Annotated in this window: 60 protein-coding genes and 1 pseudogene (1 of these 61 cut by a window edge); 39 read left to right on the top strand and 22 right to left on the bottom strand. The window is 71.8% G+C overall.

The features are described from left to right. Positions 1 to 69: 69 nt before the first annotated feature. Positions 70 to 921, top strand: a complete 852-nt coding sequence (locus tag IEZ10_RS20000; protein ID WP_189248038.1) for an SDR family NAD(P)-dependent oxidoreductase — start codon at positions 70 to 72, stop codon at positions 919 to 921. Between the two features lie 51 nt (positions 922 to 972). Next, entirely contained in the window at positions 973 to 2,175 is a 1,203-nt protein-coding gene (locus IEZ10_RS20005) for an NAD(P)/FAD-dependent oxidoreductase (RefSeq protein ID WP_189248039.1), read from the top strand. Positions 2,176 to 2,233: 58 nt separating this feature from the next. Here IEZ10_RS20005 and IEZ10_RS20010 read toward each other — a convergent pair whose 3' ends face one another. Together IEZ10_RS20010 and IEZ10_RS20015 are read right to left on the bottom strand one after the other, a co-directional pair. Further along, entirely contained in the window at positions 2,234 to 3,796 is a 1,563-nt protein-coding gene (locus tag IEZ10_RS20010; RefSeq protein WP_189248040.1) for an NAD(P)-binding domain-containing protein, read from the bottom strand. Continuing rightward, positions 3,793 to 4,362, bottom strand: coding sequence for a carboxymuconolactone decarboxylase family protein (locus IEZ10_RS20015; protein WP_189248041.1), 570 nt, complete (start codon positions 4,360 to 4,362; stop codon positions 3,793 to 3,795). Before IEZ10_RS20015 ends, IEZ10_RS20010 begins: the two co-directional genes overlap by 4 nt. Before the next feature lie 353 nt (positions 4,363 to 4,715). On the opposite strand from IEZ10_RS20015, the gene IEZ10_RS20020 reads away from it, so the two are divergent. Continuing rightward, positions 4,716 to 5,111, top strand: coding sequence for a nuclear transport factor 2 family protein (locus IEZ10_RS20020; RefSeq protein ID WP_189248042.1), 396 nt, complete (start codon positions 4,716 to 4,718; stop codon positions 5,109 to 5,111). Between the two features lie 369 nt (positions 5,112 to 5,480). On the opposite strand, the gene IEZ10_RS20025 is transcribed toward IEZ10_RS20020, so the two are convergent. Continuing rightward, positions 5,481 to 6,179: a carboxymuconolactone decarboxylase family protein gene (locus IEZ10_RS20025; RefSeq protein WP_229811446.1), complete on the bottom strand. Its 699-nt coding sequence runs from the start codon at positions 6,177 to 6,179 to the stop codon at positions 5,481 to 5,483. A gap of 443 nt (positions 6,180 to 6,622) precedes the next feature. Between IEZ10_RS20025 and IEZ10_RS20030 the strand changes: the two genes are divergently transcribed. Then, entirely contained in the window at positions 6,623 to 7,894 is a 1,272-nt protein-coding gene (locus IEZ10_RS20030) for an erythromycin esterase family protein (protein WP_189248043.1), read from the top strand. Positions 7,895 to 7,963: 69 nt separating this feature from the next. Here the strand turns inward: IEZ10_RS20030 and IEZ10_RS20035 are convergent, their stop codons facing one another. Genes IEZ10_RS20035 through IEZ10_RS20060 form a run of 6 tightly spaced genes read right to left on the bottom strand, consistent with a single transcriptional unit; the run spans position 7,964 to position 12,887 of the window. Then, positions 7,964 to 8,710, bottom strand: coding sequence for a copper homeostasis protein CutC (locus IEZ10_RS20035; RefSeq protein ID WP_189248044.1), 747 nt, complete (start codon positions 8,708 to 8,710; stop codon positions 7,964 to 7,966). Beyond that, positions 8,707 to 9,696, bottom strand: a complete 990-nt coding sequence (locus IEZ10_RS20040) for an asparaginase (RefSeq protein ID WP_189248271.1) — start codon at positions 9,694 to 9,696, stop codon at positions 8,707 to 8,709. The genes IEZ10_RS20035 and IEZ10_RS20040 overlap by 4 nt, the downstream gene beginning before the upstream one ends. 58 nt (positions 9,697 to 9,754) lie before the next feature. After that, complete coding sequence (locus IEZ10_RS20045) at positions 9,755 to 10,579, bottom strand: amino acid ABC transporter permease (protein WP_189248045.1); 825 nt, start codon at positions 10,577 to 10,579, stop codon at positions 9,755 to 9,757. Next, complete coding sequence (locus tag IEZ10_RS20050) at positions 10,576 to 11,220, bottom strand: amino acid ABC transporter permease (RefSeq protein ID WP_179827502.1); 645 nt, start codon at positions 11,218 to 11,220, stop codon at positions 10,576 to 10,578. The genes IEZ10_RS20045 and IEZ10_RS20050 overlap by 4 nt, the downstream gene beginning before the upstream one ends. Next, entirely contained in the window at positions 11,220 to 12,137 is a 918-nt protein-coding gene (locus IEZ10_RS20055) for a glutamate ABC transporter substrate-binding protein (protein WP_189248046.1), read from the bottom strand. Before IEZ10_RS20055 ends, IEZ10_RS20050 begins: the two co-directional genes overlap by 1 nt. A gap of 21 nt (positions 12,138 to 12,158) precedes the next feature. Beyond that, on the bottom strand, positions 12,159 to 12,887 hold the full coding sequence (locus tag IEZ10_RS20060; protein ID WP_179827506.1) for an amino acid ABC transporter ATP-binding protein: 729 nt from the start codon (positions 12,885 to 12,887) through the stop codon (positions 12,159 to 12,161). Between the two features lie 104 nt (positions 12,888 to 12,991). On the opposite strand from IEZ10_RS20060, the gene IEZ10_RS20065 reads away from it, so the two are divergent. Then, positions 12,992 to 14,134, top strand: coding sequence for an ROK family protein (locus IEZ10_RS20065; protein WP_229811447.1), 1,143 nt, complete (start codon positions 12,992 to 12,994; stop codon positions 14,132 to 14,134). Positions 14,135 to 14,147: 13 nt separating this feature from the next. On the opposite strand, the gene IEZ10_RS20070 is transcribed toward IEZ10_RS20065, so the two are convergent. Next, on the bottom strand, positions 14,148 to 14,921 hold the full coding sequence (locus IEZ10_RS20070) for a helix-turn-helix transcriptional regulator (RefSeq protein WP_189248047.1): 774 nt from the start codon (positions 14,919 to 14,921) through the stop codon (positions 14,148 to 14,150). A 529-nt stretch (positions 14,922 to 15,450) separates the two neighbouring features. Between IEZ10_RS20070 and IEZ10_RS20075 the strand changes: the two genes are divergently transcribed. The 26 genes from IEZ10_RS20075 (at position 15,451) to IEZ10_RS20200 (ending at position 39,178) form a co-directional block, all read left to right on the top strand. After that, entirely contained in the window at positions 15,451 to 16,989 is a 1,539-nt protein-coding gene (locus IEZ10_RS20075) for an MFS transporter (protein ID WP_189248048.1), read from the top strand. Positions 16,990 to 17,409: 420 nt separating this feature from the next. Then, the gene (locus IEZ10_RS20080) at positions 17,410 to 17,664 is read left to right on the top strand and encodes an acyl carrier protein (protein WP_189248049.1); all 255 of its coding nucleotides are present in this window, start codon (positions 17,410 to 17,412) and stop codon (positions 17,662 to 17,664) included. A 1-nt stretch (position 17,665) separates the two neighbouring features. Beyond that, entirely contained in the window at positions 17,666 to 18,895 is a 1,230-nt protein-coding gene (locus IEZ10_RS20085; protein ID WP_189248050.1) for a beta-ketoacyl-[acyl-carrier-protein] synthase family protein, read from the top strand. Beyond that, positions 18,892 to 20,067 carry a beta-ketoacyl synthase N-terminal-like domain-containing protein gene (locus tag IEZ10_RS20090; RefSeq protein ID WP_189248051.1) on the top strand — a complete coding sequence of 392 codons (1,176 nt, stop codon included), beginning with the start codon at positions 18,892 to 18,894 and terminating at the stop codon, positions 20,065 to 20,067. The genes IEZ10_RS20085 and IEZ10_RS20090 overlap by 4 nt, the downstream gene beginning before the upstream one ends. Beyond that, positions 20,064 to 21,005 (top strand): beta-ketoacyl synthase N-terminal-like domain-containing protein, encoded by a 942-nt coding sequence (locus tag IEZ10_RS20095; RefSeq protein ID WP_229811448.1) that lies wholly within the window; start codon positions 20,064 to 20,066, stop codon positions 21,003 to 21,005. The genes IEZ10_RS20090 and IEZ10_RS20095 overlap by 4 nt, the downstream gene beginning before the upstream one ends. Beyond that, entirely contained in the window at positions 21,002 to 21,808 is an 807-nt protein-coding gene (locus IEZ10_RS20100) for an alpha/beta fold hydrolase (protein ID WP_189248052.1), read from the top strand. Before IEZ10_RS20095 ends, IEZ10_RS20100 begins: the two co-directional genes overlap by 4 nt. Continuing rightward, positions 21,805 to 22,737, top strand: coding sequence for an acyl-CoA thioesterase family protein (locus IEZ10_RS20105; RefSeq protein WP_189248053.1), 933 nt, complete (start codon positions 21,805 to 21,807; stop codon positions 22,735 to 22,737). The genes IEZ10_RS20100 and IEZ10_RS20105 overlap by 4 nt, the downstream gene beginning before the upstream one ends. Then, complete coding sequence (locus IEZ10_RS20110) at positions 22,734 to 23,936, top strand: beta-ketoacyl synthase N-terminal-like domain-containing protein (protein WP_189248054.1); 1,203 nt, start codon at positions 22,734 to 22,736, stop codon at positions 23,934 to 23,936. The genes IEZ10_RS20105 and IEZ10_RS20110 overlap by 4 nt, the downstream gene beginning before the upstream one ends. Before the next feature lie 34 nt (positions 23,937 to 23,970). Continuing rightward, on the top strand, positions 23,971 to 24,867 hold the full coding sequence (locus tag IEZ10_RS20115) for a beta-ketoacyl synthase N-terminal-like domain-containing protein (protein ID WP_189248055.1): 897 nt from the start codon (positions 23,971 to 23,973) through the stop codon (positions 24,865 to 24,867). Further along, positions 24,867 to 25,661 carry an SDR family oxidoreductase gene (locus IEZ10_RS20120; RefSeq protein ID WP_189248056.1) on the top strand — a complete coding sequence of 265 codons (795 nt, stop codon included), beginning with the start codon at positions 24,867 to 24,869 and terminating at the stop codon, positions 25,659 to 25,661. The genes IEZ10_RS20115 and IEZ10_RS20120 overlap by 1 nt, the downstream gene beginning before the upstream one ends. A 102-nt stretch (positions 25,662 to 25,763) precedes the next feature. Next, positions 25,764 to 26,696 carry an alpha/beta hydrolase gene (locus IEZ10_RS20125; RefSeq protein WP_189248057.1) on the top strand — a complete coding sequence of 311 codons (933 nt, stop codon included), beginning with the start codon at positions 25,764 to 25,766 and terminating at the stop codon, positions 26,694 to 26,696. Next, the gene (locus tag IEZ10_RS20130; protein ID WP_189248058.1) at positions 26,693 to 27,055 is read left to right on the top strand and encodes a hypothetical protein; all 363 of its coding nucleotides are present in this window, start codon (positions 26,693 to 26,695) and stop codon (positions 27,053 to 27,055) included. Before IEZ10_RS20125 ends, IEZ10_RS20130 begins: the two co-directional genes overlap by 4 nt. Continuing rightward, positions 27,055 to 27,459, top strand: a complete 405-nt coding sequence (locus tag IEZ10_RS20135) for a hypothetical protein (RefSeq protein ID WP_189248059.1) — start codon at positions 27,055 to 27,057, stop codon at positions 27,457 to 27,459. Before IEZ10_RS20130 ends, IEZ10_RS20135 begins: the two co-directional genes overlap by 1 nt. A gap of 24 nt (positions 27,460 to 27,483) precedes the next feature. Then, complete coding sequence (locus IEZ10_RS20140; protein ID WP_189248060.1) at positions 27,484 to 27,843, top strand: hypothetical protein; 360 nt, start codon at positions 27,484 to 27,486, stop codon at positions 27,841 to 27,843. Between the two features lie 29 nt (positions 27,844 to 27,872). Further along, positions 27,873 to 28,907, top strand: a complete 1,035-nt coding sequence (locus IEZ10_RS20145; protein WP_229811449.1) for a beta-ketoacyl synthase N-terminal-like domain-containing protein — start codon at positions 27,873 to 27,875, stop codon at positions 28,905 to 28,907. Between the two features lie 101 nt (positions 28,908 to 29,008). Further along, positions 29,009 to 30,865, top strand: coding sequence for an acetyl-CoA carboxylase carboxyltransferase subunit alpha (locus tag IEZ10_RS20150; RefSeq protein WP_189248061.1), 1,857 nt, complete (start codon positions 29,009 to 29,011; stop codon positions 30,863 to 30,865). After that, positions 30,858 to 31,349 (top strand): acetyl-CoA carboxylase biotin carboxyl carrier protein, encoded by a 492-nt coding sequence (gene accB, locus IEZ10_RS20155; RefSeq protein WP_189248062.1) that lies wholly within the window; start codon positions 30,858 to 30,860, stop codon positions 31,347 to 31,349. Before IEZ10_RS20150 ends, accB begins: the two co-directional genes overlap by 8 nt. A 1-nt stretch (position 31,350) precedes the next feature. After that, positions 31,351 to 32,808: an acetyl-CoA carboxylase biotin carboxylase subunit gene (locus tag IEZ10_RS20160; protein ID WP_229811450.1), complete on the top strand. Its 1,458-nt coding sequence runs from the start codon at positions 31,351 to 31,353 to the stop codon at positions 32,806 to 32,808. Positions 32,809 to 32,854: 46 nt separating this feature from the next. Continuing rightward, positions 32,855 to 33,106 carry an acyl carrier protein gene (locus IEZ10_RS20165; RefSeq protein WP_189248063.1) on the top strand — a complete coding sequence of 84 codons (252 nt, stop codon included), beginning with the start codon at positions 32,855 to 32,857 and terminating at the stop codon, positions 33,104 to 33,106. Then, on the top strand, positions 33,106 to 33,546 hold the full coding sequence (locus tag IEZ10_RS20170) for a 3-hydroxyacyl-ACP dehydratase FabZ family protein (RefSeq protein ID WP_229811451.1): 441 nt from the start codon (positions 33,106 to 33,108) through the stop codon (positions 33,544 to 33,546). Before IEZ10_RS20165 ends, IEZ10_RS20170 begins: the two co-directional genes overlap by 1 nt. Further along, the gene (locus IEZ10_RS20175) at positions 33,543 to 34,076 is read left to right on the top strand and encodes a 3-hydroxyacyl-ACP dehydratase FabZ family protein (protein WP_229811452.1); all 534 of its coding nucleotides are present in this window, start codon (positions 33,543 to 33,545) and stop codon (positions 34,074 to 34,076) included. Before IEZ10_RS20170 ends, IEZ10_RS20175 begins: the two co-directional genes overlap by 4 nt. 12 nt (positions 34,077 to 34,088) lie before the next feature. Continuing rightward, the gene (gene fabG / locus IEZ10_RS20180) at positions 34,089 to 34,826 is read left to right on the top strand and encodes a 3-oxoacyl-[acyl-carrier-protein] reductase (RefSeq protein ID WP_189248064.1); all 738 of its coding nucleotides are present in this window, start codon (positions 34,089 to 34,091) and stop codon (positions 34,824 to 34,826) included. Beyond that, positions 34,823 to 35,608, top strand: a complete 786-nt coding sequence (locus tag IEZ10_RS20185) for a 2-hydroxychromene-2-carboxylate isomerase (RefSeq protein WP_189248065.1) — start codon at positions 34,823 to 34,825, stop codon at positions 35,606 to 35,608. Before fabG ends, IEZ10_RS20185 begins: the two co-directional genes overlap by 4 nt. A 56-nt stretch (positions 35,609 to 35,664) precedes the next feature. After that, positions 35,665 to 36,573, top strand: coding sequence for an alpha/beta hydrolase (locus tag IEZ10_RS20190; protein ID WP_189248278.1), 909 nt, complete (start codon positions 35,665 to 35,667; stop codon positions 36,571 to 36,573). Beyond that, positions 36,573 to 37,112 (top strand): hypothetical protein, encoded by a 540-nt coding sequence (locus IEZ10_RS20195; protein ID WP_189248066.1) that lies wholly within the window; start codon positions 36,573 to 36,575, stop codon positions 37,110 to 37,112. Before IEZ10_RS20190 ends, IEZ10_RS20195 begins: the two co-directional genes overlap by 1 nt. Positions 37,113 to 37,291: 179 nt before the next feature. Continuing rightward, on the top strand, positions 37,292 to 39,178 hold the full coding sequence (locus IEZ10_RS20200; RefSeq protein ID WP_189248067.1) for an acyl-CoA dehydrogenase: 1,887 nt from the start codon (positions 37,292 to 37,294) through the stop codon (positions 39,176 to 39,178). 96 nt (positions 39,179 to 39,274) lie between these two features. Here the strand turns inward: IEZ10_RS20200 and IEZ10_RS20205 are convergent, their stop codons facing one another. Next, positions 39,275 to 40,273 (bottom strand): aldo/keto reductase, encoded by a 999-nt coding sequence (locus tag IEZ10_RS20205; RefSeq protein WP_189248068.1) that lies wholly within the window; start codon positions 40,271 to 40,273, stop codon positions 39,275 to 39,277. Between the two features lie 127 nt (positions 40,274 to 40,400). On the opposite strand from IEZ10_RS20205, the gene IEZ10_RS39985 reads away from it, so the two are divergent. Continuing rightward, positions 40,401 to 40,532: a hypothetical protein gene (locus tag IEZ10_RS39985; RefSeq protein ID WP_268246340.1), complete on the top strand. Its 132-nt coding sequence runs from the start codon at positions 40,401 to 40,403 to the stop codon at positions 40,530 to 40,532. 61 nt (positions 40,533 to 40,593) lie between these two features. On the opposite strand, the gene IEZ10_RS20210 is transcribed toward IEZ10_RS39985, so the two are convergent. The 7 genes and pseudogenes from IEZ10_RS20210 to IEZ10_RS40575 form a co-directional block, all read right to left on the bottom strand. Further along, the gene (locus IEZ10_RS20210) at positions 40,594 to 41,178 is read right to left on the bottom strand and encodes an HD domain-containing protein (protein WP_189248069.1); all 585 of its coding nucleotides are present in this window, start codon (positions 41,176 to 41,178) and stop codon (positions 40,594 to 40,596) included. 11 nt (positions 41,179 to 41,189) lie between these two features. After that, on the bottom strand, positions 41,190 to 41,450 hold the full coding sequence (locus IEZ10_RS20215) for a hypothetical protein (RefSeq protein WP_189248070.1): 261 nt from the start codon (positions 41,448 to 41,450) through the stop codon (positions 41,190 to 41,192). Between the two features lie 148 nt (positions 41,451 to 41,598). Then, positions 41,599 to 41,946: a hypothetical protein gene (locus IEZ10_RS20220; protein ID WP_189248071.1), complete on the bottom strand. Its 348-nt coding sequence runs from the start codon at positions 41,944 to 41,946 to the stop codon at positions 41,599 to 41,601. A gap of 18 nt (positions 41,947 to 41,964) precedes the next feature. Continuing rightward, a complete protein-coding gene (locus IEZ10_RS20225) occupies positions 41,965 to 42,420 on the bottom strand; it encodes a response regulator (RefSeq protein ID WP_189248072.1) in 456 nt (151 codons plus the stop codon). After that, a complete protein-coding gene (locus tag IEZ10_RS20230; RefSeq protein WP_189248073.1) occupies positions 42,417 to 42,770 on the bottom strand; it encodes a helix-turn-helix transcriptional regulator in 354 nt (117 codons plus the stop codon). The genes IEZ10_RS20225 and IEZ10_RS20230 overlap by 4 nt, the downstream gene beginning before the upstream one ends. 337 nt (positions 42,771 to 43,107) lie before the next feature. After that, entirely contained in the window at positions 43,108 to 43,581 is a 474-nt protein-coding gene (locus tag IEZ10_RS40570) for a transposase (RefSeq protein WP_268246343.1), read from the bottom strand. 264 nt (positions 43,582 to 43,845) lie between these two features. Next, positions 43,846 to 44,016: pseudogene (locus tag IEZ10_RS40575) on the bottom strand (IS110 family transposase); the annotation flags it as partial. Positions 44,017 to 44,639: 623 nt separating this feature from the next. On the opposite strand from IEZ10_RS40575, the gene IEZ10_RS20240 reads away from it, so the two are divergent. Then, positions 44,640 to 45,113 carry an NUDIX hydrolase gene (locus IEZ10_RS20240; RefSeq protein WP_189248075.1) on the top strand — a complete coding sequence of 158 codons (474 nt, stop codon included), beginning with the start codon at positions 44,640 to 44,642 and terminating at the stop codon, positions 45,111 to 45,113. A gap of 65 nt (positions 45,114 to 45,178) precedes the next feature. Here IEZ10_RS20240 and IEZ10_RS20245 read toward each other — a convergent pair whose 3' ends face one another. Genes IEZ10_RS20245 through IEZ10_RS20255 form a run of 3 tightly spaced genes read right to left on the bottom strand, consistent with a single transcriptional unit; the run spans position 45,179 to position 48,930 of the window. Beyond that, entirely contained in the window at positions 45,179 to 46,402 is a 1,224-nt protein-coding gene (locus IEZ10_RS20245; protein ID WP_189248076.1) for a vWA domain-containing protein, read from the bottom strand. Continuing rightward, positions 46,402 to 47,610 (bottom strand): AAA family ATPase, encoded by a 1,209-nt coding sequence (locus tag IEZ10_RS20250; protein ID WP_189248077.1) that lies wholly within the window; start codon positions 47,608 to 47,610, stop codon positions 46,402 to 46,404. The genes IEZ10_RS20245 and IEZ10_RS20250 overlap by 1 nt, the downstream gene beginning before the upstream one ends. 39 nt (positions 47,611 to 47,649) lie before the next feature. After that, a complete protein-coding gene (locus tag IEZ10_RS20255; protein ID WP_189248078.1) occupies positions 47,650 to 48,930 on the bottom strand; it encodes a hypothetical protein in 1,281 nt (426 codons plus the stop codon). A gap of 277 nt (positions 48,931 to 49,207) precedes the next feature. On the opposite strand from IEZ10_RS20255, the gene IEZ10_RS20260 reads away from it, so the two are divergent. From IEZ10_RS20260 to IEZ10_RS20280, 5 genes are all read left to right on the top strand, one after another. Then, positions 49,208 to 49,978 (top strand): alpha/beta hydrolase, encoded by a 771-nt coding sequence (locus tag IEZ10_RS20260; protein ID WP_189248079.1) that lies wholly within the window; start codon positions 49,208 to 49,210, stop codon positions 49,976 to 49,978. A 159-nt stretch (positions 49,979 to 50,137) separates the two neighbouring features. After that, complete coding sequence (locus IEZ10_RS20265; protein ID WP_189248080.1) at positions 50,138 to 50,353, top strand: hypothetical protein; 216 nt, start codon at positions 50,138 to 50,140, stop codon at positions 50,351 to 50,353. 488 nt (positions 50,354 to 50,841) lie between these two features. Next, positions 50,842 to 51,381, top strand: a complete 540-nt coding sequence (locus IEZ10_RS20270; RefSeq protein WP_189248081.1) for a hemerythrin domain-containing protein — start codon at positions 50,842 to 50,844, stop codon at positions 51,379 to 51,381. 10 nt (positions 51,382 to 51,391) lie between these two features. Beyond that, the gene (cutA, locus tag IEZ10_RS20275; protein ID WP_229811454.1) at positions 51,392 to 51,733 is read left to right on the top strand and encodes a divalent-cation tolerance protein CutA; all 342 of its coding nucleotides are present in this window, start codon (positions 51,392 to 51,394) and stop codon (positions 51,731 to 51,733) included. A 248-nt stretch (positions 51,734 to 51,981) separates the two neighbouring features. Beyond that, positions 51,982 to 52,944, top strand: coding sequence for an OmpA family protein (locus tag IEZ10_RS20280; protein ID WP_189248082.1), 963 nt, complete (start codon positions 51,982 to 51,984; stop codon positions 52,942 to 52,944). A 173-nt stretch (positions 52,945 to 53,117) separates the two neighbouring features. On the opposite strand, the gene cpt is transcribed toward IEZ10_RS20280, so the two are convergent. Next, on the bottom strand, positions 53,118 to 53,639 hold the full coding sequence (gene cpt, locus IEZ10_RS20285) for a chloramphenicol phosphotransferase CPT (RefSeq protein ID WP_189248083.1): 522 nt from the start codon (positions 53,637 to 53,639) through the stop codon (positions 53,118 to 53,120). A 426-nt stretch (positions 53,640 to 54,065) separates the two neighbouring features. Between cpt and IEZ10_RS20290 the strand changes: the two genes are divergently transcribed. Then, a protein-coding gene (locus IEZ10_RS20290; protein WP_189248084.1) for a DsbA family oxidoreductase crosses the window boundary here: on the top strand, positions 54,066 to 54,697 show its 5' portion. Its footprint extends 46 nt past the window's final position; only the first 632 of its 678 coding nucleotides appear in the window; its start codon is at positions 54,066 to 54,068; the stop codon falls past the right edge of the window.

Consider the following 54,697-nt stretch of genomic DNA (forward strand, 5'->3'; position numbering starts at 1 on the left):
CCCTGACCCCGTCGCGCGGCGACCGCCGCACGACCGCCACCACCACCGCAGAAAGAACGGAAGGACATCATGAGCAAGGTCTGGCTCGTCACCGGCTCGTCGCGCGGCCTCGGCCGCAACTTCGTCGAGGCCGCCCTGTCCCGCGGCGACAGGGTGGCCGCGACCGCCCGCAGCACCGCAGGCTTTGACGAACTGGTCGCCGCCCACGGCGAGGCGGTGCTCCCGCTGGAGATGGACGTGACCGACAAGGCCGCGGTCTTCGAGAGCGTGAAGCGGGCCAGGGAGCACTTCGGCCGCCTCGACGTCATCGTCAACAACGCCGGCTACGCCATGATCGGCGCGATCGAGGAACTGACCGAGCAGCACCTGCGCGACCAGCTGGAGACCAACCTGTTCGGCGCGGTGTGGGTGATCCAGGCCGCACTGCCCCACCTGCGCGAGCAGGGCGCGGGCCACATCATCCAGATGTCCTCGGCCGCCGGGCTCATGGCGTTCCCGCTCGGCGGCGCCTACCACGTCTCCAAGTGGGCCGTGGAAGCCCTGAACGAATCCCTCGCCCAGGAGGTCACCGACTTCGGCATCAAGGTGACCATCATCGAGCCCGGCGGCTTCGCGACCAGGAACGGCAAGAACCCCGATCCCCTCGACAACGGCCACATGGCCCAGCCCGACCCGGCCTACGACGGCCTTCGCCGGCGCATCGCCGGCATCGCCGGAAAGCAGCCCGCCGGCGACCCGGCCGCCGCCGCCCAGACCCTCCTCAAAATCGTCGACTCCGACGACCCGCCCCTGCGCGTGCTCTTCGGGCAGGGCTTCTACCCCATGATCCAGCAGGCCTACGCCGACCGGCTCAAGACCTGGGCCGACGGGCAGGACCTCTCGGCCCAGGCTCACGGCGACCTCGACCAAGAAGACCGCTGACCCAGGGACGAGTCAACTCACCGAGAGCAATCGAACCGAAAGGAGCGACACATGAAGCACCGCATCGTCGTCCTCGGCGCCGGCTACGCCGGGGCCTACGTGGCCGGGAACCTGGTTCGCCGGCTGTCCCCGGCGGACACCGAGATCACCGTGGTCAACGCCGTGCCGGACTTCGTCGAGCGGCTGCGGCTGCACCAGCTCGCGGCCGGCCAGAAGATCGAGGCTCCCAAGCTCGCCGACGTCTTCGCGGACACCGGGATACGGCTGTGCCTGGCCCGGGTCACCGCCGTCGACCCCGAGCGCCAGGCCGTCGCCATCGCCGACGCCGGCGGCGGCGGCGACGAACTCGGCTACGACACGCTCGTCTACGCGCTCGGCAGCCACGGCGACGTCGAAGGTGTCCCCGGCGTGGCCGAGCACGCCTTCGACATCGCCGGCAGGCCCTCGGCGCTGCGCCTGCGCGAACGCCTCGACAGCCTGGACGGGCGGGGCGAAGGCGGAAGCGTGGTGGTCGTCGGTGACGGGCTGACCGGCATCGAGACCGCCACCGAGCTCGCCGAATCCCGGCCCGGCCTGTCGGTGACGCTCATCGCCCGCGGCGAGCTGGGCGCCCGGCTCTCCAGCGGAGCCCGCAACCACCTGCGCCAGGCCTGCGACCGGCTGGGCGTCACCGTCCTGGAGCACACCAGCGTCGAAACCGTCGAAGCGACGCGCGTGCTGTGCGCCGACGGCACCGCCCTGGCATCCGACGCGACCGTGTGGACGGCCGGGTTCGCGGTCAGCCCCATCGCCGCCGCCGGCGGGCTGGAGGTCGCCCGGAACGGGCAGATCATCGTCGATCGGACCATGCGGTCGGTCTCGCACCCGAACGTCTACGCCATCGGCGACAGCGCCTACGCCATCGGCGACAACGGCCGGCCGTTGCCGATGTCCTGCGCGTCGGCCGGCTCCACCGGCCGGCAGGCCACGGACGCGATCGTGGGACGCCTGACCGGCGGCAAGATCGCGAACGCCAAGCTGGACTACCCGGGCAACCACATCAGCCTCGGGCGGCGGGACGGGATCCTGCAGCCGGTGAACGACGAAGCGCAGGCGAAGCCGACGTACGTGGGCGGCCGGAAGGCCGCGCGCATCAAGACGGGCATCCTGAAGCTCTCGCTGTGGGCCACCTCGCACCCGACCTTCGGCCTGCCCAAGCGCAAGCACCGCCTGACCGCCGCGCCGGACGCGTCCGCCGAGAAGGCGGTCGCGTAGCCGCCCGGGAGCTGTTTCTCAGATCATCCGGCTGCGCACCTGATCTGAGAAACAGCTCCTAGCGGGGCCGCTCCCCGGGCAGCTGCTCGGTGAGGAAGGCGCGCAGCGGCGCCACGTGCCGCACCGGGTCGCGCCAGGTGGCCTGCAGGTCCTCCAGCAGGTGCCGCTCGGCGACCTGCTCGCCGTCCCGCCACACCCGCACGACCGGGTGCAGGAACGCGCTCTCGTGCGCCCGCTCCGGCGTCGGGTGCCGCCGGATGGCGAAGACGTCGGGCTGCTCCTGCCGTCCCCACCGCAGGGTGACCGTGAGGCACAGCCCCTCGCCGCCGAACCTGCCGACCGCGTAGTCCTCCGGCAGGTCGGTGTGGCGCCGGACCCGCCCGGTCCGCTCGTCGAGCACGTAGACGTCGCAGAGGTACTCGAACTGGGTCCACAGCGCCGAGCTGTGGTTGACCCGGTCCAGGATGTCGCCGGCCAGCGTCTCGGCGTCGGCCGGCAGCCATCGCTCCTCCAGCGGCACCCCCTCGTAGCGCTCGGCCAGCAGGGCGGCCAGGGTCCGCAGGTTGTAGCGGAAGCCGTCGATGAACGCCGAGGAGGCGCGCTTGAAGTCGCGGGCCTGCATCAGGGTGCCGGCGAAGTACAGGCCGTCGACGTTGGCCGACCGGAAGTCGGGGCGGATCGCCGGCATGCGGCCGTTCGGGGCGAGGTCCGGACGGCAGGAGTCGTCGAAGACCGAGGTGTCCATGGTGAACCCGGTGCAGCGCAGCACCCGGTCGTACTCCAGCGTCGCCCGCTCGCCCTCGGCGAGGGTGTAGGTGATCTCCACCTCGAACCGGTCGCCCACGCGCCGGATCCGGTCGACCTCGCACTCCAGCACGCCGTGCAGCGTCTTGAACCAGTAGCTGTCGAGCAGCGCGCCGTACTGGCCGCGCACGTGGCCCGGGTGCTTGCTCGTCCAGGCCAGCCGTACCGGGCTGGGGCTGGCCAGGTGGATGACGGCGGCGTGGCCGAGCATCGACTGCGCGGTCTCGAACGCCGAGTTGCCCTTGCCGATGATCAGCACCCGCTGGTCGGTGAAGTCCTCGCCGCGGACCGGCATCTCCTCGTAGCCGACGGCCAGCTCGATCCCGGGGATGTCCGGCACGTACGGCCCGCCCCAGCCGGTCGCCATGATCAGGCACTCGGCCCGGAACACCTCGCCCCCGGCGTGTACGGCGAAGCGCCCGTCCTCCTCCCGGGCGATCCGCTCGACGGAGACGCCGAAGGCGACGTTGAGCTTGTGCTCGCGCTGGAAGTCGCCGAGGTAGCGCACCAGGTCGCCGGCGCCGGGGAAGTACTCGCGCGAGTAGCGGGGGAACAGCAGGTCGGGGGAGTCGTTGAGCAGGGAGTTCCAGTCCCAGCGCAGGGCGATCTCCGGGTCGTCCTGGCCGGTGTGGACCTTGTTCAGTGAGATCAGCCTGCGGTGGCGCGGGTAGTGGCGGAAGAATCCGCCCGGCGCGTCCTCGCGCTCCAGCGTGAGGTAGTCGGCGCCGGCGCGCTCCAGGAAGTAGCTGAGCTGCAGCCCCCCGGGCCCGGCGCCGACGATCAGGTAGCGGTGGACGTGCCCGCCGGGCGCCGTCACGGCCGCGGGCCCGAGTGCTCGGCGGCGGGGGTGGTGCTCCCGTAACCGTGGGTGACGATCTGCTCGGCCACCGCCGCGTACGCCTCCGGGTCGTCGGGGGCGTGGGTGCCGAGCCCGTCGACGTAGCGGTTGAACATGCAGAACGCCGCGGCGATCAGCACCGTGTCGTGGATCTCCAGGTCCGACGCGCCCTCGGCGCGGGCGGCGGCGACGTGCTCGGCGGAGACCTCCTTCCCGCCGCGTTGCACGGCCGCGGCGATGTCCAGCAGCGCCCGCAGCTTCGGCGAGACCGGCGCGGTGGCCGGGTCCTCGCATGTCCGCCTCACCAGCTCCATCCCCTCGGGGAGCTGGGCGGCGGCGAACGCCGCGTGCGAGGAGTGACAGAAGCGGCAGCGGTTGAGCGACGACACGTACGCCGCGATCAGTTCGCGCTCCCCGCGCGACAGCGTGCTGTCCCCGCGCAGCAGGATCTCGGCGAGCCCGTTCAGCGGGGCCGCGGTCTCCGGGCGGAACCGGAACAGGCCCCTGATCCCCGGATCGTCGGTGGGGAGGGCGATGTGGGGCATGGACACTCCTCGTGCCGGCGTGGCCGGGGCATCGTGGTCGGGGTGCATCACGCGCCGCCGACGGAACGTTCCGTCCGGCGGACGCCCTCATGATCGGCACGTGCCCGCCGCGCTGTCAACGACCCGTCCCGTCTTATCCGCCTTCCCGGCTCTTTCCCGCCGTTTTCCCGGGATCATTTACGGGCGTTATTCAAACTGCTTTATGGTGTGACTCTTTTCCGGGGAGACGTCGGTGTCCTGCGGTGCTTCTGATGACTCTTGCCGCTTTTGCCCGAGTGACGTACCGTCACCGGCGCCCCCCCTTTTCATCCTCGTCACCTCGGGGAATTCGACCCTGCCGAAAGAGGAGCGCCATGTCCGAACACCCCAACGCCGGCGTCGTGCGCAGCGCCTACGACGCTCTCGCGAAGAACGACCTCGACCACGTCCGTGACAACCTGCTCGCCGACGACGTGGTCTTCCACGTTCCGGGCCGGGGCGCGCTGGCCGGCGACCACCGCGGCAAGGAGGAGGTGATCGGCTACCTCCAGCGGCTCGGCGAGGTCACCAAGGGGGCGCTGCGGTTCGAGCCGGAGGCGTTCCTGGCCGACGACGACCGGGTGGCCGCGATCCTGCGCGTCGTCGGCGAGCGCGGGGGCAGGGTCCTGGACGAGCGCGGCGTGCACGTCTTCCGCGTCGCCGACGGCAGGATCACCGAACGCTGGAGCTTCCCGCAGGACTCCTACGCGGTCGACGAGTTCCTCGCCTGAGGCGCCGTCTCTCCTTTCCGGTTCTCCCGCCCCGGGGGTCTTCCCCGGGGCGTGCGGCGCGGGGGACGTGTGGCGGACGTCCCCCGCGCCGCGCGGTCTCCTCGGTGTCTCGCGGGCGGGCGGACGGCGGGGCGACGGGGAAGGCGTCATCCCCTCGAACCGTCCGATCCGCGTGGACCTCTCCGTTCCCTCGGAGCTCCCGTGGCGTCCTCCTTTCCTCCCGGCATCCCCTCTCCTTTCTTTCTCCGTCCTCTCCTCTCTTTTCCGCTCGTCTTGTTTCTCTTCCGCCGGCGCGCCTCTCCTTTCTTCTCCTCCCGTCATTTCCTTCGCGTCCTTTCCCTTCTCTCCTCCTTCCGCCGGCGTGCCCGGTCAGGCCTGGGCCTGGCGCAGCGCCTCGGCCAGGACCGTCACGTAACCCCCCTTCATCCGGGCCCGCGCCGCGTAGGCGGCCGGGTCGTCGGGGGCGTGGGTGCCGAGCCCGTCGACGTAGCGGTTGAACATGCAGAACGCCGCGGCGATCAGCACCGTGTCGTGGATCTCCAGGTCCGTCGCGCCCTCGGCGCGGGCGGCCGTGACGTGCTCCTCGGTGACGTGCCTGCCGCCCTCCTGCACCGCGCCGGCGAGGCGCAGCAGCGCCTTGAGCTTGGCCGGGACGGGCGCCGACTCCGGGTCGGCGCAGACCGCCTGCACCAGCGGCATCCCCTCGGGCAGCCGGACGGCCGCGAGGGCGGCGTGGGTGTAGCAGCAGAACCGGCACTCGTTGCGCGCCGACACGTACGTCGCGATCAGCTCCCTCTCCCCCTGGGTGAGGGTGCTCTCCCCGCGCAGCAGCACGTCCACCAGCGCGTTCAGCGGCAGGGCCGTCTCCGGGCGGAACCGGAACAGCCCCCGCACCCCCGGCTCGTCGGAGTTGAGCGTGATGTAGGCGCGGGATCTCTTCTTTCCCGGCCGGGTGAACCGGATCAGCCGTAACGGGTCGCTACCGATTCCGGCGCCTTTTCTCGCGGACGCCACCGCCTTCTTCGCGGGAATTTCCACGAGTTCCGCGGAAGTGGTCTGGACTGTCATCCCCTCATCCCTGTCTCCGGTTTTCCGGTGCGTTCTCGCATTTACAACTCTGCGCTTCCGGAAGGCCCCGTTCCAGGCTTTCGCGGGGCAGCAAGCTGCTCGTTCCCCGCCGTTTCCTGTCACGGAACGGCGCTTGACAGTCCGTACGGCCCCGCCCGCGGCCGGCGGCCGGGCGGGATGATCCACCGGCTCGCCGATCCCCCTGGAATCCGTCAAATCTCCAGAAAATGGGTTGAAACGTGCGAAAGGGGAACGGTTGAAGGGGAAGGCGCCCTCCGATCTTCGCGGCCCCGGGCGCACGAGGGGGACCACGCCGGGCGGTGTGCGCGCCGCCCGCCGCGTTCCGGCGCGGAGGGGGAGGACGAGGCGCGGACCGTCCGGAGGCCGGGCGGTCCCCAGCGAAACGGATCTGGAAAATGGACGAAACGGATGAGGTTCGGGGGATGGCCCTTCCGCTGGCGGAAGCGGCCGACCTCGACCCTCTTCTCGACCGCATCGGCGACGCCCGGTGCGTGCTGATCGGCGAGGCGACCCACGGAACACACGAGTTCTACGCCTGGCGGGCCGCGCTGACCCGCCGCCTCATCGAGGAGCGCGGCTTCTCCTTCGTGGCGGTGGAGGGCGACTGGCCGGACTGCTGGGACGTCCACCGCTCGGTCACCCTCGCCCGGGGGGCGCCGGAGGACCCGCAGATGGTCCTGGACGCCTACCGCCGCTGGCCCACCTGGATGTGGGCCAACGCCGAGACCTCACGCTTCTGCCGCTGGCTGCGGGCCCGCAACGCGGCCCTGCCCGCCGGGGAGCGGGCGGGCTTCTACGGCCTGGACGTCTACAGCATGTGGGAGTCCCTGCGGGCCATCATGCTCTACCTGCACGAGCACCACCCCGAGTACACGCACCACGCCGTGGAGGCCTACCGCTGCTTCGAGCCGTACAACGAGGACCCGCACGCGTACGCCCACGGCACGCGACTGGTGCCCGAGGGGTGCGAGGACGAGGTGATCGCCCTGCTGAGCGAGGCCCGGCGGACCGTCCACGCCGAGGCCGCCGACCCCGCCGAGGCCCTGAACGCCCGGCAGAACGCCGAGGTGGTGGCCACCGCCGAGGAGTACTACCGGTCGATGATCAACGGCGGCGCGGAGTCGTGGAACATCCGCGACACCCACATGGCCGACACCCTCGACCGCCTGCTGGACGCCCACGGCGACGGCGCGAAGGCGGTCGTGTGGGCCCACAACACCCACATCGGCGACGCCAGGGCCACCGACATGGCGCACGGCGGGATCATCAACCTCGGCCGGCTCGCCCGGGAGCGCCACGGCCGGGAGAACGTCGTGCTGGTCGGCTTCGCCACCGCCTACGGCGAGGTGGTCGCGGCCCCCTCCTGGGGGGCGCCCATGGAGGTCATGACGCTGCCCCCGCCGCCCCGCGACAGCCTGGAGGGACTGCTCTGCGACACGGCGACCGACCTCGACCACCGCGCCCTGTTCATCTTCTCCGACCAGCCGGACGCGCACTGGCTGACCACCTGGCACGGTCACCGCGCCGTCGGGGTGGTCTACGACCCGATCCGGGAGCGGCGCAACTACGTGCCCAGCATGATGGGCGACCGCTACGACGCGCTGCTGTGGATCACCCGTACCTCGGCTCTGCAGGCGCTGCACATGGAAAGGGAGCGCCGGGGCGAGCTGGAGACCATGCCCACGGGCGTCTGACGTCCGGCGTCCGGAAGCGCCCGGCGGCCCGCGGGGCTCACCGGGCGCTCCCGGCGGGGCGCGGCGGCGTCAGGCGCCGGCCGCGGTGATCACCTCCGAGACCAGGCCCGGCGAGGTGACCTGGCGGGCGTACTCGGGCCGGCGCAGCTCGCCGCCCATGAACGGGTGGGGGTTGCGGTGCGTCGCCGGGCTGGGCGCGTCCACCAGCGCCGCGAAGTGGATCTCCCGCGCCCCCGTCGCCTCGACCACGCGGCCGACGTTGCGCGGGGTGATGCCGCCGCCCGGCATCACGACCAGGCGGTCGCCGGCCCGCTCGACCAGCGAGGCGATCAGCGGCGCGCCCTCCAGCGCCGTGATGTCCTGGCCGGAGGTGAGCACCCGGTCCACGCCCAGGCCGGCCAGCGTCTCCAGGGCGGCGAACGGGTCGGCCGTCATGTCGAAGGCGCGGTGGAAGGTGACCGACAGGTCCCCGGCGGCGCCGATGAGCCGCTTGGCGACCTCGGTGTCCACCTCGCCCGACGGGGTCAGCGCGCCGATCACCACGCCCTGCGCGCCCGCGTCGCGGATGGTGGCCACGTCGCGCTCCATGGCGGCGATCTCGTGCTCGTCGTAGATGAAGTCGCCGCCCCGGGGGCGGATGATCACATGGACGCGGATCGAGGAGACCGCGGCCAGGGTCGCCTCGACGGTGCCGAGCGTGGGGGTCAGGCCGCCGTCGAACAGGGCCGAGCACAGCTCCACCCGGTCCGCCCCGGCCTGCTCAGCCGCCAGCGCGCCCGCCGTACTGTCAATGCAGATTTCATACTTAAGACTCATTTTTCCCCCAAAGTACGGATCTCGCCGACGGGGACGCCGCCGCCGAGCACCGGAACGTTCTCGAACCCGGCCGCCGGAGCCACGTCGGCGCCCGCGGCCCGCAGCGCGGCCAGCGCGATCACCGTGGTGGCCCGCGGGCTGCCGTCGATGACCTTGACCGCCGCCGCGTGCCCGCTGCCGAGCGCCGCCACCAGCACGCCCTCGGCCCCGCCCTTGACCACCGCGCCCGGCAGCGCCCGCATCAGCGTCGTGTTGACGTGGCCGTCGCCGCCGACGTACTCGGGGTGCTCGCGCATCGCGTCGGCGACCGCGCGCGGCGCCGCCCCCTCCGGCGCGGTCACCAGGGCCCGTGCCGCCCGGGCCAGCCCGGTCAGCGACAGCCCGAACAGCGGGGCGCCGCACCCGTCCACGGCGACGTGGGCGCTCTCCTCGCCCGACAGCTCCTCGACCGCCTCGCGGACCCGGCGCTGCAGCGGATGACCCGCGTCGAGGTAGGAGGCGGTGTCCCAGCCGGAGGCCACCGCCGCCATGAGCATCGCGGCGTGCTTGCCCGAGCAGTTCATCCGCTCGCGGGAGGGTCCCTGCCCGGCCCTGATCATCGCGTGCCGGGCGGCCTCGTCCTCCGGCCAGTCGGCGGGACAGCCCAGGGCGTCGAACCCGAGCCCGGCCTCGCCGAGCATCTCGGCGACCAGCCGTACGTGCGCGTCCTGACCGGTGTGGCTGCCGGCGGCGATGGCCAGGCTCGGGCCGCGCAGCGCGGCGCCCGACAGCAGGCAGGCCAGCGCCTGGAACGGCTTGGCCGACGAGCGCGGCAGCACCGGCGCGTCCGGCCGGCCCAGGGAGACGGCGACCTCGCCGCCGGGCCCCAGGGCCACGGCGCTGCCGTAGTGGACGCTCTCGACGAACCCCGAGCGCACCACCTCGGCGAGCGCGACGAAACCGGACCGCCCGACCGGGGACGGACCCCCGGCGGACGTGGCGGGCACGGCGGTGTGCGGGTTCCCGGCGGACGCGGACCCGGTCGGGGACGGGTCTGCGGCGGCTTCACACACGGGCGAATCTCCTTCGGGGCGGGCGGACGCCCGGCCGGCGGGCCTCCAGGACGCGGGCGAGTTTGGACAGCGACGCGTTGACCACGAGGTAGATCAGCGCGACGACGATGTAGGTCTGGATCAGCAGGCCGTTGTAGGTCGCCAGGACCTTGCCGCTGTAGAGCAGCTCGGCGTAGCTGACGACGAAGCCGAGCGAGGTGTCCTTCAGCAGGCCGACCGACTGGCTGACGATCGACGGCAGCACGCGCCGGGCCGCCTGCGGCAGCACGATCATCCGCATGGTCTGGCCCGGGGTCAGCCCGACCGCCAGGCCCGCCTCGCCCTGGCCGCGCTCGACCGACAGGATCCCGGCCCGGAAGATCTCGGCGAACGCCGCCGCGTTCGACACCGCCAGCGGCACCGTGAGCTTCCAGAACAGCGGCAGGTCCAGCCCGTAGCGGGGCAGAGCGAACAGCACGACGTAGACCAGCAGCAGCGCCGGGATCGTCCGCACCGCCTCCACGTACGCGGCGGCGGGCAGGCGGACCCAGCGGCGCCGCGACAGCCGGCCCATCGCCAGCGCCAGCCCGGCGGCCATCGCCAGCGCGGCCGAGACGACCGCCGCCAGCGCCGTGGACCACAGCCCCGACAGCAGGTAGCGCCACATCGGCCAGGTCGCGTACGGCTGCCAGCGCGCCGCGTCGAGCTGCCCGTTGGCCGCGAACTGCCGTACGGCCAGCGCCAGCAGGGCGAGCACCGCGACGGTCCCCGCCACGGTCGCGATCCGGATCCGGCGACGGGCGCGGGGACCGGGCTCGTCGAACAGCAGGTTGCTCATCGGACCATCCCCAGCCGCCGTTCGAGCCGCCCGGTGACGAACCCGGCGCAGGCGGCGATCAGCGCGTAGGCCAGGCCCGCCCCGACGAAGATCGGGATGGGCTGGGCCTCCGCGAGGTTCACCCGGTTGGCGGCGGCGGTCAGGTCCACCACGCCGACCGCCGCGGCGAGCGAGGTGTTCATCGTCAGCGCGATGAAGACGTTGCCGAGCGGCTGGATCACGGTGCGCAGCGCCTGCGGCAGCACCACGTGGCGCAGCGACTGGCCGAAGCTCAGCCCCAGCGCGCGGGCCGCCTCACCCTGCCCGGCGGAGACCGCGTTGACCCCCGAGCGCAGCGCCTCGGCGATGTAGGCGGCCTCGTACAGGGCGATCACCACGACGGCCGTCGTCAGCAGGCCGGCCTTGATCCCGATCTCCGGGAGCCCGAAGACGGCCAGGACCAGCAGGACCAGCAGGGGCAGGTTCTGGAAGGTCTCCACGTACGCCGTGCCGATCGCGCGCAGCACCCCGACCGGGCTGACCCGCATCGCGGTGATCACGAGCCCGACCGCCGCGGCGCCGGCGAACGACGCCGCGGTGAGCTGGAGGGTGACCAGCAGCCCCTCCCAGAACTCGGGCAGGTGGTCGAGGACGGCCGACATCAGGAGCCCGGCACCGAGCCGATCTGCGGCGGCGCCGGGGCCTCACCCTGCACGACCGTGCCGAGGGAGTTCTTCCAGATCCGCTGCCACAGCCCGGAGCTCTGGGTCTTGGTCAGCCAGTCGTTGACGAACTTCTTGAACTGGTCGTCGCCGTGCTTGAGGCCGATGCCGTACGGGTCGCTGGTGAACGGCTTGCCGACGACCTGGATGGACGGGTCCTTCTGCGCGTCGGCCACCAGCAGCGTCTCGTCCTGGACGTAGGCGACGCCGCGGTCCTGCTTGAGCGCCTGCACGCACTCGGGGTCGCTGCCGAACGTCACGATCTTCGCCTGCGGCGCGGCCTTCTTGATCGCGGGAATGGCCGGGGTGTTGGCGCCCGCGATGACGGTCTTGCCGTTGAGGTCCTCCGGCTTGGTGATGCCGGTCGTGTCCTTCTTCACCGCGATGCTCAGACCCGAGGAGTAGTACGGCCCGGCGAAGGAGACCTGCTCGGCCCGCTCCGGGGTGATCGTGTAGGTCTGGAAGACCACGTCGACGGTGCCGTTGGCCAGCAGCGCCTCCCGGGTCTCCGACGCCGAGTTGACGATCTTCACCTTGGGCTCGCCGATGATGTACTTGGCCAGCGCCTTGCCCATGTCGGCGTCGAAGCCCTCGATCTCGCCGCTCACCGGGTTCTGCTGCGACAGCAGCGGAGCGTCCAGCGAACCGCCGACGATCAGCTCACCCCGCTTCTTGATCTTCTCCATCGTGGAGCCGGGGAGGATGTCGGCCGCCGCCGCGACCGGCGCGTCGGCGAGCAGATCACCGGCCTTGGGCTCGCCCGGCACCGCCGGGGCGGCCGAGTCGGTGCCCGAACAGGCCGACAGACCGATCATCGACACGGCGGCGACAGCGGCCACCCGCTTCAGGGAGACCATCGGGCCCACCATCCTTTGCGATCAGTGCGTGAGTACCTTGGCCAGGAAGTCCCTGGCCCGGTCCGTCTTGGGGGCTTCGAAGAAGGCGTTCGGCTCACCGGTCTCGACGATCCGGCCGCCGTCCATGAACACCACCCGGTCGGCCGCCCGGCGGGCGAAGCCCATCTCGTGGGTGACGACGACCATGGTCATGCCGTCGGCGGCGAGCCCGACCATCACGTCAAGGACCTCGCCGACCATCTCCGGGTCGAGCGCCGAGGTGGGCTCGTCGAAGAGCATCACCTTGGGCCGCATGGCCAGCGCCCGGGCGATCGCCGCGCGCTGCTGCTGGCCGCCCGACAGCTGGGCGGGCAGCTTGCCGGCCTGCTCGGCGATGCCGACGCGCGCCAGCAGCTCCCGGCCGGTCCGCTCGGCCTCGGCGCGGGTGACGCCGCGCACCTTCATCGGCGCGAGCATCACGTTCTCCAGCACGGTCTTGTGCTGGAAGAGGTTGAAGGACTGGAAGACCATGCCCACGTCGGCCCGGAGCCGGGCCAGCTCGCGGCCCTCGACCGGGGCGGGCACCCCGTCGATGAGGATCTCGCCCGAGCCCGCGCTCTCCAGCCGGTTGAGGCAGCGGCACAGCGTGGACTTGCCGGACCCCGAGGGGCCGATCACCACGACGACCTCACCCCGAGCCACCTCGAGGTCGACGTCGTGCAGCACATGGTGATCGCCGAACCATTTGTTCAGCCCTTTGACCTGGATCATCGCCAACTTCCTTCGAAATCGAAGACAAGCCGGAACGTAATGGATGATTCTGGCGGAAGTCAACACGTTGCCGTAGTAAGTCAGGCCGTGGTATTCCTTCTGCCATGACAGGCAAAGAGAGGTTGCCCGTGCGGGGCGCCCAGGGCGACCTCCTGCGCCTCGTCGCCACCGGCCAGGCCGAGTCGCGCGCCGAACTGTCCCGCCTCTCCGGGCTGGCGCCCTCCAGCGTCTCCCTCCGCGTCGAGGAACTCCTCGACGCCGCGCTCCTCGTCGAGGAGGGCGCGGGCACCTCGCGCGGCGGGCGGCGGCCCCGGCGGCTGCGCGTCAGCCCCACCGCGGGGCTGCTCGCCGTCGCGGACCTCGGCGCCCACCACGCCCGCCTGGCCCTGCTCGACCTCAGCGGCGTCCCGCTCGTCGTCGAGGAACGCCCCTGCGACATCGCCCTGGGCCCGGAGGCCACCCTCGACTGGATGGCCGCCGCCTTCGACGACCTGCTGCGCTCCCACGCTCCGCCCGGGGTCCCGCTGCGCGGCGTCGGCACCAGCGTTCCCGGCCCCGTCGACCCGGCCACCGGCCGGGTGGTCTCCCCCTCCCGCATGCCGGGCTGGAACGCCTTCCCCGTCGCCGATCACCTCGGCGCCCACTACGACCTGCCCGTCCTCGTCGAGAACGACGCCAACCTCATGGCCGTCGGCGAGGCCCGCGCCTGGCCCGGCTGCGACAACCTCATGGTGCTCAAGGCCGGCAGCGGCATAGGGTGCGGCCTGATCGTCGAGGGCCGCCTGCACCGGGGCAGGGGAGCGGCCGGCGACATCAGCCACGTCCGGGTCCGCGCCGACTCCTCGGCCATGTGCTCCTGCGGACACCCCGACTGCCTGGAGGCCTACGCCAGCGGCGCCGCGCTGATGGGCGCGCTCGCCGACCAGGGCTTCGCCGTGCACCGGCCCGCCGACGTCGCGGCGCTCGTCGCCGACGCGGTGCCCGAGGCCACCGCCCTGGTGAGGAACGCCGGCCGCCTCATCGGCGAGGTGCTGACCGTACTGGTCAACTTCATCAACCCCGACGCCATCGTGGTCGGCGGCAGCCTGTCCGGCGCCGAGCCGCTCATCTCGGCGGTCCGCGCCGCCGTCTACGAACGGTGCCTGCCGCTGGCCACCCGCGACCTGGAGATCGCCGTCACCCGCACCGGCCCCGACGCCGCGCTGCTCGGCGCGGGCTCACTGCTCCTGGACGCCGTCCTCGCCTGACCCCCGCGGCCCGTCAGAGCTGTCCCGCCGCGACGGGCGGGGAGGTGAGCATGCCGAGCCTGCCGGCCAGCACGCCCGCCTGGAACCGCGAGGTGGCGCCGATGTCCTGCATGATGCGGGCGACGTAACGGCGGTAGGTGCGCACGGAGACGCCCAGCTCGCGGGCGGCGGCCTCGTCGGTGTGCCCGCCGGCCAGATACGTCAGCACGTGGGAGGTGAACCGGTCGTCGTCCATGTCGAGGTGGCGGGGGGCGGGGGAGGCGGTCGCCCAGATGGTGTCCAGCAGCGTCTGGAGCGCTCCCGCGATGATGGGCTGGTGCAGGATGATCGCGTAGTCGCGGTCCGGCCGGGAGCCGTGCACGATCGCCGCGTTCCCGTCGACGATGATGATCTCCTCGCGGGAGCACTCGGCCACCCGCAGCTCCACCTCGGGGGTCACGGCCTCGGCGAACCAGCCCTTGCGGGTGATGCCCACCGAGTCGGGCGACCACAGCAGCCGCACCCGCACCCCGCGCCGGACCACCGCCTTGAGCGAGCCGTTCATCACCTGCAGGCAGGCGGGTGACATCCGCTGCTGCGGCAGCACCGCCACCAGCTCACGCTGCGCGGTCGCGGTCAGCTCCTCCGCCGCGGCCAGCACCGACCGGTCGGTCGGCGCGATCCGCACCATGAGGGGCTGCGGCTCGCCCACCCCCGACCGTGACATGGCCGTCGCCAGCAAAGAATGCGCCTGGCGCAACACCTGTGCCAGGTCGCTGGGCTCACTGCTCAGCGGCGTTTCCGCCATACGGGCTCCCTCTGTTCCTGCTCGCCCGGCATCGGCGCAGGGGAAAGCCGACGGCGGTGCGCCGTCACGTCGGAAACTTCCCCCCAGGCCCTGCCGAACCCTCACCATCCTGAGCTCACCGCCAACATACTCACATTTTCATGGATAGACGCACACCGGGCATCAGGTCCAAATTGTTAAATCTTGGAGAAGTGTCGGGCTTTCCTCCCGAGCAATGCTCCGCATTCACGGCCGGGGCCCAAGAAGGGTGACATGTATCCCGATGATTCGGTCTGGCCGAAACTCTCCTTACGAAGCGAACCGGTTTCGCCCCGCCGCCCGCCCCCGGCATGCGAATGGTTTATACATAAACTATTTAATGTGAAATTCCCCGCGCGCGGAACGTCGGGGACGCGGAAAGCGGGATCGGGCTCCGGCTCTTTCCCCGGACGCGGGCCGCCCCACCGGGTTTCCCGCGCCGGCGCAAGAGGCGTGGCAGCTTCTTGTCACGCCGCGCCGTGAAACGTCCGGATACTTTACGTTTCCGGGCATGACCGCTCAGCCCGCCGTCGCGGCCGGAGAACAGGCGACACGCGACTCCAGGCGATGGCTCGCCCTCGCCGTCCTGGTCGTGGCCCAGCTCACCGTGTGGCTGGACAACACGATCCTCAACGTCGCCCTCAGCACGCTGGCCGACCCGGTGCGCGGCGTCGGCGCCTCACCCAGCGAACTGCAGTGGAGCATCAGCTCCTACACGCTGATCTTCGCGGCGCTGCTGTTCACCGGCGGCGTCATCGGCGACCGGCAGGGGTACCGGGCGACGCTCGTGCTGGGAATGCTGGTCTTCGGCGCGTCCTCGGTCTGGGCGGCCTACGCCGGAGGCGCCGAGACGCTGATCGTCGCGCGCGGCGTCATGGGCCTGGGCAGCGCGCTGGTCATGCCGGCCACCCTGGCGATCATCAACCAGACCTTCGACGGCAAGGAGCGGGCGACCGCCGTCGCCGTCTGGTCGGGCTCCAGCGGCCTGGCCATCGCGGCCGGTCCCCTGGTCTCCGGCGCGCTGCTGGAGCACTACTGGTGGGGCTCGATCTTCCTGGTGAACGTGCCGTTCGTGCTGCTGGGCATCGCGGGCAGCTACGCCTTCATCGCCGGCGGCAAGACCGCCAGGCGGTCCAGGTTCGACCCGCTGGGCATGATCCTGTCCACCGCCGGCCTGTTCGCCCTGGTGTACGGGGTGATCGAGGGCGGCCACCAGGGCACCTGGGCGACGCTCGGCGTGCTCGGCCCGATCGCCCTCGGCGTGCTGCTCCTTCTGGCGTTCGTGCTGGTGGAGCTGCGCCTCCGCGAGCCCAGCTTCGACATCCGGCTGTTCCGCGACGCCGGGTTCACCGGGGGGAGCGTGTCGGTGATGCTCACCTTCTTCGGGCTCACCGGCACCATGTTCTACTCCAACCTCTACCTCCAGGGCGCCCGGGGCCTCTCGCCGCTGGAGTGCGGCCTCACCCTCGCGCCGGTGGCCGCGGGCGTCATCATCGGCGCCCCCCTGTCGGCGGTGCTGGTACGCAGGTTCGGCATCCGGCCCGTCGTGGCCACGGCGATGCTCGTCGCCGTGATCACCTTCTACGCCTACGTCTGGTTCGACATCGACACCCCGCTGGGCTGGTTCGCCCTGCTGATGGTGGTGCAGGGCCTGGCCCTGGGCGCGGTGATGGCCCCGACCACCGAGGCGATCATGGCCTCCCTGCCCCCGGAGCGCTCCGGCTCGGGCTCGGCGGTGAACAACGCGATGCGCCAGATCGGCGGCGTCCTGGGCGTCGCGGTGCTGGGCTCGGTCCTGTCGATGACCTACTCCGGCGACGTGGCCGGTAAGCTGCCCCCGCTGCCGGAGCCGGCCCGCGCCGCGGCCGAGGAGTCCGCCGAGGCCGCCCGCGCGGTCGCCGCCCAGGTACGGCTCCCGCAGCTCGCGGACATCGCCGACGCGTCGTTCGTCCACGCCATGCACGTGACGACCGTCGTGGGCGCCGCCGTCTCGCTGGCGGGCGTCTTCGTGGTGGTCTTCTTCTTCCGCGGCCGGCGCGGCCGGGCGTGACCTTCCGGCCGCCGCCGTCCCGCATGCGGCGAGCGGCCTTTCCCGCCGCTTTCCCCGGTCTCCGCACCGCCTCACGGCGACCGCCCCGCGACTCAGCGCGCCGCCCTTCCCCGGCGGTTGAGAAATCCTTCTGATTCCCCGCCGGCCGGTAATACATTTTCCTGGCCCGCACGGCCCCGTCCGGCTCCTTTCACGGAGCCGGCCGGGGCCTTTTCGCGTTTCACGGAGCGGGCGCATCCGGGAAATTCTTACAATTCACCTTTCTTGTCCGTCATGGATTTCTGTCGATTTCGCGATCCGCTGTCAGGAATATGCCACCGAACCGCCGCGGATGGCAGCTTGCGGAAAGGGGACGCCTGCCCGGTCCATCGCCGGATTACTCTCGGGACGTCCATTCAAATCGGGACTTCGGAGAAACCCATGACGGCGATGGTGGAAGAGCGCGTTTCCCGGATCAAGGAGATCGTCTGCGACATCCTCGAGATCGAACCCGAGGAGGTGACGCAGACCAGCCTGTTCAAGGAGGACCACAACGCCGACTCGCTGCGTGCGATCGAGATCCTCGCCTCCCTGGAGAAGGAGTTCGACGTCACCATCGACCAGAGCGAGCTGCCCCGCATGGTCAACATCGAGGGCGTCTACGCGGTCGTCGCCGAGAGCGCCGGCTGGAACTGACATGACCGAGACGGCCAATCGGGTAGTGATCACCGGGCTGGGCGTCGTGTCCAGTATGGGTCTCGGCGTGGACGCGTTCCTGGCCGGCCTGCGCGCCGGCCGGAACACCGCCCGTCCCATCACCGCCTTCGACACGACCGGGTTCGACCACGCGAACGGCTGTGAGATCACCGGATTCGCCGCCCGGGACTGGATCCGCACGCTGAACCCCGACGAGCTCGGTCGCGCCAGCCAGTTCGCGGTGGCCGCGGCGCGGATGGCCATCGACGACGCCTCGCTGCCCGTGGAACGGCTGCGCGGATCACGGTCGCTGGTGACCATCGGGACCACCGACGGGGAGTCGCGCGACCTCGACAGCCTGGTCGAGACGGAGGTCGGCCAGGGCCCGCAGGCGATGGACCCGGTGGTCGCCCGGCGGGTCCCCGCCGGGCGGCTGTCCGCGGCCGTCGCCCGGGAGTTCGGGCTGACCGACACCGAGGCCGTCACCATCCCGACGGCCTGCTCGGCGGGTAACTACGCCATCGGCTACGGCTTCGACGCGGTGCGCGGCGGCGAGGTCGACTTCGCCCTCGCTGGCGGGGCGGACGCGCTGTGCCGCAAGACCTTCACCGGTTTCTACCGGCTCGGCACCATCGCGCCGGAACGCTGCCAGCCCTTCGACGCCGACCGCAAGGGCATCCTCACGGGCGAGGGCGCCGGCGTGCTGCTGCTGGAGAGCGAGCGCTCGGCGCTGGCGCGCGGCGCCCGCATCTACGCCGTCGTGCTCGGATACGGCCTGAGCTGCGACGCAGACCATCCGGTGGCCCCCAACCAGTCGAGCGTGGCCAGGTGCATGCGGCTGGCGCTGGACAACTCCGGGGTCAAGCCGGAGGAGGTGGACCTCATCTCCGCGCACGGCACCGGCACCAAGGCCAACGACGTCACCGAGGCGGGCGCCATCCACCAGGTCTTCGGCGACCGGCCGCCGCGCACCGTCTCCCTCAAGTCCATGATCGGCCACTCGATGGGGGCCGCCAGCGCCCTGGCGTCCATCGGCTGCGCGCTGGCGATCACCGAGGGGTTCGTCCCCCCGACGATCAACCACGAGCGCACCGACCCCGAGATCGACCTGGACTGCGTGCCCAACACGGCGATCGACGCCGACCTGACCGTGGTGCAGAACAACGGCCTGGCCTTCGGCGGCAACAACGCGGTGACCATCTTCGGCAAGTACCCGGAGCGTGCGGCGTGACGTGGCTGGTGACCGGAACGGGCGCGGTGTGCAGCGTGGGCAGGGGAACCGGCGAGGTGTTCGAGGCGCTGTGCGCCGGCCGGAGCGGGCTGGCGGGGCTGCGGTCGTTCCCCCGCGACAGGTTCCGCGTCACCCACGCCTACGAGATCGACGACCGCCCGGAGGGCGGGGACGACCTTCCCGGCCGGGCCACCGGCTGGCTGCTCGACGCCGTCGCCGAGGCCCTCGCCGACGCGGGCGTCGGCGAGGACCTGTCGGAGGTGCCCGTCCTGGTCGGCACGGGGCTGCGGGAGCTGCGCTCGGCCGAGCTGTGGTGGAACCGCGCCGGGCGCGGCGGGACCGTACCCGATGAGACGGGCGACCTGGCCCGCCTGCACTTCGGCACCGCCCTGCGCGAGCGGTTCGGCGCGACGGCGACCTACACGTTCTCCAACGCCTGCTCGGCGTCGCTCTACGCGCTCGCCCTGGCCACCGACCTTCTCGCCACCGGCGGCGCCGAGACCGTGGTGGTCGCGGGCGTCGACGGGATCACCACCAGCATGCACGGCCTGCTCGACCGCGTGCACGCCGAACCGCCCGACGCGGTCCGGCCGTTCGACCGGATGCGCAGGGGCGTGCTGATGGGGGAGGGCGCCGCGGCCGTCGTGCTGCGCGCGTCCGGCGGCTCCGGCGCCGGCCGGGCCCCCGCCGCGCGCGGCCTGCTGCGTTCGGTCGGCGTCTCCTGCGACGCCTTCCACGTCACCGCCCCCGACCCGAAGGGGATCGCCGGCGCGGTGCGCCAGGCGCACGCCCGCGCCGGCATCAAGCCCTCCGACGTCGACCTGGTGATGCTGCACGGCACCGGCACCCTGCTCAACGACGAGGCCGAGGCCATCGCGATCGCCGAGGTGTTCGCGGAGTGGGCGGGCAAGCCGATGATGACCGCGGTGAAGTCCATGACCGGCCATACCTCCGGAGGGTCCGGGCTGCTGGGCCTGGTGACGGCCGTCCGCGCCCTCGCCGAGGGCCGCGTGCCGCCGACCGTCGGCCTGAACGAGCCGGTGGCCGAGGCGGCGGGCTTCCGGTTCGTCCGCGACCGCGCCGAGCCGGCGGAGATGTCGCTGGCGCAGGTCAACGCCTTCGGCTTCGGCGGGGTCAACGCCGTGGCGATCGTTGAGAGGACCGCATCGTGATCGGCGTCATCGGCATCGGGGCCGCGCTGCCCGGCGTCTCCACGGCGGACGGGCTCGCGGCGGACGGGTCCACGGCGGACGGATCCGCGACGGAGGACACCGGACCGGGCGCGCCGGTCGAGCCCGCGGCCCGCATCGGCCGCAAGGGCCTGCGCTACAAGGACCGCGCCACCCAGCTCGGCCTCGTCGCCGCGCACGACGCGCTGGTGGACGCCGGGCTGTGGGCGGACGGCGCGCTGACCGTCCCCGGCGAGGACGTCGCCGTCCTGGCCAGCTCGAACCTGGGCAACCTGGACACCGTCTGCGCCGTCTCGGCGACCATCGAGGACGAGGGCGTCGTCGGCACCAGCCCGATGGACCTGCCCAACGCCTCCAGCAACGTCGTCGCCTCCAGCATCGCGATCAGGTTCGGTCTCAGGGGGCCCAACCTGATGGTGTGCAACGGCGCCACCTCGGGCCTGGACGCCGTCCACTGGGCGGCGACCGTCCTGCGGGCCGGGCGCGCGGAGTACGCCCTGGTGGTCGGCGTCGAAGTCGCCAACACCGTGACCGAGCGCTACACCGGCACCGCCGGCCTGCTCGACGGCGCCGCCGGGGTGGTGCTGCGGGCGGGCCGGCACGGCGTGCCGCTGGGCCGCTACGCCCGCCGCGGAAGCCTCGCCGAGTCCGTCGCCGGCGTGCTGGAGGAGGAGGCCGGCACCTGGTTCGTGCCCGAGGGCTTCCGGGGCGAGGCGCCGCTCGCGGGCCTCGCCAAGGCCGCGCGCAGGGACCTCGCCGAGCCGTTCGGCCGGTGCGGCGGCGCACTGGGCGTCATGCAGTGCGCCGCGGCCGCCGGCCTGCTGCGCGCCGGCGCCGACACGCCGGTGCTGGTCAGCAACGACGGCCACGAGGCGGCGGCGAGCATGCTCCTGCTGCCCGCCGGGGGTGCGGCGCGATGACCGACCTGGACGAACCGGTGATCGTCCGCAGGGCGCGCCCGGCCGGCGACCCGGCGGAGCACCGCCCGGTCCGCGTGCTGCTGATGCACGGCCTGGCGAGCAGCGGCACGAGCTGGGAGCGGTTCGTCCGGCTGGCCTCCGGCGACTGCGAGCTGTGGGTGGCCGAGCTGCCCTGGCGCGGCGGCGGCGTCCCCGGCTGGGCCGAGCGGGACGACGTGGGCCGGTGGGCCGCCGAGGCGATGGCCCGGGTGCCCGGCGGCGCCGACGTGGTGGTCGCCCACTCCTTCGGCGCGAACACCCTGCTGGCCCACCTCGCCGCGACGGCCGACCTGCCGCGCGCGGTCGTGCTGGTCTCGCCGTTCTACCGGCCCTCCGCCGACGACTTCGACTGGGCCGCGATCGACTACTACCTCAACGAGTTCCACCGCATCCTCGCCGACGGGATCCGGGTCCGCTCCGGCGGCAGGCTCGAACCGCGGCTCCAGACCGACATGGCGCTGAAGGTCCGGGAGAGGGTCGGGCCGTACGGGTGGGTGCGTTTCTTCGACACCTACCTGCGCACCCCGCACCTGCCGCTGGCCGGGATCGACGTGCCGTGCCTGGTGGTGGCGGGCGAGACCGACTTCGCGGCGTTCCCCGCCGACGCGATCGCCCTGGCCGGGGCACTGCCCGACGCCCGGGCGCACGTGGTCGCCGGCTGCGGCCACTTCGTCATGGCCGAGCGGGCCGAGGAGTTCGCGGCACTGGTCGACGGGTTCCTCCGCGACATCCTTCACGACCGAGCATTGGAGTCCCTCACGTGAGCATCGACCTTCAGACCGCCGTCAAGGCGCTGCGGACGGACACCACCACGGTGACGCTGCGTCCCCGCTACGAAGGCAACAACATCAACACCTGGATCGGCTTCAAGCACGTGAACTACCTGGTCGAGGAGGCGGTGCTGGAGCACTTCCGCGCCGCCGGCCTGCCGTCCAGGCTCCTGTTCGAGGAGTACGGCCTCGGCCTGGAGATCACCGAGATCGACACCCGCATCCTCAACGCCTTCCACCTCGACGACGTCGCCGTGGCCACGATCACCCCCTCAGGCGACGGCCTCGCGTTCAAACTGGTCGTCGCCAAGGAGGGCGGCACCGGCAAGGACGTCACCTCCAAGGTGAAGGTGACGCTGCGCCGCGAGACCTACGTCTCCCCGGAGGACACCGTGCCCGCCGAGCTGGCGCCCTTCGCCGTCGACCGCATCGGCGGCACCGGGACCGGGCCCGCCGCCGGGGACGACGTGCTCGCCGGGCTCACCGAGGGCCGCAACGCCTACGGCTGGAAGTGGCGCATCCCCTACCCCTACTGCCACAACAACGAGCGCCTGCAGATGTCGGGCTACCTGCGGCTGATGGAGGAGGTGGTCGACCGCTTCCTCGCCGACCGCGGCATCTCCATCAAGACCCTGCTCGACGAGCGCAGGTGGATCCCGGTCGTCCCGCGCTCGGGGATCGTCCAGCTCGACGAGGCGTGGATGGAGGAGGACCTCTACATCGTCTACACCGTCGAGGAGATCTTCAAGGACGTCACCTACACCTCCCGGATGGACACCTACGTCGTCCGCGACGGCGAGCTGGTGCGCACCGCCACCGGCACGATCACCCACGGGTACGCGGTCTTCCACGACCGCAGGGACTGGAGCCTCGTCAACTTCGACGAGCGCGTCCTCGCGGCGCTGCGGGGCCGGCCGGCATGACCGTGCTCATCACCGGCCTGGGCGTGCTGTCCTGCACGGGAGCCGGGACCGACGCCTTCTGGGCGGGCATGCGGGCCGCCCGCAGCGCCCCCCGCCGCGCGGCCGACCCGCACGCCGACATGGAGCACCCGCTGATGTACTCCGTACCCGACGCCGACGTGCCGGCCGACCCGGCCGAGTGCGACGGGCTGCCGCTGGGCGACGCGTCGAGGTACGCGCTGGCCGCCGCCGCCGAGGCGCTGGCCGACGCGGGGCTGGGCGCGGGGCCGGACGCGACGCTGGACGCGGTGGCCGACCCGTCGCGCGTCGCGGTGGTGGTGGGCACCGGCATGGGCGACTCGGGCCTGCACGAGCGCTGGCACCTCGACGGCGCGCCCCCGGGCACCCGGTGGGCCCCGGTGTTCTCACCCGCCGCCGTGATCGGCGCCCGGTTCGGAGCCTCCGGCGCCAACACCAGCGTCAGCAACGCCTGCGCCGCCAGCGGCTTCGGCCTGTCCATCGCGGCCGACCTGATCCGCTCCGGCGAGGCCGACGTGGTCATCGCTGGAGGCGTCGAGGCGTACTCCCGGGTGGCTCTCGGCTGCTTCAACCGGCTGGGCGCCATCGACCCGCTGCGGTGCCGGCCCTTCGACCGCGAGCGCGCCGGAACGGTCTTCGGCGAAGGCGCGGCGATCCTGGTGCTGGAGTCGGCCGAGCACGCCGAGGCCCGCGGCGCGGCCAAACGCTACGCGGCCCTGGCGGGCGCGGGCTGGAGCTGCGACGCCTACCACTCCACCGCGCCGGAGCCGGGCGGCGGCCAGATCGCCCGCGCGATGCGCCAGGCGCTGGACGACGCCGGGATCAAACCCGCGGACGTCGGCGCGGTGATCCCGCACGGCACCGGCACCCAGCTCAACGACGTCGTGGAGAGCGGCGTGCTCACCGAGGTGCTGGGCCCCGAGGGGCCGCCGCTGTACAGCCTCAAGGCCCTCGTCGGCCACACCGGCGGCGCGGCGGGCGCGCTGGCCGCCCTCGCCGGGGCGCTGATCATCGCCAACCGGCAGATCCCGCCGAGCGTGCCGCGGGGCGAGCCCGACCCGCGGTGCCCGGTCCTGCTGCCGGACGCGCCGGTGCCGCTGGAAGGGTCGTCGGTCCTGGTGAACGCCTACGCCTTCGGCGGCAACAACGTCTCCCTCGTGCTTCAGGAGGCCGGCTCGTGAACAACGTCTCCCTCCTGTTCCAGGAGGCCGGCTCGTGAGCGTCGACCTGGTGGTGACCGCGGCGGCCGTCGTCGACCCGGAGGGCGGCTTCGACCACCGCACCGAACTCGGGCCTCGCGGCTACAAGTACCTGCCGACGGCCTCGCAGTACCTGCTGGCGGCGGTCAAGCGCGCCCTGGCGGCGGCGGGGGAGGGGCTCGCGTCGGTGCCGGAGGACGCGCGCGCCGCGGCCGTCGGCACCAACTGCGCCGCCTCGGCCCTGCACGCCCGGATGGACCGCACGATCATCGACGCGGGGGCCGGCGACCTGAGCCCGGCCACCGCGCCGTACTTCTCGATCAACCTCTTCGGCAGCAGGCTCGCCACCGAGCACGCCCTGAAGGGCTTCAACCTCACCCTCACCAGCCCGCGCGTGGCCGGGCTGGAGGCCGTACAGGCCGGTTCCCGGTCGGTGGCGCTCGGCCGCGCGAGCTGGCTGGTCGCGGGCGCGGCAGAGGAGCCGCCCGATCCCGGCGAGCCGGGGGACGGCGGCGAGGCCGGCGCGGTCGCCCTGGTCCTCGAACCGGCCGGCGCGGTCGCCGCCCGCGGCGGGCACGCGCTGGGCCGCTGCGCCGTGCGGACGGCGTTCCTGCCGCCCGCCGGACCGCCGGACGAGCTGGCCCGGCGGGCCGAACGGCTGCTGGAGCCGGTGCTCGGCTGGTCCGGGCGGGTCCCCGTACGGGCCGTCGTCGACTCCTCACCCGTCGGCACTGCCCTGGCCGGAGCCCTCTCGGCCCGCGCGGAGATGACCGAGGTCCCCGCCGGGGCGGGCTGCCTGCGGCCGGCGGCGGAGGTCGCCGCCGCCCTGACCTGGGACGGACCCACACTCGTGGCCACCGCGGCGGCGGAGGGAAACGTCGCGTTCGCGCTCGTCACCCCCGGAGGGAACTGATGATCACCTCGTTGCAGGGCACCTGGTGCCTGATCCTCGGCGCGTCCAGCGGCATGGGCGAGGCCACCGCGCGGGCCTGGGCGCGGGCCGGCGGCAACGTCCTCGGCGTCCACTTCGACACCGCCGAACGGCAGGAGAAGGTCGCCATCCTCCAGGAGGAGCTGCGCTCGCAGGGCGTGCGGGCGCACTTCTTCAACCGCAACGCCGCCGACGCGCGCGTCCGCGCCGAGCTGGTGCCCGAGTTCGCCGGCCTCGTGGGCGAGGCGGGCGTCCGGACGCTGATGCACTCCCTGGCGTTCGGCAGCCTGGTCCCGTTCATCGCCGGGGACCCGAAGAAGGCGTTCACCCCCCGGCAGATGGACATGACGCTGAACGTGATGGCGCACAGCCTCGTCTACTGGACGCAGGACGTGCACCGCGCCGGGCTGCTGCGCCCCGGCTCGAAGATCTTCGCCATGACCAGCGCGGGCGACGAGAAGGTCTCGCCGAACTACGGCGGCGTCTCCGCGGCCAAGTGCGCGCTGGAGTCCCACGTCCGCCAGCTGGCGCTGGAGCTGGCCCCCGAGGGCGTCTCCGCCAACTCGCTGCGCGCGGGCGTCACCGTCACCCCATCGCTCGAACGCATCCCCGAGCACGAGCGGCTGATCGACGTGGCGGTGCGCGCCAACCCGCACGGCCGCCTCACCCGCTGCGAGGACGTCGCCGAGGCGGTCGTGCTGCTGTCCGGCACGGACTCCTCGTGGATCACCGGAAACGTCATCGGGGTGGACGGTGGCGAGCACCTCACCGCCTGACCCGCCGCCGCGGACCGGCCGCCGACCACACGACGGACGGCACGACGGACCGTACGACGGGCGGCACGACGGACGGCACGACGACCAGCAGGGAGCCGAGCAGTGATCGACACAACCGGTACGGCCGCCTCCGGGAGGCGCGCGGCGCTCACCGCCGCGCGCACCTGGTGGCCGGCGATCCGGCTCGGGGTGCAGGACGCCCACCGCGTCTACCACCCCCCGCCGGGCCGGCCCGGCCGTACCCCCGCGCACAAGGGGATGGCGATGCGCCCGGTGAGCGTCACCACCTCCCGCGACGCGGTGCGGCTCGACGGCTGGTTCGTCCCCGGCGACGGCCCGCACACCGTGGTCGTGTGCCACGGCATGGGCCGCACCAGGTCGGCGGTGCTCGACCACATCCGGCTGCTGCACGACGCCGGCCACCACGTGTTCGCCTACGACCTGCGCAACCACGGCGGCAGCTCCTCCGACCGCAGGCTCGGCCGGATGGCGAGCCGGTTCACCAGCGACCTGCGCGACGTCCTCGCGGCGGTCGCCGCCGACGCGGAGATGGGCGAGGGAAGGCTGGCGGTGCTGGCGTTCTCCTTCTCCACCTGGCCCGCGGTGTACGCGCTGAAGGGGAAGGGGCCCGAGGTGGCCGCGGTCATCTGCGACAGCGGCCCCATGTACGACATCCCCTCGGGCTTCCGGCACTTCGCGTCGCTGCGCTGGGGCACGCTGGGCGAGGAGTGGAAGCGGCCCGGCGCCTACGGCCTCTACCGGTTCGCCTTCACCCTGGCGGGCACCCGGATGCTGGCGGTCCGCAACTGGCCGCCGCCGCTGCCCGGGGTGCGGACGAGGCTGATGTTCATCGCCGGCGCCAACGACCCGGTGGTCCCGGCCGGCCAGGTCATGCGGGTGGCCCGGCGCTACCCCGGCGCCGAGCGCTGGGTGGCGCCCGAGGCCCAGCACATGAACGCGGTACGGCTGGACCGCGAGGAGTACCGCGAACGGGTCGTCGGCTTCCTGTCCCGCGCCTTCGGGGAGGCGACATGAACCCCCGGCACGAGGCGAACAGGAACCCCCGGCAGGGCGCGCACCTGCTGATCGAGACGCGCGGCCCGTGGGAGGGCCCGGCGTGCGCCCGCTTCCTGGCCGACGCCGTGGACCTGGCCCGCGGCGGCGACCGGGTGTGCGTCCTCCTCCTCCAGGACGGGGTCACCGCCGCCGTCGGCCGGCCGCTGCCGGAGGTGGAGACGCTGGTGGGGCTCGGGGCCGGGGTCTGGGTGGACCGCTTCTCCGTCGAGCAGCGGGCCCTTTCCAAGGTCCCCGCGGCCGGCGGGACGGAACAGGTGGAGATGGACCGGGTCGCGGCCCTGCTGCTCGACCCCGGCGTCCGGGTGGTGTGGCACTGATGGCGCGGATCCCCGAGACCGACGTACTGCTGGCGATCATGGGGGCGCCGCACTGCTCCGACCTGCTGACCAGCGCGCTGCGCCTGACCGAGGCCCTCGTCGACCGGGGCGGCACGGTCCAGGTGTGGACCTGCGGCTACGCCACCATGCTCACCCAGCGGTCGCTGGGAGAGACCAAGCCGCGCAACGTCGTGGACTGGTCGCGCGACCACCCCTCCACCGCCGCCGTGGTGCGCGACCTGCTGGAGTCGCGAAGCGGCCTGGTCACCTGGTACTCGTGCCGGTTCTGCGGCGAGGAACGCGGCGTCTCCTCCCACATCCCCCAGGTCAGGGTGCGCCCGCCGTTCAAGTTCGGCGAGCACGTGGCCGCGGCGGGCAAAACGATCTTCCTCGGGGTGATCTGACGTGCTTCTCCGGAGTGATCCGACATGACCCGCTACCTCGCCGTCGTCGAACGCGGCTACCGGGGCTCGGTCGAGACCCAGTTCGCCGACGTGCTCTACCTCGTGCGCGAGCTGAACCGCCAGCTCGGCGGGCTCGACCTGAGCCTGCGCGGCCTCGCCGTGACCTACGCCGTGGACGCCGGGCCCGTCGGGCCCGCGGCGGGCGTGGACACCCTGCCCGACCCGCGCGCGTCGCTGCGCACGCTGCTCGCCGAGGGAGTGGCGGTCTCCGTCGCCGACGCCGACCTCGACGCCGCCGGCGTGCCCGGCGACGTCCCGCTGCTCCCCGGCGTGGTGCGCGGCGCCGCCCGCTGGTCCGACTACCGGGCCGTCTGGTTCCTCTGAACGCCCTGTTCCTCTCGAAGGAGAATCCGGTGACCACCACTCACCCCGTCATCGCCGCCTGGTCCGCGGTCTCCCCGCTGGGGATGGGCCGCGCCGCGTTCACCGAGGGCCTGCGCGCGGGCCGTACCGCCGCGGCGCCGGTGGACCCCGGCTGGGACGCCCCGGTCGAGGAGGCGTGCCTGGTCCCCGGCTTCGACGTCAAGGCCGTCCTGGGCCGCAAGGGCACCCGGTCGATGGACCGCGTCACCGGCCTGGCCGTCACGGCCGTCGGGCAGCTCCTCGACGGCGCCCGGGGCGACGAGCGCACCGCGCTGGTGCTGGGCACCAGCACCGGCAGCGCGCAGAGCATCATGGACTTCACCCGCGACTCGCTCACCGGGGCGCGCCCCCACCTGGTGGACCCGGCCCGCTTCCCCAACACGGTGATGAACTGCGCCGCGGGCCAGTGCGCCATCTGGCACGGGATCCAGGGGCCCAACGTCACCCTCGCCGCGGGACGCGCCTCGGGCCTGCTGGCCCTGCGCTACGCCCTGCGGCTGCAGCGCAACGACCACGCCGAGGCGGTCCTGGTCGGCGCGGTGGAGGAGTTCTCCCACGCCCGCGCGTGGCTGGAGCACCGCGCCCGCACCCCCGCCGGCCTGCTCGGCGAGGGGTGCGCGGTGCTGCGGCTGGAACGCCGCGGCGACGGCCCGGCGGAGGTCCTCGGCGTCGAGACCGCCGTGTACCACGAACCCGCCGCCGTCGGCCCCACCGTCACCGGCCTGGTCGCCCGCGCCCTCGCGCGCGCCGGCGTCACCGCGGACGACGTCACGCTGCTCAGCCACTCCGGCATGGACGGCGAAGCCGACGGCGCGCGTGCCGCGCTGCCCGGCGCGGAGACCGTGCCGTGCGCCGAGGTGATCGGCGACACCTCCGCCGCCTCCGCGGCGTTCCAGGTCGCCGCGGTGCTGGCCGCGGCGGAGAACCACCCCGAGCCTGCCCCCCGTACGGCCGTCGTCACCGCGGTCGACCACGACGGCGTGGCCGCGGCCGCCGTCCTGCGGCTGCGACGGCCGACCACCTGAGCGCCGCGTCCGCGACGGCCGAACACATGAAAGCCGCGGCTGCGGCGGCCGACCACCTGAGAGTCGCGGCTGCGGCGGCCGAACACATGAGAGGAGGTCCGATGGTCCTCAACCGTCAAGGTCAGGCGATCCTGACGCGCATCACGGCACTGCCCGACGGGACGTGGACGGCGTGCCGCGGGTGCGGCGCCGTACTGCACGACGGCAGGCTGCGCAACGCGGCCGGCGTGTGCCCCGAGTGCGGGCACCACGGCAGGATCGGGGCGCGGGAGCGCATCGCCCGGCTCGCCGACCCCGGGTCGTTCGACGAGCACCACGCCGACGCCGCCGGCGGTGACCCGCTGGAGTTCACCGACCGGCTCCCCTACACCGACCGGCTGGCCCGCGCCCGGAAGAACACCGGCGAGGACGAGGCCGCCGTGGTCGGCACCGCGCTGATGGGCGGCAACCCCGTCGTGCTCGCCGTACTGGACTTCGCCTTCCTCGGCGGCAGCATGGGCTCGGTCGTCGGAGAGAAGATCGCCTACGCCGCCGAGCTGGCCGCGGCGGGCCGGATCCCGCTGATCACGGTGGCGGCCTCCGGCGGCGCGCGGATGCAGGAGGGCGTCCTGTCGCTGCTGCAGATGTCCAAGACCGCGGCCGCCGTCGGCCGGATGCGCGCCGCCGGCGTGCCGTTCGTCAGCGTGCTGACCGACCCCGTGTACGGCGGCGTGTCCGCCAGCTTCGCCGCCCTCGGAGACGTGATCATCGCCGAGACCGGCACCCGCGCCGGGTTCGCGGGCCGGCAGGTCATCGAGCAGACGATCCGCCAGAAGCTGCCCGACCGGTTCCAGACCGCGGGCTTCCTGCACGAACACGGCCACCTGGACATGGTCCTCACCCGGCCGGAGCTGGAGCTGACCCTGCGCGACCTCGTCGCCTTCCACGCCGCGGCCGGAAGAAGTCCCGCGTCCGCCGGACGCGCCGGGCCCGCGCCGGAGACCGCCGGGGAGACCGATCCCTGGGAGGCCGTACGGCTGGCCCGCCATCCCGCCCGGCCCAACGCCCTCGCCTACATCGAGCGGATCTTCACCCGGTTCGTCCCGCTGTCCGGGGACCGCTGGTCCGGCGACGACGAGGCCGTGGTGGGCGGGCTCGCCTGGCTCGACGACGCGCCCGTGGTGGTCGTCGCGCACTGCAAGGGACGCGACACCCCGGAGAACGTGCGCCGCAACTTCGGCATGCCGCACCCGCACGGCTACCGCAAGGCCATGCGCCTGATGACGCTGGCCGAACGGTTCGGCGTGCCCGTGGTGACCCTGGTGGACACCCCCGGCGCCTACCCCGGCGCGAAGGCGGAGGAGGACAACCAGAGCGGCGCGATCGCCGAGACGCTGGTGCTCTCCGCGGGGCTGCGCGTGCCGATCGTCACCGTGGTCACCGGCGAGGGGGGCAGCGGCGGCGCGCTGGCCCTGGCCACCGGCGACCGGCTGCTCATGCAGCAGAACGCGGTCTACTCCGTCATCAGCCCCGAGGGCTGCGCCACGATCCTGTTCGGCGACGCGGGCCGGGCGCCCGACGCCGCCCGCGCGCTGCGGATGGGCGCGCCGCAGGTCCACCGGCTCGGCGTGGCCGACGAATTGGTGCCCGAGCCCGACGGTGGCGCGCACACCGACCCCGACGCGGCCGCCGCCGCCATCGCCGAGGCCCTGCGCCGCGCCCTCGGCGAACTGCTGCCCGTCGCCCCCGACGACCTGGTGGCGGCGCGTTACCGCCGCCTGCGGTCGTTCGGGTCGATGACCCTGCCCGGCCCGGACGCCGCGCTCCTGCCCGCCGGGAACACCCCGGGCACCCCGGGCACCCCGGGCACCCCGGACGCCGGGGACACCGAGGACGCCGGGGACACCGGGGACACCGGGGACACCGGGGACACCGGGCGGGAGCCGACGTCCGACATCGTGGAGAACGCCAATGTCTGAGCACAACCCGGGCCGGCTCGTCGAGCAGGTCCGCGAACTGGTCGAACTCGTGCACGCCACCTCTGTCCGCAGCCTGCGGGTCGAGTCCGGCGCGTTCCGCGTCGAGATCGAGAACGCCCTGCCCGCCGTCGCCGCGCAGGCCCTCGCCGTGACGGACGCGGCCCCGCCGGCCGTGGCGGTCCCCGCCGCGACCCCGGCGGCTCCGGCGAACCCGGTGAACCCGGTGGCCCCGGCGGCGCCCGCCGGCACCGAGGTGCGGGCGCCGCTGGTCGGGGTCTTCTACCGCCGCCCCGCCCCCGGCGAGCCGCCGTTCGTCGACGTCGGCACCCCGGTCGAGAAGGGCAGGCAGCTCGGCATCGTCGAGGCGATGAAGATGATGAACCCGGTCACCGCCGACCGCGCGGGCGTCGTGCTGGAGATCCTGGCCGAGGACGGCGACGTCGTCGAGTACGACCAGCCGATGTTCCTGCTCGGGGCGGGCTGACATGCGGGCCGACACACGAACCGGCACGCGGGCCGGCAGCCGGACCGACGTGCGGGCCGACGCACAGGCGGACGTGCGGGCGGATGTACGGACCGACGTACGGGCCGGCACGGACGGGAACCCGATCGGCACCGTCATGGTGTGCAACCGCGGCGAGATCGCCGTGCGGATCGTGCGGGCCTGCAGGGACCTCGGGATCCGCGCGGTGGTCGCGCACTCCACCGCCGACCGCGACAGCCTGGCCGTGCGCCTCGCCGACGAGGCGGTGTGCGTCGGACCCGGCCCCTCGGCGCGCAGCTACCTGAACATCCCGGCGATCCTCTACGCGTGTGCCCGCACCGGCGCCGACGCCGTCCACCCCGGCTACGGCTTCCTGTCGGAGAACGCCGTGTTCGCCAGGGCGTGCGCCGAGGCGGGCGTGCGGTTCATCGGCCCGCCCGCCGAGCTGATCGCGCTGATGGGCGACAAGATCACCGCCAGGGCCGCGATGCGCGACGCCGGGGTGCCCGTGCTCCCCGGCTCGGACGGCCCCGTCGCCTCGGCGCGGGACGCCGCCCGGATCGCCGCCGAGATCGGCTACCCGGTGGTCGTCAAGGCCGCCGCGGGCGGCGGCGGGCGCGGCATCGCCATCGTGCACGACCCCGACGACCTGCCGGAGGCCTACCGGTCCACGGTCGCCGCCGCACGCACCCTGTTCCACGACGAGCGCGTCTACCTGGAGAAGTTCGTCTCCGCCGCCCGGCACGTCGAGGTGCAGGTGCTCGGCGACGCCCACGGCTCCATCGTCCACCTCGGCGAACGCGACTGCTCGGTGCAGCGCAGGCAGCAGAAGCTGGTGGAGGAGTCGCCCTCGCCGTTCCTCGACGACGCCGGCCGCGCCGCGCTGTGCGAGGCGGCGGTGGCCGGGGCCGAGGCGATCGGCTACGTCAGCGCCGGCACCTTCGAGTTCCTCGTGGACGGCGCCGGCCGGCCGTACTTCATCGAGATGAACACCCGCCTGCAGGTGGAGCACCCGGTGACCGAGGAGCGCACCGGGGTCGACGTCGTGCAGTGGATGATCCGGGTGGCCGCGGGCGAACGGCTCACCGTGTCCCAGGCCGACATCGTGCCCGCGGGCCACTCGATCGAGGCGCGGATCAACGCCGAGGACCCCTCAGCCGGCTGGGCCGGCTCGGCCGGGGCCATCGACCGGCTCGTGCTGCCCGGCGGCCCCGGTGTCCGGGTGGACACCCACGCCTACGGCGGATACGTCGTGCCCCCCTACTACGACTCCCTGCTCGCCAAGGTGATCGTCTCGGCGCCGACCCGGGAGCTGGCCCTGCGCCGGCTCGGCCGCGCCCTGGACGAGTTCTCCTGCTCCGGCGTGCGGACCAACGTGGACTTCCACCGGCGGCTGGTCCGCGATGAGCGCTTCCGCGCCGGGGACTACCGGCTCGACATCGTCGAGTCGGTCCTCTGAACCCTCACCCATCTCTCGAAACTCTCTCGAACCCGGAGGATTTCCCATGTCCACTGCCACCCTGGACCGTGAGGACCTGCGCACCACCGTCGCCGACGTGCTCGACGTCGACGTCGACGAGGTCACCGACGACGTCGACTTCATCGAGGACCTCGGCGTCGACTCGCTGATGGCCCTGGAGGTCATGGTCGTTCTGGAGAAGAAGTACGGCGTCAAGATCGCCGAATCGGAGCTGCGCGAGGTCACGAACCTCACCAAGGCGTACGACCTGATCACCGAGAAGCTGAAGGCCGCCTGATGGCCGCGCCCGACATCGACGGCCGGACTGGCGGCCCGGCCGTCAGTCCGGTCACCGGGTCGGCCGTCAGCCCGGTCACCGGGCCGGTCACGGTGCTGGAGCACACCGGCTCCCGCGCCGTCACCGAGGTCGAGGCCGACGCCGGCCAGCAGGTCTTCCCCGGCCACTACCCGGGGTTCCCGATCTTCCCGGGCGTCTGCGTGGTGGAGTGCGTCCACCTGGGCGCCCAGGCCGCGCCGCCGGTGCCGGGCGTCCGCCTGGACCTGGTGGCGGTGCAGTCCACCCGGTTCCAGAGCCCCGTCCTCCCCGGCGACACGGTCCGCTCCGAGGCCGACTGGGCGGCCGACGGGGACGGCTGGATCCACCGGGCCAAGGTGCGCACCACCCGGGGCCCGGCCGCCCAGGTGCGGCTGCGCTACCGCGTCGTGGAGGACCGATGACCACGGTGGAGAACGAGGACCGGATGATCGCGCTCACCGCCGCGACCGCCGCCCTGGGCCTCGCGGACATCAAGAGGGTGCTGCCGCACCGCTACCCGATGCTCCTGGTGGACCGGGTCACCGACCTGGTGCCCGGGGTCGGGCTCACCGCGTACAAGGCGGTGACGGCCAACGAGCCGTGGTACCGGGACCTCGCCGACGACGCCGACCCCGCCTACCCGCGGACGCTGCTGGTGGAGTCCTGGTGCCAGGCCGCGGGCGTGCTGGTCGCCTGGGCCGAGCCCAACCCGGACGTGCTCAGCGGCCAGGTGATGCTCTTCGGCGGCATGGCGGACATCGAGTTCTCCGCCCCGGTACTGCCCGGAGACGTGCTGGAGCACCGCGTACGGCTGATGCGCGCGCTCAGCGACACCGTTCTGTTCGAGGGGGAGAGCCTCGTCGGCGGCGAACCCGTACTGCGCGTCGGCCGCGTCGTGATGGCGATGCGGCCCGCCGAGGAACTGTCCCCGCACGACCGGCAGAGCCGGTAGAGGAGGAAGACCGTGCCGAATCGAATCGCCCTGGTCACCGGGGGATCGCGGGGGATAGGCCGCGCCACCGTCCTGCGGCTGGCCCGGGACGGCTTCGACGTCGCCTTCTGCCACCGCTCCAGCCCGGACAAGGCCGGGGAGTTGGAGAAGGAGATCGGCGAGCTGGGGGTGCGCGCCCTGGCGTGGCAGTGCGACGTGGCCGACCACGCCGCCGTGCGCGAACTGGTGTCGGTCGTCACCGAGCGCCTCGGCGCCGTCGACGTCCTGGTCACCTCCGCGGGCATCGTGCGAGACAACCCGCTCATGATGATGAGCGAGGAGGACTGGAACAGCGTGATCGGCACCAACCTCGACGGCACGTTCAACGCGTGCCGCTCGGTGGTGTTCGAGATGATGAAGCGCCGCTCCGGCAGCATCGTCAACATCTCGTCGGTGGCGGGCGTCCACGGCAACCCCACGCAGTCGAACTACTCGGCGTCCAAGGCGGGGATCATCGGTTTCAGCCGGGCCCTGGCCAAGGAGGTCGGGCGCTACGGCATCCGGGTGAACGTGGTGGCGCCCGGGTTCATCGAGACCGACATGACCGCCGGCCTGCCGGACAAGGTCAGGGAGGCGGCCCTGAAGAACATCCCGCTCGGCCGGCTCGGCCGGGCCGAGGAGATCGCCGACATGGTGTCCTACCTGGTCTCCGACCGGGCCGCCTACGTCACCGGCGCGGTCATGCAGATCGACGGCGGGATCGTGCTGTGAAGCGGGTCGTCGGCTACTTCTCGCTGCGCAGCCCCTACTCCTGGCTCGCCCGCCACGACCTGTTCTCGCGCTACCCGGACGTGGCGGACGCCATGGAGTGGCGCCCGTTCTGGGAGCCGTCCGAGGCGTACGAGGCCCGCCTGCGGGAGGCGGGCGGGCGGTTCCCCTACACCCCCATGTCGAAGGAGAAGCACCTCTACGTCCTCCAGGACGTCCGCAGGCTCGCCACGGCGCGGGGCCTGACGGTGGCGTGGCCCGTCGACAGGAACCCGGTGTGGGAGGTCGCGCACCTGCCGTACTTCGCCGCCGCCGAGGCCGGTCTCGGCCGGCGGTACGTCGAGGCGGTCCAGCGGGCCCGGTGGCAGGGGGGACGGAACGTGTGTGACCCGGAGGTGATCGCGGAGATCGGCGCGGAGCTCGGCGTCGACACGACCGCCCCCGCGGAGGAGGCGGCCGTCGCGGCGCTGCTCGACGTCTACCGGGACGGCGTGTTCGGCGTGCCGTTCTTCATCCACGGGCGGGAGAAGTTCTGGGGCGTGGACCGCCTGGCGGCGTTCGCCGCCTCCGTCCGGGCGGAACGAGCGGATCGGTCGGACCTGGCCGACCGGACCGACCGGGCGGATCGAGTGAGCGGGGCGGATCAGGTGGATCGGACTGATCGAGCCGATCGGGCGAGCGGGGCTGATCGGGCCGATGGTCCCGATGAGGCCGCGGAGTCATGGCCCGACGTCTCCGCCGAGGTCCGCGGCAGTGACTTGGGTCACGCGGGCGGGTGCGGCTGACTTTCCGTTGTTACGCTGTCCGCGGCGGATATGGCTTGTTTCGCAGAAGGAATAAGATGCCCAGAAAATCCAGCCTTGCCGTTCTTTCCGCATCGGTGCTTCTCACGCCGGTCGCACCGTTCTTTGGCGCATTTCTGGCATATCGGATTTATCACCCACCGCGACGCAGGCACCACCGCTCACCCGCCGACTTCGCCCTCCCGAGCACGGAGGCCGTCATCCCGCTTCCGGATCGCCGGGGCTCGCTCCACCTGTGGGTGTGCGAAGGCGATCCGGAACGGGTCGTGATCGTCGGCCACGGCATCGGCCTGAGCAAGTCCGCCAGCCTGCCGCACGCGAAATTCCTCCACGACGCGGGATACACGGTCGTTCTCTTCGACCACCGCAACCACGGCGGCAGCACCCAGGACCGGTCGGCTTTCGGGCTCAGCGCCCGTTTCACCTCGGACATCGCCGCGATCGCCGCGCACCTCCGCACCGACCCCATTCATCGTGACGCCCGGTTCGCGCTTTTCGGTTTTTCTTTCTCCACGTTTCCGGTGCTGTACGTCCCGATGCGCGGCGACACCCCCGTCACCGCGATCATCTGCGACAGCGGTCCCGCCATCGACACCGGGCCGCTGTTCCGCAACTTCCTCGACACCGGCGCCATGCCGATCCCGGCGCCGTTCCTCGCCCGGCCCGCCAGATCCCTGGTCGGCCCCGTCTTCGCCGGCCTCGGCGCCGCCATGGTCCGCGCCGAATGGCCCCCGCCGGCCGAACGCTACGCCGACACGAAGCTGCTGTTCCTGGCGGGCGAAGAGGACGGCATCGTCCCCGCCGAGCACGTCGAGGCCCTCGCCCGCACCTACCCCCACGCGGAGTACCACGTGATCCCCGGCGCGCAGCACCTGCAGGGGGTCAAGGCCGCCCCGGAGGTCTACCGGGAGACGGTGCTGTCGTTCCTCAAGGGGGCGTTCGGCTGATGGCGCTGCCCACCCACTGGGGCGTCCGCCCCGAGGAGACCGCTCGCCGCTACCCCTGCGACGACTGCATCCCGGCCCCCGGCGGCACATGGTTCCGCGCGGTCTCGGTCCAGGCCCCGCCGGAGGCCGTCTACCGCTGGCTCTGCCAGATGCGCGTCGCCCCCTACAGCTACGACCTCCTGGACAACCTCGGCCGCAGGAGTCCCCGCGTCCTCACCCCGGGCGTGGAGGACCTGGCGGCCGGCCAGCGGGTCATGACCATCTTCGAGCTGGTCTCCTTCACCCCCGGCCGGGACATGACCCTGCGGATGCTCCCCGGACCCGGCCGCCGGCTCTTCGGCGACCTCGCCCTCACCTACGACGTCCGTACGGACGACTCCGGCGTCACCCGCCTGGTGGTCAAGGCCCTGCTCGGCGCCGAACGGGGGACGCTGAACGAGGCGCGCCGCCGCGCCCTGGCCTGGGGGGACCTGCTCATGATGCGCAAACAGCTCCTGACCTTCCGGACCCTGGCGGAACGGCACGCCGCCACCCGCTGAGCCCGCCGAGCCCATCGGGTCCTGAACTCGCCGGGCCCGCGGAGCCCACCCGGTCCGGAGCCCGCCGAGCCCGCGAGGTTCACCGGGTCCGCGGGGCTTGTGGAGCCCACCGAGTCCGCGGTGGCAGCTAGCTGACATCTCCGCCTCGGGGGCGTGCCCGGTCCCTAAGATCCGGATTTATGACCCACTACAGGGCAAATCTCCGCGATCTCGAATTCGTTCTCTTCGAGATGTTCGGCGCCAGGACACCCGGCTCCGAGGTGCCCGGCGAGGCGTCGCCGTTCGGCGCCGGCCCGTTCTCCGACGTGGACGCCGACACGGCGCGGCACATCCTGACCGAGGTGGCCCGCCTGGCGGAGAACGAGGTGGCGGCCTCCTTCACCGACGCCGACCGCGAACCGCCGGTCTACCACCCGGAGACGCGCGAGGTCACCGTACCGAAGGCGTTCGCCGAGTCGTTCCGGGCCTACCGCGACGCGCAGTGGTGGCGGCTCGGCCTCCCCCCGGAACTCGGCGGCACCCCCGCGCCGCCCCGTCTCCTGTGGGCCGTCGCCGAACTCGTCCTCGGCGCCAACCCCGCGGTCTTCCTCTACGCCGCCGCCACGAACTTCGCCCGGCTCATCCAGGAACGGGGAACGCCCGAGCAGCGGAAGATCGCCCGGCTCCTGGTGGACAGGCAGTGGGGCGCCACGATGGTCCTCACCGAGCCGGACGCCGGCTCCGACGTCGGTGCCGGCCGTACCAGGGCCGCACGGCAGGACGACGGCACCTGGCACATCGAGGGCGTCAAGCGGTTCATCACCGGCGGCGAGCACGACCTCGCCGACAACATCGTGCACTTCGTCCTCGCCCGCCCGGAGGGAGCCCGCCCCGGCACCAAGGGGCTGTCGCTGTTCCTCGTCCCCAAGTACCACTTCGACTGGGACACCGGCGAACTCGGCGCCCGCAACGGCGTCCACGCCACCTCCGTCGAGCACAAGATGGGCCTCAAGGCGTCCACCACCTGCGAGCTGGTGTTCGGCGCCGAACGGCCCGCGGTCGGCTGGCTCCTCGGCGAGGTCCACGACGGCATCGCGCAGATGTTCCTCATCATCGAGAACGCCCGCATGACCGTCGGCACCAAGGCGATCGCCACCCTGTCCACCGGCTACCGCACCGCGCTGGAGTTCGCCCGGATCCGCGTCCAGGGGGCCGACATCACCCGGATGACGGACAAGACCGCCCCTCGTGTCACGATCCTGCACCACCCCGAGGTCCGCCGCAGCCTCCTCACCCAGAAGGCGTACGCCGAGGGCCTGCGCGCCCTCGTCGCCCTCGCCGCGACCTGCCAGGAACGGGTCGCCCTCGCCGCGGCGGCCGGGACGACGGACGAGGCCGCCGCCGCGCGCAACGACCTGCTGCTCCCGGTCATCAAGGGCTACGGCGCCGAACGCTCCTCCGAGCAGCTCATGCACGCCCTGCAGATCCTCGGCGGCTCCGGATACCTCCAGGACCACCCGCTGGAGCAGTACGTGCGCGACGCCCGCATCGACAGCCTGTACGAGGGCACCACCGCCATCCAGTCGATGGACCTGTTCTTCCGCAAGATCGTCCGCGACCAGGGGGCCGCGTTCCACTCCCTCTGCGAGGAGGTGGCCCGGTTCGCCGCCGACCGTGACTCCGGACACGCCGCGGGGGAGGGGCCCGGGCGTGCCGCGGGGGAGGGGCACGAACGTGCCCTGCTCGCCAAGGCACTGGAGGAGCTACGAGCCCTGCTCGGCCTGATGGTCGGCCATCTCACCGAGACCCCCGGCCGTCCGGAGGCGATGTACCTCGTCGGAGAGAACACCACCCGCTTCCTGCACGCCTTCGGCGACGTCCTGGTCGCCTGGCTCCTCCTGCGGCAGGCGGAGGTCGCCACCGCCGCCCTGCCCGCCGCCCGCACCGAGGACAGGCCCTTCTACGAGGGGAAGGTCGCGACCGCCCGTTGGTTCGCCCGCACCGTCCTGCCGAACGTCACCGCCCAGCTCACCGCCGCCTCGGCCACCGACGACCTCCTGATGTCGGTGCCCGAGGCGGGCTTCTGAAGCGACGCCGACGCCCGGGGCGGGTCTCCGGAGCGATGCCGGTCCCAGAAGCGGGCTTCCGGGGTGATGCCGGCGTCTGAGGCGGGTTTCCCGAGGTCAGAGAGCGACGGCGCGCGGACGGTACGGCTCCGCCAGGAAGCCGACCTCCTTGTCCGTCAGGTCCACCTCCACCGCCGCCACGGCGTCGTCGACGTGCCCGGCCCTGGTCGCGCCGATGATCGGGGCGGCCACGCCGGGCTGCCGCAGCAGCCACGACAGCGCCACGCTCGCCGGGGCGACACCGCGCTCCCGGGCCACCTCGGCGACCCGGTCGAGGATCTGGGAGTCGTTCTCCGCGTCGCCGTAGAGGGCGCCGATGCGCGGGTCGCTCCCGGCGCGCGCGGTGCCCCGCTCCTCCTGCCTGCCCGCGCGGGCGAGCAGGCCCCGGGCCAGCGGGCTCCACGGGATCATCCCCACGCCCTGGTCGAGGCAGAGCGGCACCATTTCGCGCTCCTCCTCACGATAAAGAAGGTTGTAGTGATTCTGCATGGATGCGAACTTTGTCCAGCCGTTGGTCTCGGCGATGTGCTGGGCCTTGGCGAACTGCCAGGCGCTCATGCTGGAGGCGCCGAGGTAGCGGGCCTTGCCGGCGCGGACCACGTCGTGCAGCGCCTGCATGGTCTCCTCGATCGGGGTGTCGGGGTCCCAGCGGTGGATCTGGTACAGGTCCACGTAGTCGGTGCCCAGGCGGCGCAGTGAGGCGTCGATGGCCGACATGATGTGCTTGCGCGACAGGCCCCGGTCATTGGCGGCACCGCCCTTCCTGGAACCCGGGCCGACGGGGAAGAAGACCTTGGTGGCCAGCACGTAGTCGTCCCGTTGGGCGAAGATCCGCTGCAGCAGGCGGCCGGTGACCTCCTCGCTGCTGCCGGCCGAGTAGGTGTCGGCGGTGTCGAAGAACGTCACCCCCGCCTCGGCCGCCTTGCGCACGATCGGCTCGGCCGCCTCCTCGTCCAGGATCCATTCGCTGCCCCGGGCGGGGTCGCCGTAGCTCATCATGCCCAGGCAGATCCGCGACACCTTCAACCCGGTGGACCCCAGGCGCACGTATTCCATGATGAAACCTCCCGTAATTCCCCTACGCCAGCCAGCCTACGACCGGCGCTCCGGACGGAGATCACGGGGGAGAACGACGACTCACCCTACGGCCGTTGCCGTATCCAGAAAGTCACGGGTGGAACGGATGAAGATCGCCGATGTCCGAAAAGCGATCGGTGGCGCTGCCGGACGGCCCGGACGGCTGACCGAAACACTTCTGTTCCTGACTGAGTCACCGATGGACGGGGTGCGCCGTATCACGTTGAACCGGCATTGACTACCCACACGTAGGGGCGGCGACCGGAAACGGTGTCGGGGCCTGCCACTCGTCGGGGCTGTCAGGTGCCCTGGTCCCCGCTCAGGAGACGCGTCATCCACTCCAGGGAGCCGGTGTTGAGCGCTTCGTCCGCGAGGCGCTTGGCGGACGCGGTCTTGAGCGCGGCAAGGGAGCTGTCAATCCATGGTTGGACGTTCTGATGTCCCTGTTCGCGGTACTCGACGGCCTGGATCAGACACTCCAGCTTGTCGGCGTCTCGGGCACAGACGGCCTCCAGGCTCGTCTTCTCCTCGTACTCGCCGACAGCGCCATTGATCATCTGTGCGACGGTTTCAGGGATGCCGTGTACCTGGTCAGCGGTGACCTCCTCGTTCGGCGCGGCCTTCAGGTAGCGCTTGCCGATGTAGGGGATGTCGGTGACGCGGGTCTCCTGGGTGTCGTGGAACAGGCTCATGAATGCCGCGCGTTCCGGGTTGCCGCCTTCCATCGCGGTGATCACGCTGGCGATGATCGCGGTGCGGAAGGAGTGGTCGGCGATGCTCTCTGGATCCCGTACCCCTGCGACCAGCCACCCCGTGCGCTTGTACCGCTTGAGCAGGCCGATCTCATACAGCAGATCGGTCACCTTGGCCAGTTCCCCTGCCATGCCGTCCCCTTTCATCCTCGGTGGATCATGCGCAGAGCGTAGATGATCGCTTCAAGTTCTCGCTGGGACTGCGGCGATACGGTCGCCTCCTCCAAGACGCGAGTGGCCGCCTCTTTGAGGTCGTCGGCGGTGCGCGGATCCAGCGTCGAAGGGCGCAGCATGACCAGTGCCCACAGTGTGTGAGCGACTACGTCGGCGTAGGGATTGGTGGAGTACAGCTTGCCGGTCAGGTGCCGTAACAGTTCGGTCCCATGCCAGGTATCCGGCTTCACTTCGAGTCAACCTAGGTGGGGTTCCTGCGTAGGTTGCTCCTGTTCAGGTGCGCATTGGGCGGCCAGGTATTCCGGTGGCACCCCACGAACGGGCGTATTCACCGCGATTTGCGGCTCGCCCCGGCGGGTGTGGCCCGTCCGTATCGGGCTACGTCGTCGCGGCTTCGGCGGCAGGGCCTTCTGTCTCGGGGTGGGGTGGTGTGGGGCAGCCGGTGACGATGACCTCGCCGGTGCGCTGATCGCTGGTCACGGTGTAGCCGGCCTGGGTCAGCAGTGCCTGCAGCGCCAGATGCACCGCCCCATGAACCTGTCGGTAGCCGTGGAGCTGGCTTAGATCGGCGGCGCTGACCCACGCGACCACCACGCCCCGGCCGGGGTCGTGGTGGACGGCCACGCCGCCGTCGATGGCCAGCTTGGCGGGTTCGACGATGTACCCGGCATGGCTGAGCTGCCGCCGGACCGCGTCGACCAGCGTGCCGGCCTCAGAACCTGACATCGTGGGGAATCTGGAAGGTCATGCGGCGCTCAGGCCGGGCAGGCGAGCGGTGCGGGTGAAGAACGCGCTGATGCTCTGGACCGCGGCGGTGAAGTCGGCGAAGTCCAGCGGCTTGGCAACGTAGGCGTTGGCGTGCAGCAGATAGGTGCTGGTGATGTCCTCGGCCAGGGTGGAGGTGGTGAACACCACCACCGGGATCGACCGCAGGTGCTCGTCTGCCTTGATGTGCTGCAGCACGGCCCGCCCGTCAATGAGGGGCAGGTTCAGATCCAGCAGCACCAGATCGGGACGCGCGGCACCCTCGTGGGCACCGCGCTGGTAGAGCACATCGAGGGCTTGCTGGCCGTCGCTCACCACCACCAGCTGCGGTGCCGGGTCGGTCGCCTGGTCGGCGAAGGCTTCGGCGATCAGCATCTGGTCGCCTGGGTCGTCTTCGATGACCAGGAGCATCAAAGGCTGCTGTGCCTGGCTCATGGGCTCTCCTGACCTGTTGGTGACCGGGCCGCTGAGGCGCTGCTCTGGTCTTCTCCGGTGAAGACCGCCAGCAGAGCTTGGACGTTGTGGCCGGCGTCGGCGGGATGGCGGAAGGGCCGGTTGGGGTCGACGCTGTAGTGGTTGCGGCGCCCAACCCGGGTCCGGGTGAGGTAACCGGCGTGCTCCAGATCGTTGACGATCGCCTGAGCGGCGCGTTCGGTGATGGCGACCGTCGTGGCGATGTCACGCAGGCGGGAGTGAGGGTGCCGGGCGATCTCCACCAGGACCCGGGCGTGGTTGGTCAGGAACGTCCAGTTCCTGTCATCTGCCGTGCTGCCATTCGACCCCACTCCCGGCCCCCTCCTTCACAGCATGGGCGTGGTCACACACGACCACGTATGACGAGCAATTACCGAATTGTATTTCATGATTTGTGCTCCGTCACTATTGGGGTGCCACCGTGCCCCAGGCACGACAAGCGCCGACGTCCCGGGCATCGTCTCCGCAGGGCTGCACGGCCCTCCCTGCTCGCTCGGCCCCGCTCGCACCAAGCACCGTGGCGCCGCCCTGGACCCGGTGAAGCGAAGGAATCACCCAGTGCCGCTTCGGCCCGACCGCCGACGATGACCAGCGATCAGCAGGTGTCCCGGCGCGGCCCGTTTCAGCCGTATTCCGGTGGCACCCCTCTTACGCGGTATTCGCGCGGTGCCGGGCGTGGTGAACGGCGGGGTAGTAGGGCGTGCCGTCACGGAAGCAGGCGAACATGATCCGTAGCCAGCCACGGCCAAGGATGCGAACGGTCTGGGGGTGCCGCTTACCCCGATCTCGGGCGCGTTGGTAGAGGTCGGCGGTCCATGGATCGTCGTGCCGACTGTTGTCGGCGAAGGTATGGAGCGCTTTGCGGGCGGCCCGGTTGGCGGCGTGCCGGAATCCAACGGTGTGCACCTTGCCGCTGGCTCTGGTGACAGGGGCCATGCCCACCTCGGCGGTGAGCTGCTCGGCGGTCAGCCCGCGTTCCAGCATCGGGCCGACTTCACCGACGATCTGGGCCATGTTGACGATCCCGACCCGGGGCAGGGCCTGGAACAGGTCGGCATAGGGGTGGTCCCGCAGGACCTGTTCGATGGTCACTTCCAGGGTCTTGATGGCCTGCGCGATCACGCGGACTTGGCTGGCCTGGGTGTTGACCGGTGTGGTGACGATCTCGGGGCTGATCCGGCTGGCGGCCGCCGGCGCGGATCGCAGCCGTTGGAGGAGTTCGGCACCGCTCTTGCCTCCGCTGTAACCCTGACGGCGCAGGAAGGTGTCCAGCTTGGCCGGGGTGAGCGTGGCCGCTGCATGAGGGGTGGGGAACCGGTCCAAGAACGCCAGGGAGATGCCCGAATCGATGCTCTTGAACAACCGGGTCGAGCCCGGCCGGTGCGCTTCCAGCAGCGCGCGGAGCTGGTTGGTCAAGCTGGTGCGGGTGGCAACCAGATCACTGCGCTGCCGAGACGGCGCCCGAAGCTCCAGCGTCTTGGGTTCGGTCGGGGCAAGGGTCCGCAGGAACTGACCGTCCGTGCGAACCAGGTCAGCGAGCATGAAGCCGTCGGCGCTGTCGGTTTTGGCTCAGGAGGTTCCCCACCTGGGCCGCATCGCGGTGAACATGCCCGGGTGGATGGGCACGATCGGGTGTCCAGCCGCCAGCAGCCGATCGACGACCAGGCCCTTGCTGGTCTCGATCGCCACCCTCAACTCCGCAGGGTCGCCGTAGCCGGTCAGGTGCCACAGCGTTGAAGTGATCCCGGCCTCGGTGTGCGGGAGCGTCCAACGGCGGCCTTCGCGCCTTGCGCGTCGAGTGCCGTCACCGAGTGCGTCTGGCCGCCCCAGTCCCAACCCACCGTGTGCAATGTGTGTCCTTCCGGTTGGAGTCAACACCTCTGATCACGGAGAGGACGCCTGCCGGAAGCTCATTACTGCGGCCCTCGTGGGGCGATTCCCTGATGCCGGTCCAACGCCCTCGCCCCGACGGTGCCGGCAAACTGCCGCAAGCCGTCCAGCGGCTGACCGATCGCGGGCCGTACACCGCCGGCGCTCACCATCCCGTCCGGGACGCGACCGTGACGAGGTCGTTCGCCACGGGACCACCGCCGGGCGCCACCTGACCCGTTCTCCGCCGAACAGCCAATCAAGATCGATAATGAATGCGCGGATCGTGGACGCTGGGATAGCGTGCGGCGATGAGCTTCCGGCTGGCGGCGTACGCCGTGTGCATCGAGGACGGACGGGTGCTGCTCGCCCATTGGGCGGGGCCGAAGGGCGAGCGGTGCTGGACGCTTCCCGGTGGGAAGGTCGAGCACGGGGAGGACCCGTTCGACGCGGTCATCCGGGAGGTCGCCGAGGAGACCGGTTATGACGGAGTGGTCGAACGCCTGCTGGGTGTGGACTCGAGAGTGATCCCCGCGGCCGACCGCCGCTTGCCCGGCCTGCCCGAGCACCAGAACGTCGGCATCTTCTACCGGGTCGGCATCACCGGTGGCCGGCTCCGGCCTGAGCCGAACGGCGAGACCGCCGAGTCGGTCTGGACCCCGATCCCCGACGTCACGCGCCTTCGCCGGTCATCACTGGTCGATGTCGGCCTCGCCCTGGCACAGACCCTTCCGGTGACCGGCCATGTCGACCCCGTCCCGGTCGGTGGTCTGATCCGGCACTGAACGTCTTCGTCCAGGGCGGTGGCGATCGTCTTCGACGGCTTACAGGACGGCGATCGCCTGGGCCGTCACGGCGGACCTGCCCGGCCGATGTCGACCACCCGTGCCCATGAGGGCGGCGTGTCCGGCACGTACTCGGGATCGTTCTCGTACGACCGCCTGGGCCGGGAGAACAGCCCCACCACCATGCGGGACGCCGGCCGTTTCCGCGGCCACGGGGTCTGCCCATCGGTCAGGACCACGATGACGTCCGGCCGCGGGCTCGCCCGCAGCGCCTTGGCGATGCCCGCCCGCAGGTCCGTGCCGCCGCCGCCCACCAGCGTCATCCCCTCGGCCCGGCACAGCGGTTGCGCGACCCGGGCCGCCGCGTCGCAGGACAGGACGCTGACCAGGTCGCGCCGGCCGCCCACGGCGCGGACGATCGCGGAGACCTCCAGCAACGCGCTCCCCAGTTCGGCGTCGCTGACCGACGCGGAGGTGTCGATGACCACGCTGATCCGCGGCGGCCTGCGCCGCAGGCTCGGCAGGATGACACCGGGCAGGCCGGCCGAGCGCCGCGGCGGCCTGCCGTAGGTGTGGTCCTCGCCCACGCCGGGTCCTGACACCGCCGAGCGGATGGCTGTGCCGAGCAGTTCCCGCCACGGCTGCGGCGGGTGGAAGGCCTCCTCCGCCCACCGCCGCCATCCCTTCGGCGCGTTCCCCGGACGGGTGCTGATGCCCTGCGCCACCCGGAACCGGACCGCTTCCCGCTCGTGGTCGCTGAGCCCGTTCGCGCCCTCCGGCCCGAGATCCCACTCCCGCTCGAGTCCGTCGGCGCCGCTGCCGCAGTCCAGCCAGGCCAGATCCCGCATGTACGGCCCGAGCTGGAACTGGCGCAGATAGTCCTCCATGAGCTGACCTCCGGGCAGCCTCAGCGTCTTCGGTTGGAGGGCGCCATCGGGCCAGGCCAGCCCGTCACCGTACACGTCGTCGTTGATCTCGAGGTCGGCGGCGATGTTCATCCGCAGCCGCTCTCCCCGTCCCGTCAGCTCCCGCTGCCGGGCGACCCGGTCACTGCGGCCGTGATGGTCCCGCAGCAGGTGGGAGACCTCGTGCACCCACACGCTCGCCAGTTCCTCGACGGGGGTCTGCGCGACGAACGCCGGTGAGATGTAACACCGCCAGTGCCGGTCCACGGCCATCGTGGGCACGGACCGCGACTCCACCGGGTGCAGCGCGAACAGCGCCGTCGCCAGATAGGGCCGGGCCCGCGCGGCGTACAACCGGGCGGTGAAGAGCTTCTCAAGGTCCATCAGCCCGTCACCCGCGCCGCGACCTCATCCGCCTTCTTGCCCAGGGAGACCACCCCGGCGAGCTTCTCGATCGAGGCCGGGACCTCCCAGTCCGCGCGGCGTAGCGCGGCGAGCGTGGAGGCGGGCACGACCACCAGGTCCGGGGCGCCGGTCTCCAGCGCCCGCGCCAGCAGCGCCCATGCCGCGTCCCACCGGCCCTTCTCCGGCCGCTTCCGCACGGCCGCGACCACACCGTCGAGTACGGCCTGCCGCAGGTCGCCCCGCTGGGGCAGCTCGGCCGCCGCCGGGTCGGCCAGCAGCGCCTCGGGGTCGGGAAGGTCCATCCGATCCATGACGGCGAGCAGCTCCAGCCCGGGCCCGTCTCCCACCGCGCCCCTGACCAACATGGACAGCACGTCCTTGGACGCGTCGGCCGCGGTGGCGAAGGCGGTCAGGCACAACGCCATCTCCCAGCTGCGGGGTGAGGGCCACGGGCCGCCCCGGTGCGCCTCGTTGTTCGGCAACCGGTGCACGAGATCGGGGCGTGCGGTGAGGAGCCCGCACACCGCACGCCGGGCGAACGTCACCGCCTCGGACAGCCGCTCCGGGTCGAGGTACGGCAGGCTCGCGCGCGGCCAGGTCCCGCCGAGGCCGCGTACGACGACATCGTGATCGTGACGCCATTGCAGGTGGACGAACCGGTTCGCGAGCGGCGGACTCAGCTCCCAGCCGTCGGCGGCGGAGGAACGCGGGTTGGCGGCCGCCACGATCCGGACACCCGCCGGGAGCCGCAGGGCCCCGACCCGCCGTTCCAGAACCAGCCGGAGCAGGGCGGCCTGTACGGCGGGCGGTGCCGTGGACAGCTCGTCCAGGAAGAGCAGTCCCCGGCCGGCGTGGGCCAGACGTACGGCCCAGTCAGGCGGCGCCATCGGGACGCCCTGAACGGCGGGGTCGTCACCGACCACCGGCAGGCCGGAGAAGTCGGACGGCTCATGCACGCTGGCGATCACCGTCGTGAGCGGCAGGCCGAGCGCCTCGGCGAGTTGCTGCAGCGCCGCGGTCTTGCCGATCCCCGGCTCCCCCCACAGCAGGACGGGCAGGTCGGCCGCCACGGCCAGGGTCAGGGCCTCCAGCTGCGTGTCGGTGCGTGGTTCCGTGGTGGTGTCGCGGAGCAGGGACAGCAGATCGCCGGCGACTTCAAGGCGCGAGGCGTGAACAGACGAAAGCATGATGAATCACCTTGGAGGTCTAGGAGGTCCAGGAAATCGTCAGCGGAATATGGCATGGCGCGGGCGTGCCCGGCCCCTACGGGAACGGCGGTCCGGTCGCTCCGCCGGTCCCGGCCCCGACAGGAGCCCGGCACGGAACAGCCCGTGGTCGATCCGCCGCCGCGCCGCCTCCTCCAGCACGTCGCGCAGCGAGCCCTCGGGCAGTCGCGCGTCAGATCCGAGGAGACCGTCGACGGTGGCCTGAGCACCGGCGGCGTCGCCGTGCTCCAGCCGCGCGTGGACGTCGAGGAGGCACTCCGGGGAGCGGTGGGCCTCCTCGATCAGCTGCAGACAGGGCAACGGGGTGCCGGTCAACTCGGCCAGCAGTTTCTCGCGCCGGATCTCGGTCGCGTCGTGATCCAGGGCGACCAGCGCGCCGTTCACGAGCGCGACCCTGTGCCGGGCGCCACCGCACTCGACCATTCGCGGCCCGTTCCGGCTCTGGTGGCCGTGTGGCTCGGCGCCCGGCGAACGGCCGGGTACGAGCGCCGCTGCGACGAGCGGGTGCAGCCTGCCGGCCTCGATCAGCCCGGCACGCAGCAACGCCAGGTCGGGCAGAACCCAGGTCGCCGCGTCAGGCAGGATCGGCGGTGCGGGTCCTTCCTCGCCGGCCCGGGACGCATCCACGTCGAGGAACATCTGACGCCGCCCGCCGACCCGGACGGCGACCGTACCCCCGTCCTGCCCTTCGGCGCAGAGCAGCAACCGGGCCTCGGCCGGCCACCGATCGACGGCCCAGCCCCGTGCGTGCGGCGCGGTTTCGGAACGTGCACGCAGCTCACCGGCCCTGCGTGCATCCCACAGGTGGCGATGCAGGTCGAGGCGGAAGCGCCGATTCGGATGGGGGTGCGGATGCGGTCCGGCCCGGGAACCGTCCCAGAGCGCCAGGCTGATCCGCTGACCGGCATCCGCCCAGGCCGGCGGGGTCCTGGCCACGAGGTGAACCGTGCCGTTCCCCTCGTGGTACCGGGCCAGCGAGAGGGTCAGGCCCGGACGTAACAGGCCGTTGGGGGCGATCCTCGGCATGTGCCAGCGCAGCAGGTCAGGCGCCAGGTGGCGGAGGTCGGTTCGGAGGCGGGCGGCCAGTTCCCGGCCGTGGAGATGCGCTGTGCGGCGCAGGTTGAGATCGACGTCCACGTGTGCTGCCGCGCACGCCGCCGCCCAGTCGCCGGTGCTACGGCGGGCGGTCGCTGAATCGATCATGGAAGGCGGCACGGCGAACTCGCGCACGCGCAGCCAGAGAGCCAGGCGGGGATCCTCGTTCGAGGTCGAGTGCGGCATCAGCACTCACCTTGCGTGAACGGGGCCCCCAATCTGATGTAGGAGGTATTCATCATGATCAGCGTAGCGTCTTCCGGTTCGCGTGAGAAGGGCGGCTTGGCGGGAGTGGTCGGCCGGCCCCCGGCCCACCCTGATCGGTCGTGTGGTGGCATGTGACCACGACAGGTGCCGTACGGCGTTGCCGTACCACCGTGCGGTGGTGGTCGAATGTGTGCTCATGACAACCGGTCGCGAGTCCTCGACAACGTACGAAGCCGCCGACGGCAGTGAGCTGCCCATGCTGCTCTTCGAGCCGGCCGAAGGCGCCCGGCCGAAGGCGGGCATCGTCATGTTCCACGGTGGCGCTCTGCGCAAAGGATCAGCCGATGGGTTGGCCCCGCACTGCCGGCAGCTGGCGGCCCGCGGCATCTTCGCGGCTTCAGCCGGATATCGGCTGATCGGGCAGGCCGCTGTGAACATCGACGACTGCATCGCCGACGCCCGACGGGCGGTTGAACACTTCGTGGGATCGGCTGTGTTGCGCGGGCTCGATTCATCACATCTGGCGTCAGGCGGTAGTTCGGCCGGCGGTCATCTCGCGCTCGTCGCCGCAATGATCACCCCTGACCCTCCCCTTCCGGTATCCAGGCCGGGCGTCGCGGCGGTCGTGGCTCTGAATCCTGTGGTGGATCTGCTCGCCTACCCGTCAGAGCGGCTACGAATACTTGAACGGGACGCCGGCATCGCTGCGGGAAGGGCGGTCGAGTACTCGCCGATCGAGTTCGTGCGGCCTGGGAATCCGCCGGTGCTGATTCAACACGGGACGCACGACGAGGTCGCACCCGTTGGCCAGGTGCGACGATTCCGGGACGTGATGGTGCAGGCCGGCAATGACTGCGTGTTGCTTGAGTACGAACGCGCCGAACACGCGTTCCACTACCCCGGCCCTGCCGGACACTTCGACGACGTCATCGACGCGACCGCCGAATTCCTTCTCGACCGGCTCGCGGCAGACCGAGCATCGGCTCCGCCAGGCGCGGGCACCGGAAGCGGGGCGGCGGTTCCCTGAGTCAACTGAGCTGTGAGGCTTGGCGGGCGGCCGCGCACAAGGCCCATGGCGAGGTCTCCGGCACCCGGGAGTTGATCGAGGTGCTCTGGAAACTTCGAGGCGCGACACATCCCACGCCGGCCGTGGAACCCTGCAAAGGTGGACAACGTTTAACAGATCATGACGAGCGATGAGAGGTCGGCCGGTCGATTCCAGCGTCTGCCTGAGCGGCCGGACCCTGCGACCTGGGTGCCGGGCAGGGATGAGGAACCGTTGCCGCAGGCGATCGCCGAGCCCGGGAATCCCGGCGACGCGCCCCTGCAGTGGGTGGCGCCCGAACTATATGCGGCACAGCAGATCAGCGATGCGATCATCCGTCGTCGCTCCCACGACTGACCGCAGGGTTCGGTTGCCTCGCAACAGCCGGGTGCGGTGAGGGGACGGGTGTTCGATGGCAAGGTGCCCCGGACCGCAGCGAAGCGAGGACCGGAAGCGCCGCGGCAGAACCGATCAGCGGTTGGTGTCCGGGGTCCGGCGTGGTGGACGGCGGGGTCATAGGGGTGGCGTTGCGCCGGCAGGCACGGATGACGCGTAGCCGGCCGCGGCCCAGGATGCGCACCGCGTCGGGGTGGAGTTCGCCGCGGTCATGGGCCTGCTGGTAGGCATGCTCGGCCCGCGGGTCGGCGTGCCGGATGTTGTCGGCGAAGTGGGTCGTGGCTTTGCGGGCGGCCCGGTTGGGGAGCGCCGAGCGGCGGATGACGCGGGACCCGTGAAAAGAGGTCCAAGGTCCCTGCCCGGCCGGTCCGGCGGCCGGGCAATGTGGGGTGAGCCCGGGGCGCCGCCCCGGACCCGCGCCCGGAGCACCATTCGAGGAGCACAAGCGCATGTGCGAGTACTGCGGCTGCCAGGCCGTGACCACGATCGGCGAACTGACCCGCGAGCACGATCTGGTGGTCGACCTGATCGGAGACGCGCGCAGCGCGCACACCGCCGGCGACACCGCCGCCATGACCGCGATCGCCAGAAGGATCGCCGATGTGCTCGGCCCGCACACCGCGGTCGAGGAGCACGGCCTGTTCCCCGCCATGGCGGAGGAGTTTCCCGAGCAGATCGCCGCGCTGGAGGCGGAGCATCGGCGCATCGAAGCCGTCCTCGGCGAGGCCGCGGACGGCACGCCCGCCGACCCCGGCTGGCCGCTCAGGCTGCTCGACACCCTGAACCTGCTGCGCGCCCACATCCTCAAGGAGCAGGACGGGGTCTTCCCGGCGGCGCTGGCCGGTCTGAGCACCGAGGACTGGGAGGCCGTCGAGGCGGTCCGGGCCCGGGTCGGCACTCTGCTGCAGGCTGACGACGGCCAGCCGGCCCCTCCACCCGCCACCGGTCGCGCAACCCGCTCGGAAAGCGTGGAAGCGTCGCGCGCGTAGGCTTGGCCGCGTGAGTGCTTCCTTCGAGGTGCATGTGACGGCCGGCACGCGTGAAGAGGCGGAGAAGATCTGCACCGCCGCGGTGAACGACCGCGTCGCGGCGTGCGCACAGATCATCGGGCCGATCAGCTCCCTCTACCGGTGGGAAGGAAAAGTAGAGAAGAGCGAAGAGTTCCTGGTTCTGCTGAAGACCAGCGAGCATCGTCTGGACGAACTCGTTTCCTTGGTGAAGGACACTCATTCCTACGAGACACCGGAGATCGTCGCGGTCCCCATCGAAGGCGGACTGCCGGACTACCTGAACTGGATCGCGGCGGAGACGGCGGAGCGACCCTTCCGCCCAGCGAGTTGACGGGCGAGTTCGACCGATCTGCAGGCGCGTCACACAGATGATCTATAGCCTGAAAGGCTGACTTGTCGGCTAGGGAGGGCTTTATGGGCATGCGCCTGTCGAAAGCGGCCGCTCTTGTAGTCACGGCGACCTTGGCCTGCGCATGCGGACCGAAGGATCAGCCGGTGCGCGGTACCCCGTCGGCCACCGCTTCCGGCGCCACACACTCGGCGCCGCCCTCCACACCGGGCGCGGCAGCGGGGAGCTATGTGAGCGAGGGCATGGTCGGTTTCTACACCGCCGACCCGTTCAGAATCGAGGTGAAGGCCATCGAGCGGCACGCCAAGCTGACCGTGTTACGCATGGAGATCATGACCACGGCGACTGTCAACACCCCCGGCGACTTCGGCTATGGCACTCTGACAACCTCCTTCGACAGGTTCAGGCTGTTCGACCCGGTCGGCAGGAAGGTGTACTTCACCCTGCGAGAGAACGACAGCAACGGCCACGCCTTCGGCACCAGGAACCACCAGGTCGGCGCCGACTATCCCGATGACTTCATGCCGGGCGTGCGCTACCCGGTCGAGGTCTACTTCCCGCCGCTTCCCGCCATCGCCGAGAAGATGTCGATCGCGCCCGATCTGCCGATGGGCCCGATGACCGGCATCCCGGTCACCGACGGCGCCGCTGAGCCGACCGCCCGCGAGCGTGGCTCCTCGGACATGCCGAAGGCCGGCGACACGTTCCAGTGGCCTGTCGTCGTGCCGAACGGGGAGATCTGGTCAGGCGTCGCCGACGTGAACGAACAGGTGGAGACACCGGTGAAGAGCACCACGCAGGAGGGTGACAAGGAGACGATCGGCCTGCGCACCGACGTGCTGTTCGCCTTCGACAAAGCGCGTCTCAGCGCGAAGGCGGCAGCCGTGCTCGACGACGTGGTCGAGGAGACCAGACGACGGGCCGACCCCGCCAAACCGCCCATCACGATCACCGGTCACACCGACGACAAGGGCGACGACGGTTACAACCAGACGCTGTCGGTCAAGCGGGCCAAGGCGGTGCAGGAGTATCTGGCCGCCAGACTCGGCACCGACTACCGGTACAGACCGGAAGGCAAGGGCGAGACCAGCAGGGCCTACGTCTACTATCCCGCCCCGCCCGACGGCCGTACGAGCATCACCCTGGAGGTGGCCAACGGAGGCGCCTACCCGAGGATCCCCATCAGACGCTGACCGGTCGGCGGCTCCCCGCAGGGCGGGCACCGCCGGCGGCGTCGGACCTCGGCTTCTCAACGAGGGCGGCGCATGGAGCCGCCATGTCGCCGCGCGGGTAGGACGCCCCCTCACCACCGCCGTCCGGCTCGTCCCGGCGCCGCGGTCACAGCGGCACACCGCCGGGCCGTCGATCATTTGACATGCGCGGCGATGGTCCGTGCGCACTCCATCGCCTCCGCATGCGTGGTGTCCACCTCCAGGTCGTAGGTCACGCCCCGGTGGACCACTTTCGCCTGGGACGCGGCCATCCCGATGGTCCGATCGCCTCGGGCGACCTCACGGCCCGCGGCCACCGCGGCGTCACACCGGACGCCGACCCACAGCACCCGCAGCTCACCCAGGGCTTTCCGCCATCGCCGTTGTGAGTAGGCTCCGCCGAGGAAGACCTCATCGACGATGACCCGGGCGCCCGCACGGGCCATCGCGGCGACCCCCGCGATCCAGGCCGCTTCCAGCGCCCGGAACTCCGGACCGACGGTCACCTCTCCGTCCGGAGCGAACTCGATCCCGCCATCCGACGCCTGCATGGACGCCGGCATCGCCTCAACCAGGGTGTCCGTCCCGACGGCCAGCCACGGATCGGGCAGGACCGCCTGCAGACACCGAACGATCCCGGACTTTCCCGAGCTGGAGCCGCCGTTGACAACGATCATCTGAGTCATCACCGCGCCACAGTAGAGGCACGAGGACAACGCTCGAAACGGATTTCCGCGAGCTCCGCACCCCCCGCCACAACCCGGTGAACCTTCCCGGCCGGGGCACTGGCCGTACCGACCCGTGAGGCCGGGCACGCGGGAGGCCGCCGAGGGTGACAAGGGTGACAAGGGCGCCGTCGCCCGGCCGTCATTCCGGAAGCCGGGCGGGGTCGGCCGCGCCTCCGCCCGGGGAGAGTTTGACCTCAACCGCGGTTGAGGTCGCACGATGGCAGCCGGGGCCCTGCCCCGTATCCGACCTTGAGGAATGCGTCCGGGAGCACGGATTCCGGTTTCGTTCGATCCTTGACCACACCGTCGACGGCTTCGACACGCAGCGTAAGGCGAACCTCACTCCACCAGCAATGATCATTAGGCAGGACGTTCATGAAGCTTGAGATATACGCCGATGTGCTGTGCCCCTGGTGCTACATCGGCAAAAGACGGCTGACGGCCGCATTGGCCCGGCACGCCGGCCGTGACCGCGTCGAGATCATCTGGCGCGGCTACGAACTCGCACCGGAGGAAGGCCGGACCCCCGGCCCGACCGCGGCGGAGGCCATGGCCGGCTGGTGGGGCGAGCAGGCGCCCGCCCGCGTCGCCCGGATCCGGTCGCTGGGCGCGGCGGAAGGCCTGGAGCTGAACCTGCATCTGGCACGCCCGGTGAACACCTTCGACGCGCACCGGCTGGTCAAGCTGGCCGCCGACCGCGGCCGGGCCGACCAGATGATGGAACTGCTGTTGCACGGCTACCACACCGAGGGGCTGAACGTGGCCGACGCGCAGGTCCTGCGGAGCCTGGGCATCGAGGCCGGGCTGGACGACGACGAGGTGCGCGCCGTCCTGGCCGGCGACGACTACGCCGAACAGGTGCGCGACGACCGGCGCCGCGCGGCCGAACACGGCGTCACCGGCGTGCCCAGCCTGATGATCGACGGCCGCCCGCCGGTCTCCGGGGTCCAACCCGTCGCCGATCTGCAGCGGCTGCTGGAGCACGGTCCGACCGATTCACACAGCGT

Source organism: Streptosporangium pseudovulgare, assembly GCF_014648055.1.
Taxonomy (GTDB): Bacteria; Actinomycetota; Actinomycetes; order Streptosporangiales; family Streptosporangiaceae; genus Streptosporangium; species Streptosporangium pseudovulgare.

Coding starts and splice junctions, on each gene's coding strand:
- IEZ10_RS20000 (WP_189248038.1), top strand. CDS start 70: ATGAGCAAGGTCTGGCTCGTCACCGGCTCGTCGCGCGGCCTCGGCCGC.
- IEZ10_RS20005 (WP_189248039.1), top strand. CDS start 973: ATGAAGCACCGCATCGTCGTCCTCGGCGCCGGCTACGCCGGGGCCTAC.
- IEZ10_RS20015 (WP_189248041.1), bottom strand. CDS start 4,362: ATGCCCCACATCGCCCTCCCCACCGACGATCCGGGGATCAGGGGCCTG.
- IEZ10_RS20020 (WP_189248042.1), top strand. CDS start 4,716: ATGTCCGAACACCCCAACGCCGGCGTCGTGCGCAGCGCCTACGACGCT.
- IEZ10_RS20025 (WP_229811446.1), bottom strand. CDS start 6,179: ATGACAGTCCAGACCACTTCCGCGGAACTCGTGGAAATTCCCGCGAAG.
- IEZ10_RS20030 (WP_189248043.1), top strand. CDS start 6,623: ATGGCCCTTCCGCTGGCGGAAGCGGCCGACCTCGACCCTCTTCTCGAC.
- IEZ10_RS20035 (WP_189248044.1), bottom strand. CDS start 8,710: ATGAGTCTTAAGTATGAAATCTGCATTGACAGTACGGCGGGCGCGCTG.
- IEZ10_RS20045 (WP_189248045.1), bottom strand. CDS start 10,579: ATGAGCAACCTGCTGTTCGACGAGCCCGGTCCCCGCGCCCGTCGCCGG.
- IEZ10_RS20050 (WP_179827502.1), bottom strand. CDS start 11,220: ATGTCGGCCGTCCTCGACCACCTGCCCGAGTTCTGGGAGGGGCTGCTG.
- IEZ10_RS20055 (WP_189248046.1), bottom strand. CDS start 12,137: ATGGTCTCCCTGAAGCGGGTGGCCGCTGTCGCCGCCGTGTCGATGATC.
- IEZ10_RS20060 (WP_179827506.1), bottom strand. CDS start 12,887: ATGATCCAGGTCAAAGGGCTGAACAAATGGTTCGGCGATCACCATGTG.
- IEZ10_RS20065 (WP_229811447.1), top strand. CDS start 12,992: ATGACAGGCAAAGAGAGGTTGCCCGTGCGGGGCGCCCAGGGCGACCTC.
- IEZ10_RS20070 (WP_189248047.1), bottom strand. CDS start 14,921: ATGGCGGAAACGCCGCTGAGCAGTGAGCCCAGCGACCTGGCACAGGTG.
- IEZ10_RS20075 (WP_189248048.1), top strand. CDS start 15,451: ATGACCGCTCAGCCCGCCGTCGCGGCCGGAGAACAGGCGACACGCGAC.
- IEZ10_RS20080 (WP_189248049.1), top strand. CDS start 17,410: ATGACGGCGATGGTGGAAGAGCGCGTTTCCCGGATCAAGGAGATCGTC.
- IEZ10_RS20085 (WP_189248050.1), top strand. CDS start 17,666: ATGACCGAGACGGCCAATCGGGTAGTGATCACCGGGCTGGGCGTCGTG.
- IEZ10_RS20100 (WP_189248052.1), top strand. CDS start 21,002: ATGACCGACCTGGACGAACCGGTGATCGTCCGCAGGGCGCGCCCGGCC.
- IEZ10_RS20110 (WP_189248054.1), top strand. CDS start 22,734: ATGACCGTGCTCATCACCGGCCTGGGCGTGCTGTCCTGCACGGGAGCC.
- IEZ10_RS20120 (WP_189248056.1), top strand. CDS start 24,867: ATGATCACCTCGTTGCAGGGCACCTGGTGCCTGATCCTCGGCGCGTCC.
- IEZ10_RS20130 (WP_189248058.1), top strand. CDS start 26,693: ATGAACCCCCGGCACGAGGCGAACAGGAACCCCCGGCAGGGCGCGCAC.
- IEZ10_RS20135 (WP_189248059.1), top strand. CDS start 27,055: ATGGCGCGGATCCCCGAGACCGACGTACTGCTGGCGATCATGGGGGCG.
- IEZ10_RS20140 (WP_189248060.1), top strand. CDS start 27,484: ATGACCCGCTACCTCGCCGTCGTCGAACGCGGCTACCGGGGCTCGGTC.
- IEZ10_RS20150 (WP_189248061.1), top strand. CDS start 29,009: ATGGTCCTCAACCGTCAAGGTCAGGCGATCCTGACGCGCATCACGGCA.
- accB (WP_189248062.1), top strand. CDS start 30,858: ATGTCTGAGCACAACCCGGGCCGGCTCGTCGAGCAGGTCCGCGAACTG.
- IEZ10_RS20160 (WP_229811450.1), top strand. CDS start 31,351: ATGCGGGCCGACACACGAACCGGCACGCGGGCCGGCAGCCGGACCGAC.
- IEZ10_RS20165 (WP_189248063.1), top strand. CDS start 32,855: ATGTCCACTGCCACCCTGGACCGTGAGGACCTGCGCACCACCGTCGCC.
- IEZ10_RS20170 (WP_229811451.1), top strand. CDS start 33,106: ATGGCCGCGCCCGACATCGACGGCCGGACTGGCGGCCCGGCCGTCAGT.
- IEZ10_RS20175 (WP_229811452.1), top strand. CDS start 33,543: ATGACCACGGTGGAGAACGAGGACCGGATGATCGCGCTCACCGCCGCG.
- IEZ10_RS20190 (WP_189248278.1), top strand. CDS start 35,665: ATGCCCAGAAAATCCAGCCTTGCCGTTCTTTCCGCATCGGTGCTTCTC.
- IEZ10_RS20195 (WP_189248066.1), top strand. CDS start 36,573: ATGGCGCTGCCCACCCACTGGGGCGTCCGCCCCGAGGAGACCGCTCGC.
- IEZ10_RS20200 (WP_189248067.1), top strand. CDS start 37,292: ATGACCCACTACAGGGCAAATCTCCGCGATCTCGAATTCGTTCTCTTC.
- IEZ10_RS20205 (WP_189248068.1), bottom strand. CDS start 40,273: ATGGAATACGTGCGCCTGGGGTCCACCGGGTTGAAGGTGTCGCGGATC.
- IEZ10_RS39985 (WP_268246340.1), top strand. CDS start 40,401: ATGAAGATCGCCGATGTCCGAAAAGCGATCGGTGGCGCTGCCGGACGG.
- IEZ10_RS20210 (WP_189248069.1), bottom strand. CDS start 41,178: ATGGCAGGGGAACTGGCCAAGGTGACCGATCTGCTGTATGAGATCGGC.
- IEZ10_RS20220 (WP_189248071.1), bottom strand. CDS start 41,946: ATGTCAGGTTCTGAGGCCGGCACGCTGGTCGACGCGGTCCGGCGGCAG.
- IEZ10_RS20225 (WP_189248072.1), bottom strand. CDS start 42,420: ATGAGCCAGGCACAGCAGCCTTTGATGCTCCTGGTCATCGAAGACGAC.
- IEZ10_RS20240 (WP_189248075.1), top strand. CDS start 44,640: ATGAGCTTCCGGCTGGCGGCGTACGCCGTGTGCATCGAGGACGGACGG.
- IEZ10_RS20245 (WP_189248076.1), bottom strand. CDS start 46,402: ATGGACCTTGAGAAGCTCTTCACCGCCCGGTTGTACGCCGCGCGGGCC.
- IEZ10_RS20250 (WP_189248077.1), bottom strand. CDS start 47,610: ATGCTTTCGTCTGTTCACGCCTCGCGCCTTGAAGTCGCCGGCGATCTG.
- IEZ10_RS20255 (WP_189248078.1), bottom strand. CDS start 48,930: ATGCCGCACTCGACCTCGAACGAGGATCCCCGCCTGGCTCTCTGGCTG.
- IEZ10_RS20260 (WP_189248079.1), top strand. CDS start 49,208: ATGCTGCTCTTCGAGCCGGCCGAAGGCGCCCGGCCGAAGGCGGGCATC.
- IEZ10_RS20265 (WP_189248080.1), top strand. CDS start 50,138: ATGACGAGCGATGAGAGGTCGGCCGGTCGATTCCAGCGTCTGCCTGAG.
- IEZ10_RS20270 (WP_189248081.1), top strand. CDS start 50,842: ATGTGCGAGTACTGCGGCTGCCAGGCCGTGACCACGATCGGCGAACTG.
- cpt (WP_189248083.1), bottom strand. CDS start 53,639: ATGATCGTTGTCAACGGCGGCTCCAGCTCGGGAAAGTCCGGGATCGTT.